This is a genomic window from Brevundimonas sp., from assembly GCF_024711105.1.
Classification (GTDB): domain Bacteria; phylum Pseudomonadota; class Alphaproteobacteria; order Caulobacterales; family Caulobacteraceae; genus Brevundimonas.
In genome coordinates this window covers 1-53838 of sequence record NZ_JANJTL010000139.1, presented here as the reverse complement: position 1 = coordinate 53838, position 53838 = coordinate 1, and the positions used below count along the sequence as shown (strand labels likewise).

Here is a 53838-nt window from a genome sequence, read left to right as displayed (position 1 = left end):
CGCGCGGATGACACCGTCCGCCCTCGGGCAGAAACGTGTCGCAGGCCGCCGCTTCCCACTCGGCCTCGGTCGGCAGCCGCTTGCCGGCCCAGCGGGCGAAGGCGTCGGCCTCGTAGAAGCTGACGTGACAGACCGGCTCGGACGGATCGACGGCCCGGCGGCCATGCAGGGTGAACAGGCTCCACCCGCCGTCTTCCTCCCGCCAGTATTCCGGCGCGCGCCAACCCTTGGTTTGAACGGCCGCCCGGCCGTCCGACAGCCATAGCCGGGGTTCGGTGTACCCGCCGTCCGCCATGAAGGCCTGCCACTCTCCGCAGGTCACCAGCCGGTCGGCGATGCGGAACGGCTCCAGCCAGACCCGGTGCCGCGGCCCCTCATTGTCGAAGGCGAAGCCCGGCCCCTCGTGTCCGATCTCAATCAGCCCGCCATCATGATCGGTCCAGGCGGCGCCTGCGGCGGATCCGCCTCCCGTGGCCTCGCTCGGGCCATAGGCGGGCTCCAGCGCGTTGCGCGAGAAGGCATGCTTGATATCCATCAGGATCAGCTCCTGATGCTGCTCCTCGTGGGCGAGACCGAGCTGAATCAGCCGGCCGAATTCCGGCTCGCCTTCGAGTTCATCGACCAGGATCTGCATCGCCGCATCGACGTGGGCGCGCCAGGCCAGCACCTCCTCGAGAGCCGGCCGGGTCAGCAGCCCCCGCTCGGGCCGCGGATGCCTGTCGCCGACACTGTCGTAATAGGAGTTGAACAGATAGCCGAACGCCGGGTCGAACTCGCCGTAGTCGGGGCTGAACGGCTTGAGGAGAAAGGTCTCGAAGAACCAGGTCGTATGCGCCAGGTGCCACTTCACCGGACTGGCGTCGGGCATCGACTGGACCTGCATGTCCTCCGGGGTCAGCCCTGCGACGAGCGCCACGGTTCGCGTCCGAACCGTAGCATAAGCGTCGGTCTCGACATCGTTCGCGGTTTCGAGTTGCAGGCCGGCCGCGCCCACGCATCCTCCTGCCAGTCGGTCGCCTATAAGCCATCCTTACGACAGCTACGCGCCCACGTCGAAAACGGATGAACCTTGGCCGTGTTCCGGACCGCCGTTCCTTCAGCTTTGCTTCAGACGTGCGGCCCAGGGTGGAGGCGGGCGTCCCTGGAAACTGGATTGAGAGATGTCACGGATATCGCACCTCACTCCCCGGATCGCGGGCTCTGTGCTGCTCGCATTTGCTGCGTTCATTCTGATCCTGGCGCTGAACTCGCGTCAGGGCCTGTGGTTCGGCGCCTCGGCCCTCCTCGTTTGCGGGGCGATCGCCCTGATCCTGGTTCGGCCCTGGTCCCGGCGCGTGTTGCTGTTGACCGCCCTGTCAGCGGCCGTCGTAGGCTTCGTGGGACAGGTTCAGCAGGCGGTCGTGACCGATACGCCGGTGCTGGAAGCCGGCGTGGTCTGGCTGCTCTGGTCCGCCGTGTGGCTTCTGACCGCCCTCCTCGGCGCCCGCCAGCTGCCGGCAGCGACGGAAGATGCGGTTCTCTAAGGGGAACTGGCGGAGACGGAGGGATTCGAACCCTCGATACCGGTTACCCGGTATGACGATTTAGCAAACCGTTGCCTTCAGCCACTCGGCCACGTCTCCGGCAGGGCGGTCAGCTAACCAATGGCGCGGGCTTCCGCAAGCGGAACCACCCACAGACCGGCGTTAACGCGAAGTCCACGGGGCCGTGCGCATATCCGGACACGATGCTCGCCCTCAAGGACGCCGAATTCGAGCCCGTGGCCGGCGATGCCGACGCCGGCCGCACCGGCGCGTCCGAATCCGACCCGCACACGCGCCGCGGGCCCTTCCGGCCAGAGCGGCTCGTCACCGCGCGCGAGCGGCAGACCGAGCGGCTGTCGTCCTTCTACTTCCGAGCCCTGGACCTGCTCGCGGTCACCGGCTGGACGCTGATGCTGGCCCTGGCCATCGACGGCGCGCCCCTGGCCGCGCCCACCGGCCAGATCCTGCCAGTGGCGATCGGGGCTTGGGCCGCCTTGAGCCTGATGCGCACCACGGAACTCTATCGCTTCGGCAGGGGCGAACGGGTCGTCGTTCATCTTGCCAAGCTCTGGGGCGCGTTCGGCCTGGCCGGGGGCCTGGCCGCCGCCGTTGCCACGATGACCGGCCATGCCTCGGCGCTCCCCGAGATCGCCATCTGGGCCGTTGCCGGCGCCCTCATCACCTCCTGCCTGCACCTGCTCTGGTGGCGCATGGTGCGCGAGTGGCGCGCCCAGGGCCGCCTGACGCCGTCGATCGCCATCGTGGGCGCGACCAAGCATGCCGAACGCCTCATCAAGGACGCGCTCAAGCGGCGAGACATCAATGTCCTCGGGGTCTTCGACGACCGCCTCGGCCGGGCGCCCGAGACCGTGGCCGGCGTGCCGGTGCTGGGCGACCTCGACAGCCTGCTGAGCCACAAGATCGCCCCCTACCTCGACCGCATCGTCGTCGCCGTCGATCCGGCCGCGCGCCAGCGCGTGGCCGAGATCACCAAGCGGCTCGCCATCCTTCCCAATGAGGTGTCGCTGATCGTCGACCAGGACGATCAGGCGGGCCGTGACGAAGCCCTGGCGCGCCTGGCCGAGGCGCCGCTGGCGCCCGTCGGCGGCCCCCCCGATCCCGACCGGCGCGCCTTCGCCAAGCGGATGCAGGACCTTCTCGCCGGCGGCCTGCTGTTGATCGGCCTGGCGCCAATGATGGCGATGGTCGCCCTGCTGGTGAAGCTGGACAGCCCTGGCCCCATCTTCTTCCGCCAGCGCCGCCACGGCTTCAACAACGAGGAAATCCTCGTCTGGAAATTCCGGACCATGCGCCACGAGGCCGCCGACGCGACCGCCTCGCGCCAGGTCACCGCCGACGATGACCGCATTACCCGGCTTGGCCGTTTCCTGCGCAAGACGAGCATCGACGAGCTGCCTCAGCTGCTGAACGTGGTCCGGGGTGAGATGTCCCTGGTCGGTCCCCGCCCCCACGCGGTCGGCATGAAGACCGGCGAGACCGAGTCCGCCCGCCTCGTCGCCGAATACGCCCACCGCCATCGCATGAAGCCCGGCATGACCGGCTGGGCCGCGATCAAGGGGTCGCGCGGGCCGCTGCATACCGCCGCCGACGTGCGCCGCCGCGTGCAGCTGGACGTCGACTACATCGAGCGTCAGTCCTTCTGGCTCGATATCTGGATCATCCTGGTCACCGCGCCGGTGCTGCTCGGCGACCGCTCGGCGGTGCGCTGAGCCATGTTCTGGCGCGGCCTGCTCGGCTACCTGCCGGCCAATATCGTGCAGGGCGTGGTCGGCGTCCTGACGCTGCTCGTCTTCACCCGCCTGCTGAGCGCGGAGGACTTCGGCCGCTATGCGCTAGCCTTCTCGGTGATGAGCATCGCCCATGTGGCCGTCTTCACCTGGCTGGAGGCGGCCATGGCCCGTTTCTGGGCGGCGCAGGAAGGGCCCGAGGCCATGGCCCGGCACTTCGCGACGCTCTACCGCGCCTTCGCCCTGCTCTGCCTGGTCTTCCTTCCCGTCGCCGGTCTCGGGCTGTGGCTCTGGCCGCTGGAGACGCCGCTCAAGGTCGCCATCGGGGTCGGCCTGCTGGGCGTGCCCGTCCGGTGCGCCTTCCGCATGCTCCAGGAGCGCCAGCGCGCCGAGGGCGCCGTGGCGGCCGCAGCCGGGCTCGACATGGCGGTGACGATCGGAGGCTTTGTCGTCGGCCTCATCGCCGCGCTGATGGGCCTCGGTGGCGCGGCCCCGCTGATCGGCCTGGCGATCGCGCCCTTCATCGCCGCCCTGATCTTCGGCCCGCTGGAGGCCCGCAAGGGCCTGGGCGGCGTCTACGAGCGACAGCGGGCGCGGGACTATGCGACCTACGGCTATCCGATCGCGGCGTCCCTGATCCTGGCCCTCGTTCTGAGTTCGACGGACCGCCTGCTTCTTGCCGCCTTCCTCGACGAGGCGGCGGTCGGCGCCTATCACGCCGGCTACAGTCTTGCGAACCGGACGCTCGACGTCATCTTCATCTGGCTCGGCGCCGCCGGAGGCCCGGCCCTGGTCATGGCGCTGGAGCGCGGCGGCAGGCCCGCTCTGCAGGACGCCGCTCGCGAACAAGGCGCAACCTTCCTGCTAATCGCCCTGCCGGCCGCCGCCGGCCTGGCGCTGGTGGCGAACCCCCTAGCGCATCTCGTTATCGGCGAGGCCCTGCGCGAAGACGCGGCGGCGATCACGCCGCTGATCGCCCTGTCTGCTCTGCTGGCGGGCATGACGACCTATTATTTCCATCAAGCCTTCACGCTCGGGCGGCGCACCGTGCTTCTGCTGGCGGCCATGGCCGTGCCGGCGCTGGCCAACGTTGTCCTCAACCTGATCCTCATTCCCATCCTGGGCGTCACAGGCGCGGCGCTGGCGACGGCGCTCAGTTTCGGGGTCGGTCTTCTAGCCTCCATGATCCTCGGCCGGCGCGCCATCGCCCTGCCGGTGCCCTGGAGCGCGCTTGGCCGTTGCGCGGCCGCCACCTTGGTCATGACCGGCGCCGTTCTCCTCGTGCCGCCGGTCGGCGGATTCGCCGAGCTGGCCGCGAAAGCGACCGTTGGGGCGGCCGTGTATGGCCTGTGCGCATGGCTCCTCGACGCCGCCGGCGTTCGCGGCCACGGCTCACGGGTTCTAAAGGGTCTTCAGGCAAGGATGGCCGCATGAGAGCCGCCGCCAGAAAGACGCGCGCCATGACCGACAACGCCGCCTGGAAGGGCGCGAAGCCGGCCCTGTCGGTGTTGATCCCATTCTTCCGCGACGACCCCACCGAGCTGATCGAGGCCCTCGATGAGGACGGTCGTGCGCTCGAGGGCTCGGTGGAGATCGTCGTCCTGGACGACGGGACAGGCGACAAGGCGCTCGCCGAACGCGTCCGTTCGGCTGTGCTGGCGGCGCGGACGCCGGCTCGCTTCATCCACCTGAAGACGAACGAAGGCCGCTCGAAGGGCCGCAACCGGCTGGCCGCCTCGGCGCGCGGTGGCAGTTTCCTGTTCCTTGATTCCGACATGCGGCCGGATGATCGCCGCTTCCTCAGCATCTGGGCGCAACTGGTCGCCCGCGAGGACCCCGCCGTTGCGTTCGGCGGCTTCTCGCTGCTTCAGGCGTCCAATGATCGCGCCTTCGCGGTGCACCGGGCCATGTCGCTCCGCTCGGAATGCGTGCCTTACTTCGAGCGCGCGAAATCCCCTGAAAAGTACGTCTACACCTCCAACCTTCTGGTCCGCCGCGACGTCTTCGAGAGCGAGGCGTTCGACGACAGCTTTTCCGGCTGGGGCTGGGAGGATGTGGAGTGGGCCATGCGCGTGGCGCGCCGCTTTCCCGTCGTCCACCTCGACAATCCGGCCACTCACCTCGGCCTGGAAAGCACCGAGCGGCTGGCCGGCAAGTACGAGCAGTCGGTCGCCAACTTCGCCCGCGTCGTCAGTCGGCATCCGGACTTCGTGAGCACCTATCCCAGCTACAAGGCCGCCCGGCTGCTCAAGGCCACGCCCGGCATCGCGCACTGGCGCCCCATGCTGAAGCAAGCGGCCCTGAACGAGGGTCTGCCGGTCAAGGCGCGGGCCTTCTCGCTGCGGCTCTATCGCGCCGCTCTCTATGCGGAGGCGGTATGAGCGCCGCCGTTGTCGAGGCCTACACGCCTGACCTGTCACTCAAGGGCAAGCTGCGGCGCCGTTGGGCGCGGTTAGTCTCGCGTCGCCCGTTGACCGCTGACATCGACCGGCCGATCGTCTCCTTCACCTTCGACGACGCGCCGCGGAGCGCCGTGATGCAGGGGGCGGCCGTCCTCGAATGCGAGAACGTGCGCGGCACCTTCTACGTCTGTGGCGGCCTGGACGGCCGAACCGGACCAATGGGCGAATACGCCGATCTGGGCGCGTATCGCGCCCTGGCGGAACGCGGCCACGAGGTCGCCTGCCACACCTGGAGTCACCTGGATTGCGGCAAGGCGGGCGGTGACGAGATCGCCTCCGACGTCGCGCTCAATCGCGAGGCTCTCGCCCGGGAGGGCCTTGTCACTCATAGCTTCGCCTATCCCTACGGCGACGTGTCGCCCCAGGCGAAGGCCGCCCTGCAGGGCCGGTTCGCGTCGCTAAGAGCGCTGCACCCGGATCTCGTCCGCCGCGGATCAGACCTCAACCAGCTGCCTGCCGTCGGTATCGAAGGCCCCGTCGGCGAAACCCGCGCCGAAGCCTGGATCGACCGCGCGCTCCGCCAGCGCGCCTGGCTGATCCTCTACACCCATGACGTCGAAGCCAGCCCGTCGGCCTGGGGCTGCACGCCCGACGCCCTGCTGCGGCTGGTGCGCCGCGCCAGGGCGGGAGGAGCCCAGGTTGCGCCCGTCGGCGACGTCCTCGAGCGGCTCGAGCAAGCGGCGTGAGCCAGGTCGCGGTCGTCATCCCCACCCTGCGCCGTCCCGTCGAACTCGAACGGGCGATCCGCTCGGTGTTCGCCCAAACGGTTCTGCCCGCGAGCATCGTTGTGGCGGACAACGATCCAGACGGTTCGGCCCGCCCCGTGCTCGACACGCTCAGGCCCGGCGCACCCGTCGCCCTGATTTATGCCCACGCCCCTCGCCCCGGCGTCGCGACAGCGCGCAACACCGCACTGGCCGCCACCGAAGCCGAACTGATCGCCTTCCTCGACGATGATGAGGTGGCCAGTCCCGAGTGGCTTCAGGCCCTCCTGTCCGCCCGCGCGGCGCTCGGCGCCGATGTCGTGTTCGGACCCATCCAAGGCCGCGCGCCGGACGCCAGCGCCTGGACCCGCGCCTATCTGGAACGCTTCTTCAGCCGCTCCGGCCCTGAAGCGGACCGCCTCATCGATGAGCCCTACGGCTGCGGCAACGCCCTGTTCGCTCGCGCGACCACGCTCAAGGGCGGCCGCCCCTTCGACACCTCGGCGGACGCTTCGGGCGGAGAGGACGACCTTCTCTTCCAGCAGCTTGCCCGTCAGGGCGTCCGCTGGGGCTGGGCCGCGAACGCCTGGGTCGAGGAAGCCGCGCCGGCCCACCGCGCGACCCTCGCCTATGCACTCCGGCGCGCTTTCGCCTACGGTCAGAGCCCGAGCCAGAAGGCGGCCGAGGAGCGGAACTGGGGATCGCTGCTGTTCTGGATGTGTGTCGGAGCCGGCCAGGCGGTGGTCTTTGGCGCGGTCGCCGCGGCGCATTGGATTCTGCGCCGGCCGTCGCGCGCCGATTGGACCGACCGCGCGGTTCGCGGCCTGGGAAAGCTGTTCTGGATGAAACCGTTCGTGCCGGAATTTTACGGCGCGGCTGAACTCCAGCGCGCCCGCCAGGCCGGCATGGTCAGCCCGTCAGCCGCCTGAGGAACTTCGGCGGCTCGGCCTCGGAGCGATTGAAGACCAGCCCAGCGCAGCGCGCCCCCGCGCTCGCCAGCTCGTCCTTCAGAGCGGCTGTGGCGCCGGCGTCCGCAGCTTCCGCCGCCACCACCAGAACCACGGCGTCTGCGAAGGGCCCGAGCGCCAGCCCAAGGTCCGACCTGTCCGCCGAAGGGCTGTCGATGATCACCGCTTCGGCGTGCCGGCGCATGGCGTCCCAGTAGGCGCCGCGCGGCATGGGCAATGCCCGCTGGCCGGCCCTCAGCACCTCCGCCCGGAAGCGGCTGACCCACAGCCGCCGTCCCAGGCAGGGCCGCGCGCTAAGCAGGCGCGCGTCCGCGACCGGAGCGCCGTCGCGGCTCCGCATGGGAGGCTGCACCGTGAAGAAGCAGGATCCGTTCGGCGAGGCGGCGGCCGGCCTGCCGAGCGCCCCGTAGCGGTTCGGATCGGCGGCGACGGCGTCCTGCTGGCTCTGCGAGGTCAAGTCCGCGTCGATCAGCCAGACAGGCTTTCGCGCCCGCACGGCCGACAGGCGCGCGAATTCTCGAGCGACCGTGGACGTCCCCTCTCCCGATGTGGCTGAGATGAACTGAATCACCCGCCCCCGGTCCGGCCGGGCGGGCCCCAGGGCCGCCCACAGGGCCGCCATCTCGCCGGTCAGATCCACCATGAACGAATCGCGGTCCGCGCCTGATACTCGCGCGAGGCTAACATGTTACGGCCTCACCTCCCCTTCGCCGGAGCGACGGCCAGCACGGGAAGATCGAGCGTCCGGGACGCTGAGCCCGCCGTAACGAACCGCCGACCCAGGAACACCCGGATCAGCCCCGCGCAAAGCGCAGTGAAGGCCGCGAACAGGAAAGCCAGTATCAGCACCGGCCGCTTCAGGCTGGAGCCGCGCTGCGGCGGCTCCGCCGGCGCAATGACCCGGATGCTGTCGGCGCCGCGGCGCGCCAGATCGGCCGAGGCGCTGGACTGGGCCTGGCGGGAGGTGAAATCACGGTAGGTGTTCGACAAAACCTCGCGCTCGACGGCCAAGGCGCCGTTGCGAGACTCAAGCTGGGTCAGCTGCGCCTGCCGATCATTAAGGGTGTCGAGTTGGCGCGTCAGGGCCGCGTGCCTCGCCGCCAGCGAATCCCGCTCGGCCTGGGCGCGCACGCGATCCATCTCAAGTTCCTGCCAGACGGGATTGGGGCCCATCCGCATTTCGCGCACGCCCGACGCCGAGCCGCCGCTCACGAAGGATTCCAGCTGCGCGATCTGCGCGTCGAGGTCGCGCACCGGCTGGGCGTCCGGCTGGTAGCGGCCGAGTAGCGCCTCCCGGTCGGACCGCAAGGTCAGCAGCCGTTCCTGCGCGGACAGGTTCAGGTCCTGGTAAAGCGGGACCTCCGCCGGGACGGCCTCCATCTGCTGGCGCAGCGTGGCCAGCCGGCCGTCGGCCGACCGCAGCTGGGCTTCGATCGACAGGCGCTCGTTGAAGACGCTGGTATAGGACGCCTGCACCGCGCCGCGTTCGGTGGCGAAGTCGCCAATGTCGTTATTGGCCAGAAAGTCTTCGTAAGCCGCGTCGGCGCTATCCAACTGCCGCTCGATCGCGTCGCGCTGCTGGGCCAGCAGCGGCGTGGTCGTGTCGCGGAACACCTCGCGCCGATAATCGAGATAGGTCGCGACGACCTGGTTCAGGACGGCGGCGGCCGTCTGCGGGTCCTCGTGCTCGTAGGACAGTTGCACCACGCCGGTGTCGGGCGCCGTGCCGATCTCCAGGTTGCGGCCGAGCGCCAGGGCGGCCGCGCGGTCCTGATCCTGCTGCGAGCCTCTGGCGTTGTCGCCGAGGATGGCCTCGGCGCCCATCTGGCTGACCACCCGCTGGTGCAGCGCCGCGCTGCCCAGGATAGCCGCCTCGGCCTGGACCACGTCGGTGGTGTCCGGGATCGCGCCCCGCGCCGCGTCACCGGCGCGCGGTTCATAGACATAGTCCTGGGACAGCTGGACCAGGACGCTGGAATAGGCCGTGTAGGTCTTGGGCATGCCGAGGGCGATCAGCGCGCCGACGGCGAAAATGACGGCGAAGACGATGATGATCATCAGCCGCTCGCGCCACAGCAGGGTCGCCATGTCGTCGAGGCCGTAACGCGGGCGCGCGCCCCATCCGAGCCGGGCCGATCCGGCCGATTCGTATACGCCTGGGTGGCCCCGATACGCCATGAATCCGGCCGACTCGCATTAGTTAACGACAGCCAACATCGGACCGCGGCGTTAACCGCTGGTTACGCATTGGCCGGGAACCTGAGCCCATGAGTCTGGATCGCCGCGCCCTCCTCCTCGCCCTCGCCGGATCGACCCTGTCGGCCTGCGGCATGGCCGGGGGCGGGTCGCGCTTTCCGCGCCCCGGGGACTGGCGCCGGGACGCGACGACACCTGAAGGCTACAGCCCGGGCTTCCGCGACATCGACTTCGCGGATTGGTCCGACGCAGAGCCCGAGTACCTGCTCTATCCGGGTGACCAGATCGACGTGCGCACCCCCACGGCGCCGGAGCTGAACCAGTCGCTGACGGTGGGGCCCGACGGCCGGGTGACGATGCCGCTGGTGGGTCAGTTCATGGCGGCGGATCGGACCCTGCACGAGCTGGAGGCCGAACTGGTTGCGGCCTACACCCCGATCCTGCGCCGGCCGGAGGTGGAGGTGGTGCTGCGTCAGGCCGGGCCGCTCAAGGTCTGGGTGGACGGAGAGGTTCGCAATCCCGGCGTCTACGACATGCCTGGGGACATCGACGTGCACCAGGCTGTCATCCTGGCCGGCGGTTTCCTGCCATCGGCGCGGCGCGACGAGGTCGGCCTGATCCGGCGCGGTCCGGGCGGTTCGCGCATGATGCGGCGGGTGGACCTCTCGGGCCGGGACCGCCAGCACGTGGCGGTGCGCCGCATGGACGTCGTCTATGTGCCCCGCACCACGCTCGCCGAGGTTGCGGTCTTCTTCAGCCAGATCCGCGAAGCCATGCCGATCGGCTTCAACTACACCATCGGCGGGCAGTACCAGCAGTTCTAGGCGGGCTCAGGCCCGCAGCGCGCTCACGCCCTGGTCCAGCCAGCGGCGGGCGGCGCGCTGGGCTTCGGCGACGTCCTCGCGGTCCATCTCCTGCGACAGCTCCTTGCGGTACAGTCGCGCCTCGACCGAGCCCTTCATGGCGGCGAGGTTGAAGATCATGTGGGCCGAAACCAGGTCCATGGGCGCGCCGCCCTGGCCGGTCGAGTACATCAGGCCGAGCTTGAACAGGTCGTCGCCCGACATTTCCGGGCTCGGCAGGGGCAGGCTTTCAGCCGCTTCCATCTGCAGTTCCATCACCAGGTCCTCCGTGGGCGCCGTTCTGGGCCCCTCCCTTGGTGACGCGATCAAAACGCCGTCGGACTGAAGTTAAAGTTAATGTCGAACGGACTCTGAAATCTTTTCTGTAAAGGGAAAATGAATACTCAAACGGCTCTTAACTCGACCGACATTTTACCTTAAGGACGCGTTTACCCGTCGCGTTGTCCGAACAGGACGCGCCGAGCCTTCTCCGCCTCGACGCCGGAGCCCGCGAGGTTTCCGCGGCGTTCGTTTCCCACCTTCATTCCGCGTTCGACGGCCGGCCGCTGGCCGATCCGCTCGAACCAGGCCTTCAGCCGGGGAGTGCGCGCCAGATCCTGTCCCTGCCGCGCATGGGGAACGATCCACGGCCAGATGGCCATGTCCGCGATCGAATAGTCGCCCGCGACGTAGTCACGATCGGCCAGGCGCTTCTCAAGCACGCCGTAGAGCCTGCGCGCCTCGTCGGTATAGCGCCGCACGCCATAGGCCAGATGCCGCTGGTCCGCGACGATCGCCCGCGCATACTGCCGGAAGTGGTGCGTCTGACCGGCCATGGGTCCCAGTCCCCCTACCTGCCAGAACAGCCACTGATCGACCTCCGCCCGCTCGCGCGCCGACTGCGGGTAGAACAGCCCGCTCCGTCGGCCCAGGTGCTGGAGGATCGCGCCGGATTCGAAGATGGACAGCGGCTCACCGTCAGGGCCGTCGGGATCGACGATGGCTGGCATCCGCCCGTTCGGGCTGATCGCCTTGAAGGCGGGATCGAACTGCTCGCCCGCGCCGATGTTCACGAACTTCACCTCATAGGGCAGCCCCATCTCCTCGAGCGCGATGGAGATTTTCCAGCCGTTCGGCGTGGGCCAGTAATGAAGTTCGATCGGTCGGGTCATGAGGAGCCTCCTGCGGTCCCCCCAGATGGGGACCCGATGAGCCGACGCAACGCCAACCTGACCGACGTGTTCAGGTCGAGTTCATGATGAAGGCCTGACCGTGGCGCCATCGGCGGACGGCTCTCCGATCCGCCAGACTGCTGATCGGAGCACACTCATGAAGACCCTGTTCAAGGCCGGCGTCATCGCCATCGCCCTGGCCAGCGCGACCGTGCCGACCCTCACCCAAGCCCAGAGCCGCGGCGACTGGGACCGTCGCGGTGATCGCCGCGACGACCGCCGGGATGATCGGTGGGACCGCCGCGACGACCGCCGGGATGATCGGTGGGACCGCCGCGATGATCGCCGGGATGATCGGTGGGATCGACGCGACGACCGCCGGGACGACCGCTGGGACCGTCGTGACGACCGCCGGGACCGCTGGGAGCGCCGCGACGGCTGGTGGCGCGGCCGCTCGGACTTCCGCGACTACCGCGGCCGCCGCAACGGGTACTACTACGCGCCCGGCTACGGCTACTACAACGTCGCCCCGAGCTACTACGGGCGGTCCTGGCGGCGGGGCCACACGGTGCCGCAGGCCTATCGCCGCTACGTCGTTCATGACCCCTACTTCTACCGGCTGCGCCCGGCGCCGCGCGGCCACCAGTGGATTTACTTGGACAACGACCTGGTCCTGATCGCCGTCGCCACCGGCGTCATCGCGGACATCGTGTTCGACGTCTTCTAGGCGTAACCAGCTTCCCAGCCTCCGGCCCCGCGGTTCGCCGCGGGGCTTTTTTCTTGTGCGCGCCCTGTCGTCGGCGACATGGTTCAGGCACGGTTCATCGACAGGGCTCCACCGTCACACCAGGGCCGGATCATCCGGCTGTCGGGAACAAGAAGATGAAACGCGTCCTTCTCATCACCACGGCGCTGCTGACGGCGGCTGCGCCGATGAGCCAGGCTTTCGCCTCGGCCAGCGCCGTCACCCAGGAGGTCGACGAGCGCGACCTCGCCCAGGGACCGCGTGACCGCGGTCGCCGGCCCCAGCCGGACAATCCGAGCCCTCCGCCCCAGCCCCCCACGCCGCCCCAGCCCGATCGTCCCAGCGGGGGCGGCGACCGTGGCGACCGTGGCGGCGGTGATCGTGGTGGCGGTGGAGACCGTGGCGGCGGCGGCTCCGGCGGTGGCTGGGATCGCGGCGGCGGCGGTGGCCGAGGTGGCGGTGATCGTGGCGGTGGCGGCTCCGGCGGTGGCTGGGATCGTGGCGGCGGCGGTGACCGTGGCGGTGGAGACCGCGGCGGCGGCGATCGTGGCGGTGGTGACCGTGGCGGTGGCGGATTTCTGGATCGCTGGACCGACGGCCAGCTCCCCGGTGGTAGCGGCCGTGACGGCCGCGACGGTCGCGGTGGCGGCGGTTGGGATCGCGATGGCCGAGATGGCCGCGACGGTCGCGGCGGCGGCTGGGATCGTGGCGGCCGAGATGGCCGAGGTGGCTGGGATCGCGACGGTCGCGGCGGTTGGGGGCGCGGCGATCAGGATCGTGAGGACTTCCGCCGGCGCTGGGACAGAAACAGCTGGCGTCGCGGCTGGGATAGCCGTCACCGCAGCGACTGGTGGCGGAACAACAGCTGGTTCCGAAACTATTCGGGCTTCCGCCTGAACTTCTATTTCGCTCCGGGCTACGGGTACTACAGCGTGCCTCGCCAGTACTGGAACCGCCAGTGGCGCGTCGGCGAGTACCTGCCGACCTACTTCTGGCGTTACGTGGTCCAGGACTACAGCTGGTACGGCCTGCCCTACCCGCCCTATGGCTGCCAGTGGGTCTATGTGAACAACGACATCCTGCTGGTCGACATGCGCGACGGCTACATCATCGATGTCGTCTACCGCGTCTGGACCTGGTAGCGCCTGACGGGGCCGGTCTCCGGACCGGCCCCTTCGTCTAACCCCGGCGCGCCGGCGCGTGGGCCAGCCTGAGCAGGTTGGCTGCGCCCGGCGCGCCGAAGGGCGTTCCGGCCAGGATGAGGATGCGCTGGCCCGGCTGGGCCAAGCCCGCCTCGACCGCGTGGCGCACGGCCTCCTCGGTCACGTCTTCCATGCTCGATGGCTGGCGGCCAAGTCGGGGTTCCAGCCCCCACACCAGGGCCAGCCGCCGCGCCGTGTCCGGCGAGGGCGTGAGCGCGATCACGGGCTGCAGCGGCCGCTCGCGCGCCATGCGGCGGGCCGTGCCGCCCAGGGTCGTGAACACGACGATGCAGGCCGTCGAGGCAGCGTCAGCGGCTTTGCGCGCCGCCGCCACGAGAGCGTCGGCGTCGACGTCGTCCATGCCGGCGTGCTCAGCGTCCATCAGCCTCGGCCAGCGCGGATCACGCTCTACCCGCTCGATGATGCGGTCCATCACCTGCACGGCCTCGAGCGGATACTGGCCAGCGGCCGTCTCGGCAGACAGCATGACAGCGTCCGCGCCCTCGTAGACGGCGTTCGCCACGTCCGAGGCCTCTGCGCGTGTGGGCGTCGGCTGGGTGGTCATGGACTCCAACATCTGGGTGGCCACGATGGCAGGCACGCCACGGTTCCGGGCGGCCCGCAGGATGGCCTTCTGCGCGACCGGCACCTCCTCGGGCGGGCATTCCACCCCAAGGTCGCCGCGCGCCACCATCAGGCCGTCGGAATAGTCGAGGATGGCCTCGAGATCATCGAGCGCCGCCGGCTTCTCGATCTTGGCCAGGCAGGCCGCGCGGCCGGCCACCAGCTTCTTCAGTTCCGCCATGTCTTCGGCGCGCTGCACGAACGACAGGGCCACCCAGTCCACGCCTTGGCGCAGGGCGAAGGCGAGATCCTCGAGATCCTTCGGCGTCAGGGCCGAGATCGGGATGGTGCCGCCCGGCACGGCCACGCCCTTTCGGTCCGACAGACGGCTGCCCGCCTCGACCACGGTGTCGGCGAAGTCGGCGCCGGCCGTTTCAACCCGCAGACGCACCTTGCCATCGTCGAGCAGCAAGAGAGCATCGGGCTTCAGCGCCGCGAAGATCTCAGGATGCGGCATGCCGACACGCGAAGCGTCGCCGGGCGTAGTGTCGAGATCCAGCCGGATGCGATGCCCCGCCTCCACCTCGATGGCCCCGTCGGCGAACTTGCCCAGCCTGAGCTTGGGGCCCTGCAGGTCCGCCAGCACGCCCAACGGCCGGCGGATGGTCAGCTCGGCCCCCCGGATCGCCTTCAGCGCCGCAGCGTGATCCTCGTGCGATCCGTGGCTGAAATTCAGGCGAAAGACATCGACGCCCGCGCGCGCCAGCGTCTTGATCATCCCTGGCTCCCGGCTGGCGGGGCCGATGGTGGCGACGATCCGGGCGCGCCTGGCGCGTGTCATGGGCGTTCCGTTCGCGAATCCGGGAGGGACCGTCCCGGTTTAGCCCCAACGCCCCACCCCTTCAAAGGGTGGCGAACGATCTGGTGCGAACGGTGGGACTCGAACCCACACTCCCGAGGGATGCGGATTTTAAGTCCGCTGCGTCTACCGGTTCCGCCACGTTCGCGCGGTCTGTCAGACTACTCCGCCGCAGGCGCCGCGCGGAAGTCCACGTCCGAGTTGGCGATCAGCCACAGCAGCGCCGCCCAGGCGGCGACGTTCTGGTCGAGGTTCTCCGGGTCGACCCGGTCCAGGACGTCATCGGCCGTGTGGTGGAAGTTGAAGTAGTCGGACCCGTCCTGCGCCAGCCGGAAGGACGGCACGCCCGCCTGGTTCAGCGGCACCGTGTCCGGCCCGCCGCCGCGCGCGGGGGTCGCGTCCCAGACCACGCCCAACGGGGTCAGCACGCGCATCGCCGCGCGCTGGAAGTCACTGTTGGCCGCCACCTCCGGGAGCGAGAGGGCATAGACCGGCCCGGCGCCGAAGTCGCTTTCGCTGGCGACCACATGGTTCTCGATCTCGCCGTCCTGCGACCGGGCGTAGGCGAAGGCGCCCGACAGCCCCTGCCCGCCCGGCTGGCTGACTTCCTCCGAGCCCCACCAGACCACGCGGATGGTCCGGCGCGGCCGCTCGGGCAGCTGGTTGATCATGTGCAGCGCCGCGGTGGTGATGGCGACGCCCGCCGCATCGTCGATGGTGCCGGTGCCCAGGTCCCAGCTGTCGAGGTGGCCGCCGATGACGATGACCTCCTCGCCGGCCTCGGTCCCGCGCACCTCGGCGATGACGTTCTGCGAGCGGCCCGACGGCTCGACCGACACCTGCGAGAACAGCCGCAGGCGCAACGGCTCCCCGCCGATCTCCTGGATACGGCGGATCTGGTCGGCGTCCGGCGGACTGATGGCGAAGGACGGGATCGGCGTGTCCGACCAGCGCGTCGCGCCGGCGTGGGCGAAGCGATGGTCGTGCGTGCCCAGCGAGCGCAGCACAAAGCCGACCGCGCCGCGATTGGCCGCCTCGACGGGACCCGAGCCCCGTATCGGCGAGGTCGCGCCATAGCCGCGCCCGTCCTGGGCGCGGATGGTGTCCTGGAGCACCACGGCGATCTTGCCGGTCAGCGAGCCCGGCGCAGCGTCCAGCAGGTCCTGGTAGGTCTCGAAGACCACCGCCTCGGCCTCGATGCCGTCCGCGGGCGTGGCGGGCGATCCGCCGAGCGCGGTGGCGACGAGAGGCTGGCGCCAGGCACCGACGATCTCGACGCGCTCGGCCTGACGCCGCCAGACCGCCAGCGGAAAGTCCTGGATGGCCACGTTCGAGAGCCCCAGCGACGCCAGGTAATCCGAGCCCCATTCCGCCGCGCGGCGTTCCGCCTCCGTGCCCGCCAGGCGCGGCCCGAAGCGGGTGGTGATCTGCTCGACCACCGAATAGGCGATCGTGCCTTCCTCCATCGCCCGGTCGCGCAGGGCCTCCGCAGTGCGGATCGTCTCCGCGTCCTGGGCCAGGGCCGAGCCCCCTCCCGAACTGAGGACGACGGCCGCGAGCGCGGCGCGGAACAGGCGGGCGGATGCGATCACAGGGGCGACTCCAGAAACAGCCGGAGCGGAACCTATGCCTTGCCGGCCCCGATGCAAGGCGTCCGTCAGCTTTCATGGTCTTGCGTCGCCGGCGCGGCTTTGCCCTAATCGCGTTCGGCTGATCGGGAGGTGAAGATGCTTCGGGGCGTCCTGGCCGTGGCTCTGGCGATCATCTTCGCCGGCTTGCCACCACTCCATGCCGCGCGCGCGCAGCAGGCGAGCTTCGCGGACTGGGCCGTGGTGGTCGTGGCCGCCGACTGGCGCTCCAGTCAGGGCGCGCCGATCGAGGCCTTCGAGAACGCCCGCCGCGACCTCTCCGCCGCCTTCGCCGAGGCCGGCTTCGCGCCTCACAACATCACCGACCTGTCGCTGCGGCCCGACGCCGAGGGCCGGGCCATGGCGGCGACGGCCGCCTTCGAGGCGATCGGCCGGCAAACCTCGACAGCCACAGGCGGCTGCCTGCTCTATTTCACTTCGCACGGATCTCCGGCCGGGATTGTCTTCGGCGCGGACGGGACGATGCCGCCACAGATGATGGACCAACTCGTGGATCGCTGGTGCGGCGCCCGGCCGACCGTAGTGGTGGTGTCCGCCTGCTACTCTGGCGTCTTCGTGCCGGCGCTGGCCGCGCCGAACCGGATGATCATGACGGCGGCCAAGCGGGACCGATCCTCCTTCGGCTGCTCGGAGGACGCGACCCATCCCTATTTCGACGGCTGCGTGCTCGAAGCCATGGATTCGGCGACCGACTTCATGGCCCTGTCGAGCCTCGCGCGCGCCTGTGTCTCCAGACGCGAACGCGAGGAAGGCCTTCGCCCCCCCTCCGAGCCCCAGACATGGATTGGCTCGGAGATGCAGCTGCTGCTGCCGTTCCTGAGCTTCGAACGCCCGGCCTGATCACTTCCCACTAGTCGGGGCCGAGCGGAACATATAAGGAACATCTGCCCCAGGAGAGGAGCGCGCCATGCCCACCGGACAGTGCCATTGCGGAGCGATCCGCTACGAAATGCCGGCCGAGCCGATCTATCACGCGCTGTGCCATTGCTCGGACTGTCGCCGCGCCACCGGTGCGCCCACGGTCGCCTGGGCTCTGGCCCCGAAGGACGCGGTCACCATCCAGGGCGACGCCAAGGTCTACGCCTCTTCGGAACACGCCCGTCGGCACTTCTGCGGCCAGTGCGGCTCCAGCCTCTTCTACACCAATGAGGTCGTCTTCCCCGGCATGATCGACGTCCAGACCGCCACCCTCGACGACCCCGACATCATCCCGCTCGGCCTCCAGGTCCAGGTCGCCGAACGCATCGGCTGGATGGCCCACGCGCACGAGCTGCCGGCGTTCGAGCGCTACCCAGCCGCGCCCTGATCCAGCTTCCGGATCGTCACCGTCAGCCGCTCGCGCTCCCCTTCCCGGCGCTCGACCAGGAGGCGCGCCACCTGGGCGTCGTCGTGGAAGACATGCTTCTTGACCCCGTCCAGCACCGCCTTGGCGATGTTGTCGAGGTCGATGTGCGGGGGCTCGCCGATGTGCTCCATGACGATCTCGACCGAGTGGTCGCCCCAGCCGGGCCGTGAGCCGCGCCAGTCCTTGCGGAAGAACTCGTAGAGCAGGACCTTGTAGTACTTCGGCTGGGTGGTGAGCCCGTCGACGGTCAGCTCGAAGACGCCGCCGCGCTCGCGCGCCCGCACCTTGCCCGATCCCGTCCAGCCCTGATCCACGCGCGCGCCTTGTCTGACTTGGCCCGCGTGCTACACCCCGCGCCGACCTCCCGCCAGCTTCCGGCCTGACATGACCCGCACCACCCGCACCGAGACCGACACCTTTGGCCCCATCGAGGTGGACGCCTCCCGCTACTGGGGCGCCCAGGCGCAGCGGTCGCTCGGCAACTTCAAGATCGGCTGGGAGAAGCAGCCCCTGCCGATCGTGCGCGCGCTGGGCGTCGTCAAGCGCGCCGCGGCGGAGACCAACATGGCGCTGGGCCGACTCGACCCGTCCATCGGCCAGGCCATCATCAAGGCCGCCGACGAGGTCATCGAGGGCAAGCTCAACGACCACTTCCCGCTGGTCGTCTGGCAGACGGGCTCAGGCACCCAGTCGAACATGAACGCCAATGAGGTGATCTCGAACCGCGCCATCGAGATCCTGGGCGGCGAGATGGGCTCCAAGTCGCCGGTCCACCCGAACGACCACGTCAACATGAGCCAGTCGTCGAACGACACCTATCCGACGGCCATGCACGTGGCCTGCGCGGAGGAGATCGTCCATCGCCTGCTGCCGGCGCTGAGCAAGCTCGGCAATGCTCTCAACGACAAGGCCGAGGCCTGGAAGCACATCATCAAGATCGGCCGGACCCACACCCAGGACGCCACGCCGCTGACGCTGGGCCAGGAGTTCTCGGGCTATGCCGCCCAGGTGCGCTACGGCATCGAACGCATCGAACAGACCCTGCCCCGCCTGATGGAGCTGGCCCAGGGCGGCACCGCCGTCGGCACCGGCCTGAACGCCCCCATCGGCTTCGCTGAGGGCGTCGCCGACAAGATCGCCCAGATCACCGGCCTGCCCTTCAAGACTGCCCCGAACAAGTTCGAGGCCCTGGCCGCCCACGACGCCATGGTCTTCAGCCACGGCGCGATCAACACGGTCGCCGCCAGCCTGTTCAAGATCGCCAACGACATCCGCTTCCTCGGCTCGGGGCCCCGCTCCGGCCTGGGCGAGCTGGCCCTGCCCGAGAACGAGCCGGGCTCGTCGATCATGCCGGGCAAGGTCAATCCGACCCAGTCCGAAGCCCTGACCCAGGTCTGCGTCCAGGTGTTCGGCAACCACGCCGCCGTCACCTTCGCGGGCAGCCAGGGGCACTTCGAGCTGAACGTCTTCAATCCGGTGATGGCCTACAACTTCCTGCAGTCGGTGCGCCTGCTGGCCGACGCGGCGGTCAGCTTCACCGACAACTGCGTCGTCGGCATCGAGCCGCGCGAGGACAACATCAGGCGCGGTCTCGAGAACTCGCTGATGCTGGTCACCGCGCTGAACGGCAAGCTCGGCTACGACGCTTGCGCCAAGATCGCCAAGACCGCCCACAAGAATGGCACCACCCTGCGCGAAGAGGCCGTCGGCGGCGGCTACCTCACCGACGCCGAGTTCGACGAGGCGGTGCGCCCGGAGAAGATGATCGGTCCGTCCTAGGCCCTCGCCAGCACCATGAGGTCGCTGTCGTTATAGCTGGGGACCGGCGTGGTCTCGGCGGCGACGGCGGCGCCGAGGCGCTCGAAGCCTTCCTCGATCTCGGCCTCGGTCAGGTGTTCGAAGGTGGAGATGGCGCGGTGGCTCAGGCGCTCGGCGGTCTCGGCCAGGCTGGCCGACATCGGCTCGCGCACGCGCACCATCTGGATCGGCTTCAACCCGACGGGCGCGAAGGCCGCCTCGACTTCCGAAGTCGTGGGGAACATCGTCAGTTCGATGTCGCGGGCGCGCGGGAAGTAACGGTGCCAGTCGATGTCAGGCATCCGGTCGCTGAAGACCCCGCGGATGAACAGCCGGCCTCCCGGCCTCAGCACTCGGTCAATCTCGCGCGCGGCGGCGGCCCGGTCACGGACGTGCTGGTAGGACAGCATCATCAGGACGAGGTCCACGCTGTCATCGGCCAGCGGGATCGCCTCGGCCTGCCCGGCCAGGTAACGGACACCCGGATGCGCCGCCTCCACCTCGGCGACGGCGCGCATCCGGTCGGAGGGCTCGACCCCCGTCGCGCTCCCGAAGGTCTGCGCCAGCGCGGGGGTCAGCCGCCCGACGCCCGAACCCAGGTCGAGCACATCAAGCGGCCGTTGCGGCGGCGCATGCTCGGCGAACGTCCGCATCCACAGTTCGCGTGCGGCGTCCGGCATCCGGCGGCCCCGCGCATAGCCGACATGCTGGCGATCGTCGTAGTCCACGGGCGATAAGGTCATGCCCGACTTATGCGCGAGGCGCCCGTGGCCGGAAAGGGGCTAAGCCGCTTACTGCTTGTCCTGCCAGCGTTCCTTGGCCTCGTCCTCGGTGAGGTTGAGGTGGACGTGTTCGTCGATGTGATCGACCCAGCTCACCGGAATCATCCGGTGCTTGAACCCCGTCTCCAGGTCCATCTTGGCCAATTCGATCTGGCCGTCCTTGACGTGGTCGACACGGCCGACGCGGTGACCGTCCGAGGCGATGACGTCCATGTGTTCGCGGATGAATTCGGTGACGACCAAGGCGGCCTCCAGACGTTGGGATTGCTCGTCACCGAAAACGGCGACGCCGCTCCATTCGTTCCGGACAGATGGCGTCCTCTGCGCTAGGCTGAGGCCATGGCCGAGATCATCAATCTGAACCGCGCCCGCAAGCAGCGCGATCGGGTCGCCGGCAAGGTCATGGCCGCCGAGAACCGCGCCGCGCACGGGCGTTCCAAGGCCGCGCGCGATCAAGCTCGCCTGGAAGCTGAGCGCCAGACGCGCCAATTGAATGGCGCGCGCCGGGACGGCCAGGGCCGGCTCGGCGACGATCCGCCGAGCCAGGACTAATCAGCGGCTCCTACTGGAAGTCGGTTTCGTCAGAGCCGCCGGAACGGTGGAGAGGCCGAGCCGTTCGGCCACGACCAGGGGCCTCTCTCGGACGCGCACCTGGACTGGCTGGCCGGCTCCGTTGCTCAGCCAGATCAGCGACCCGTCGATGTCGCGCTCGATATACAGGATGCGGTCGAGCGCCACCAACACTGGCTGATTGGTCCCGGCGATCGACTCGAGATGGGTGAGCTTGACAAAGTTGGCGGTCATGATTTGTCCCCGACGCCGCCTCGGCTGCCTGCCGGGCGGTCTCACCAAACATGATGCCCCAATCCTGGCGGAGTGGCTATGCGCTGATGATGACACCGTGTCCGGGGCGACTAGGGGGTGGGACGGCTCGAACGCCCGGGGGAGTCTAGGCCGTCTTCGGCGCCCGGATCAGCAGGATCTGCCCCGCCAGCACCAGCAGCAGGCCCAGCGCCGCTTCCCAGCCGAAGCGGGCTCCCTCGAACACGACCGAGACCAGCATCGCCACCGGCGGAGTGAGCGCCGAGATGTAGGACGCCAGCGCGTATCCCTTCGCCCGCGCCAGGGCGAAGTAGAGGGCGAAGGCGATCACCGAGCCGAACAGTGACAGATAGAGCAGGGAGCCGATGTAGCTGAGCGTCGGATCGAATGACCATTCGATCCCCGTCGCGAGGCCGTAGATCGCCACCAGCGCCGCGCCGTAGCCCATGGCCCAGGCCAGGGCGGGCAGCACCGGCGCGCCCTCCTTCTGCGCCTTCCACGCGGCCAGGTTGCCGGCCGCGGCGATGACCATGGCGATGAGTGCGATGACCAGGCCGAACACGGCCTCGGGGCTGGCGTCGGTCCGCCTCAGCTCGGCGATGAACAGCGCGGCCACCCCCAGAACGCCCAGCGCAGCGCCTAGCCAGGCGCGCCACGAAGCTCTCTGCCCCAGCAGTAGGCGGAACAGGACCAGATTGGCGAAGGCCAGGCCGGCGAAGATGACCGCGACCACCGCCGAGGCCACGTGCCGCTCGGCCTCGTAGACCATGGAATACTGGATCGAGAAGGTCAGCACCCCCTGGCCGAACACCGCCAGATGCTGGGTCCGGGTCAGGCCGATCTTGTGGCCCCGCATCAGGCAGAAGACGAACAGCGTCAGCGAGGCCAGCGCGAACCGGTAGGTCACCGACGCCACCGGGTCGGCCGCCGGAAGCTGCAACGTGATCGCGTACCAGGTCGTGCCCCAGATGACGCTGCAGATGAGGACGGACGACAGCGCCTTCACGTCCACCGGACGCTGCGGGGGGATCACGGGCGCGGTCACGTCAGGCGAATCCGGTGAAGCTCGGGAGGAAGCGCCGACTATCACGCAGGCCGGGCGCCCGCGCCTCACATCTTGCGCCGGAATGCTTCAGGCGGCGCGCAGCTTCAGCCCGGCCCGCACCTCGGCCGGCACCGACCGATAGACGGCCGGCCGGCGGATCTTGAGCCGCTTGCGCGCCTGGTCCAGCGGCTCGGCGAACAGGGCCTCGTAGTCCTGCGCCGGCAGCCATTCCGCCGACTTGCCATGGCGCCACGCCTCGAGCACCGCGCGCCGCGCCGGGACCGACCGCGCCTCGCGCCGGATTTCCTGGGCCGCGCCGAAGCCGATGAAGGCGAAGCCCAGGCTCCTGGTCTGGGCGTGCGAGAAGCTGACCACGCACGCCTCGCCCAGCGCATCGCGCCCGTAGCCGGTCAGGACGTGCCAGATGTCATGCACGTCGCGCATCCGGCGCGCGTACCAGGCGTAGAGGTTCTTGGCCTCGATCTCCTTGCGGACCTCGCGGCTCTGCATGGCCAGGCCCTCGGCCGACAGCCCCTCGCCGCGCATGAACTCGCGATAGGCCGCGCCCACCGTGCCCTCGGCGAACTGGTCCAGCCACGCCGCGTCGTTCAGCCGCTCGTTCAGCTCGATCCGCTCATAGGCCAGCCGAGCGCCGCCTGGTGTCTTCAGCAGCCGATTCAGCCCCCACGGCACCGAGGAGCCGGTCAGGGCCTCCATGATCTCGAAGACCTGGGTGGTGTCTTCCTTGTCCGCGATCAGCCGCCGAAAGGCGCGCAAGGCGCGCAGCGGCTCCAGCGGGCGGCCGCCGTTGACGTAGGTGTGGTCGGCGGCGGGATCGAGCGTCGTCATCAGGCGTGGCGTCCGGCGAAAGCCGCGCCATACTAGCCGACCATGGGTCAGTTTCAAGAATGAACGGACTACGCAAGCGCTCGCTCACCCTGGCCGGCCACGCCACCTCGGTGGCGCTGGAGCCTGAGTTCTGGGCCGTACTCGAACGCATGGCCGCCGCGCGCGGACTGTCCCTCGCCGCCCTCGTCGCCGGCCTCGACGCCGGCCGCGGCGAACGACCGCTCGCGTCGGCCTGCCGCGTGGCGGCGCTGGAGTGGAAGCCCGATTGACTCCCTACGGCCAAGGTTCATGGTGAACGTCCAGGCGGAGGCGTCGCCATGAATGACAAGCTCACTCTTTCGGCCATCGTCCTGGGCGTCCTGCTGGCGCTGGGACTGGGTATCGGCGGCTTCTTCATTGGACAGGGCGTGGTCAACGCCCGCGTCGGCGACCGGGCCGTCACGGTGCGCGGCCTGGCCGAGCGTGACGTGCTCGCCGACATCGCTGTTCTCCCTCTACGGATCACCGCATCGGGCGACGTGCTGTCCGAGGTCCAGGCCCAGATCGACCGCGACACGGCGACCGTCCGCGCCTTCCTGCAGGCCCAGGGCTACCGCGCCGAGGACATCGACCTCGGCCGGCTGGAGGTCACCGACGTCCTGGCCCGCGAATACCGGCCGGACAACGTCACCGCCCGCTTCATCCTCGCCCAGACCGTGGTCGTCCGGACCAGCGACGTCGCCCGCGTCCAGGCCACCAGCCGAGCGCTGGGCGAACTGGTCCGTCAGGGCGTGGTGCTCCAGGACTTCCGCGGACCGTCCTACTTCTTCACTGGCCTGAACGAGGTGCGCCCCTCGATGATCGCCGAGGCCACGGCCAGCGCCCGCTCCGGCGCCGAGCAGTTCGCCCGCGATTCCGGAACCAGCTTGGGGCCCATCAAGCAGGCCACTCAGGGCTCGTTCGAAATCCTGCCCCGCGACCCCAGCGTCGACGGCGATGAGACCGCCTCGGTCAACAAGCGCATCCGTGTGGTGACGACCATCACCTATCGGCTGCGTTAGGTCGGTCCGGGAACGGGCACGGTCGGCGGATCGGGGGTCGGCGTCGGCCCCGGCGGAATGGGTGGCTCCGGCAGTTCGACGGGCGGCACGGTCAGGTCCGCGTCCTCGGTCCGTTCGACAGTCCGGTTGGCCAGAACGCAGACGATGGCGGCCACCGCCAGCAGCAGGGCCGCGCCCAGAACCACCGTCCAGTTACTCACGCTTCCGCGTCGCGCCATCGTGTCCGCCTTCCACAGTCTCGCTTGACGGAACGGGACTTCGGCTTGGCGGTTCCGCCCAGGCCGCGCGCGCTAACGCCTTGGCCCGGGCGCGTGTGCTACTTATGTTCTCCTGATTCAGCCTCCGCTTGCACAAGGCCTACGTGTCCCAGCCGCCTGCCCTCAAGGTCTCCGATCTCGCCCGCGCCGACGGGCCGCGCGCGGCCGACTATCTGGACGGCCTGAATCCCGAGCAGTGCGCCGCCGTCGAGGCGGTCGAGGGCCCGGTGCTGGTCCTCGCCGGCGCCGGCACGGGCAAGACCCGCGTGCTCACCACCCGGCTCGCGCACATCCTGGCCATGGGCAAGGCGCGGCCCTGGGACCTCCTGGCCGTCACCTTCACCAACAAGGCCGCGCGCGAGATGCGCGAGCGGATCACCCACCTTATCGGCCCCTCGGCCGAGGGCCTGCGCTGGCTCGGCACCTTCCACTCCATCGCGGCCCAGATCCTGCGCCGCCACGCCGAACTGGTAGGGCTGAAGTCCAGCTTCACCATCCTCGACACCGACGACCAGGAGCGCCTGCTGAAACAGGTGCTGGAGGCAGAGAACGTCGACACCAAGCGCTGGTCGCCGCGCGCCCTGGCCGGCCTTGTCGACCACTGGAAGAACCGCGGCTGGACGCCCGAGCGCCTGCCGGCCACCGAGGACTTCGCCAACGGCAAGGCCCAGACGCTGTACCGCCTCTATCAGGACCGGCTGCGCACCCTGAACGCCTGCGACTTCGGCGACCTGTTGCTGCACAATCTCACGATCTTCTCCAAACACGCTGACGTGCTTGAGGAATATCACCGCCGCTTCCGCTACATCCTGGTCGACGAGTACCAGGACACCAACGTCGCCCAGTACCTCTGGCTGCGCCTGCTGGCGGCCCCGCGCGACGGTCACGCGGCCAACATCTGCGTGGTCGGCGACGACGATCAGTCGATCTACGGCTGGCGCGGCGCCGAGGTGGACAACATCCTGCGCTTCGAGCGCGACTTCCCGGGCGCCAAGGTCGTCCGGCTGGAGCGCAACTACCGCTCGACCTCGCATATCCTGGGCGCGGCCTCCGGCCTCATCAGCGCCAACCGCGGCCGCCTGGGCAAGACGCTGTGGACCGAGGCCCAGGGCGGCGAAAAGGTCCGCGTGACCGGCGTCTGGGACGGCGAGGCCGAAAGCCGGCTGATCGCCGACGAGATCGAGCGCCTGCGCCGCGACGGCCGCCGCTACAAGGACATGGCCATCCTGGTCCGCGCAGCCTTCCAGATGCGCTCCTTCGAAGAGCGCTTCGTGATGCTGGCCATCCCCTACAGCGTCGTGGGCGGCCCCCGCTTCTTCGAGCGCGCCGAGATCCGCGACGCCCACGCCTACATGCGACTGATCCAGTCGGACGCCGACGACCTGGCCTTCGAACGCATCGTCAACACTCCGAAACGTGGCCTGGGCGACACCTCGGTCCAGCGCATCCTGCAGATCGCCCGCCTCGGCGGCGTGCCGGCGATGACCGCCGCGCGCGAGCTGATCCTGACCGACGAGCTGACGGCGCGGGCCCGCACCTCGCTGGCCAACTTCATCCGCGACGTCGACCGCTGGCGCGACATGCTGCCCACCACGCCCCACGCTCAGCTCGCCGAGGTCGTGCTGGAGGAGAGCGGCTACACCGACATGCAGCGCGCCGACCGCGCCACCGGTCAGACCCGCCTCGACAACCTCAAGGAGCTGGTCCAGTCGATGGCCCAGTTCGACACCCTGACCGCCTATCTGGAGCACGTCTCCCTGGTCATGGACCTCGACCGGGGCTCGGGCGAGGACGCCGTCCAGGTCATGACGCTGCACGCCGCCAAGGGGCTGGAGTTCCCGGTCGTCTTCCTGCCCGGCTGGGAGGAAGGCGTCTTCCCGTCCCAGCGCTCTATCGACGAGAAGGGCGAAAAGGGCCTCGAGGAAGAACGCCGCCTCGCCTACGTCGGCGTCACCCGGGCGCGCGAGGAGGCCCGCGTCTTCTTCGCCGCCAACCGATTGGTCTATGGTCGTTGGACCACCCAGCTGCCGAGCCGCTTCGTCGACGAACTGCCGCTCGACCACGTCGAGACCTCGTCGGAGACCGGCTATTTCGGCGGCTCGCCGCACCTAGCCGAGGCGCGCTCCCGCTTCGACGACGCGCCCATCTTCTCCGGCGGCTACGCCTCGCCCGGCTGGCGCCGCGGCCAGGCCTTCACCGCCCGCCAACCCGCCTCCACCCCACGCGAACGTATGGCGCGAAACGCCGTCATCGAAGGCGAAGGCCGCCTCGTCGCCGCCTCCGTCGGCGCTTCGGCCTATTCCCGTGGCGACCGCGTCTTCCACCAGAAGTTCGGCTACGGCCAGGTCCGCTCCATCGAGGGCAACAAGCTGACCGTCAGCTTCGACAAGGCCGGCGAGAAGCGCGTGATCGACAGCTTCGTGGAACGGGCCTGATCGGCCTAACACCGTTATCGACTCCTCGCCGAAAACGCGCCAAGCTTGGCCGTTCAACCGAGCGGGGAGGCTCGATTCCATGCGTCCTATTCACCTGATTTCCATCGCCGCCGTCGCGGCCGCCTCGCTGGGCCTGTCGGCTTGTGAAGTGTCCTACAGCACCGGCGAAGACGCCGCGTCGGCTGAGGACACCGCTACCGACGCCGCCGAGGAAGGCGCCGCCGAGGAAGGCATGACCGAAGAAGACTACGCCGCCGGAGACGAATACGCCGCTGAGGAGTCCGAGGGCGGCGAGGAAGAAGCGCCTTAGGCTGCCTGAACTCCCCCATCGAAGCGGGTGTCTTCGACACCCCTCCGCCCTCCCCCGTCACCCCGGACGCGAGCGCAGCGAGCGATCCGGGGCCTAAGCTGGATTGGGCCGCGTGCGCTTGGGTCCCGGCTCTTCGGCCCTGCGGGCCTGCGGCCGGGATGACGCGAGATGCGGGTGTTTTGGAGAAAATCCCCACCCCAAACCCCCGCCCCTGAAAACAGGCGCACACTCCTTGTCGTCCCCGCCGCATGGGGAGGCGCCAGGATCCAGGCTCCGAAGCGGCGGCGGGGATCGGTCGAGCGGGTCTGAACCGCCTTAGCTATCGGCCGGCTGCAAGACCCCTGGGCTGGTGCGCCTTGCTTCAAGGACGTTCCTGGCCCTCGCGGTAGAGGCCGGCACGCGGGCGGTGACTGTCCGGGATAAGCCCGGAGCCCTGGAGGCGCCTGTGCCTCCAGCCCGTCGCGGGCCGAGTTGGCTGTAGGGGGGCGAACCGGGTCCGACCAAGCCCGGCGAGGTAGGGTCCTCGCCAGGGTCCCGGCGATGAGCCCAGATAACAGTCCGCTCGCGTGAACCGACCGAGGCGGAGCATGGCTCAAGGCCGAAAACACACCCGCGTCCTACGGCGAAAGCACGGACGCACACACGGTTCCGGGCCAAAGGCCCTGCTCCGCCCGCCTCCCCACACCCTCCGAGCGAAAGCCGGAGAGCGATCCGGCGTATCCGTCACCCCGGACACGGCGCAGCCGTGATCCGGGGCCTAAGCTCGATGTCGACGCGGCATTTAGGTCCCGGCTCTGCGCGCGGCGCGCGCCGGCCGGGATGACGATGGAGGGAGCAGCTGCCGCCCGGTTTGGTTGCCCCTCCTTAAGGTTTACGGCCCAAGCTGCCGTCTCGAATCGTGGAGCGCGTTCATGCCCATGCCCGTCGAGGCGCTGGAAGCCTGCCTGAGAGAGGCCTTTCCGGACGCCGAGATCGAGATCCAGGATCTCGCCGGCGACGGCGACCACTACCGCGCGCGCATCGCCTCGGACGCCTTCAAGGGCCTGCCGCGGGTTCGCCAGCACCAGCTCGTCTACGCCGCCCTCGGCGGCCGCATGGGGGGCGAACTGCACGCCCTCGCCCTCGAAACCCGTCCCCTGACCTGAGAGCCTGATCCCGATGCGCTATCGTCCGTTTGGCCGCTCCGGAAACGCCGTCTCGGCCGTCACCCTCAACCTCGGCGACGCGACCCTGGCCCGCGGTCGCGCCGGAGCCCGTGATCTGGTCGTTGCGGCCATGGAACATGGGGTGAACACCTTCCATCTGGAGTGCGCGGACCCTGTCCTGGCCGAGCTGGCCGGCTCAGCCATGGCGGCGGTCGACCGCCGGCTGGTCTTCCTCGCCGTGCGCATCGGGCAGCGAACCGAGCGCGGCCGCCGCGTTCGCGACTTTTCACCGGAGTCGCTAACCGCATCGATCGACCAGGTGCTGGCCGCCTCGCGCCTCGGCCACATCGACCTGGTGCTGCTGGACGAGCCGGCCGTCGATGAACTGCCCCAGGCCACCCTCTCCGCGCTCAAGGCCCTGCGTTCTGCCGGTTCCGTCCGCATGCTCGGCGTGGCCGGCGACGAGGACGTGATGGACGCCTACGTCTCGACGAATGCCTTCGACGTTCTGGTCACGCCCTTCAACGTCGAGGCGTCCTGGGCGACGCGCAACCGCATTCGCGCCGCCGTCGAACGCGACATGGCCGTCATCGGCTACGACTATTTCCCGAAGACCCTCTCCAGTCCGAAGAAGGCCGAGACGCATGGCCAGCCCAAGCGCGGTCTGTTCGGCCTGGGCGGGCCGAAGAAGGATCCCATCTTCAAGGGCGTCGGCACCTTCGCCTTCCTGCACCAGACGCCGAACTGGACGGCCGAGGAGATCTGCCTCGCCTACGCCCTGACCGAGCCGACCCTGTCGACGGTGCTCATCGACACCGCCGACGACAAGCGGCTGGAGGAACTCACCGCCATACCGGATCGCGACTTGCCGCCCGGCCTGCCGGCCCAGATCGAAATGGCGCGGGTGAACCAGGCTGCCCAAGCCAAGTCGGCTTGACCCTGAGGGTCGCGGCGCCTAGCTGAAGGCCTGATCCGAAAGGCCCCTCCCGTGACCGCCGAAGCCACCCCAGAGCCCGTCCGCGCCTTCATCGACAAGACCGTGGCGGACCATCCCGTCGTCCTCTTCATGAAGGGCTCGCCCGACATGCCGCGCTGCGGCTTCTCCTCGCTCGTGGTCCAGGTGCTGGATCACCTCGGCGTCGAGTTCGTCGGCGTCGACGTGCTCCAGGACGAGGGCCTGCGCGAGGGCATCAAGACCTACAGCGACTGGCCGACCATCCCGCAGCTATATGTGAAGCAGGAGTTCGTGGGCGGCAGCGACATCGTCAAGGAGATGTTCCAGTCCGGGGAGCTTCAGACGCTGCTCGGCGAAAAGGGCGTGCTGCCGGCGTGAGGCGCGAGCTCCAGCCGCGAGACGACCGCGAGGTCTTCGTCGTCCCCCTGCAGGTCACGGACGCCGACATCGACGAGAACGGTCACGTCAACAACGTGGTCTATGTCCGCTGGCTGCAGGACGTGGGCACGGCGCACTGGACCGCCCGCTTCGACGCCGACACCCGCGCCCTCTGGTCGTGGGTCGCTTCGCGCCACGAGGTCGATTACTTCCGCGCCCTGCCTCCGGGTTCAGCGCCCGTCGCCCGCACCTGGGTCGGCGATCCCCAGGGCGCCCGCTTCAATCGCTATGTCCGGATCGAGAACGAGGCCGGCCAGCTATGCGCCCAGGGCGTCTCGGAATGGGTGCTCGTGGACGCCCGCACCATGCGGCCGGCCCGGATCCCGCCAAACATGCTGACCCCGCTGGCGGGCTGAACTGCGAAGGCCCCCTCCGGGGCCCCCTGATCAGTCCTCGTGGTGCTCCGAGCCGTGCTGTCGGTCGTGAGGATGCGGATGGTCGTCCGCGGCGATGACGATACAGCCGGCCAGCAACGGCGCGGCGACAAGGATGGCGAGAGCGATACGCAGCATTTGGGTCCCCTTGGCTTGCAAGCGTGACCGCAGCTTACGGCCAAGCTGGTTGAACCGCACGTGAACGATCCGAAAGGCGCAAACGAAAAGGCCCCGGATCGCTCCGAGGCCTTCGTCTTTCAGCCGGGTCGCTACGCTTAGGAGGCGTAGTATTCGACGACCAGGTTCGGCTCCATCTTCACCGGGTACGGCACTTCGGCCAGTTCCGGCACGCGGACGAAGCGGACCGAGAAGCCGCGGTCGCCGATTTCCAGATAGTCGGGAACGTCACGCTCCGACGACTGCTGGGCTTCGAGCACCAGGGCCATGTTGCGGGACTTTTCCTTGACCTCAACGACATCGCCGATCTTCACGCGGTAGGAGGCGATGTTCACCTTCTTGCCGTTGACGGTCACGTGGCCGTGGTTGACGAACTGGCGGGCGGCCCAGGGGGTCGGGACGAACTTGGCGCGGTAGACGACGGCGTCCAGGCGCTGCTCGAGCAGGCCGATTAGCAACTCGGAGGTGTTGCCCTTGCGGCGGGCGGCCTCGTCGTAGGTCTTGCGGAACTGCTTCTCGGTCAGGTTGCCGTAGTAGCCCTTCAGCTTCTGCTTGGCCTTCAGCTGCAGGCCGAAGTCAGAGACCTTGGACTTGCGGCGCTGGCCGTGCTGGCCGGGGCCGTAGGACCGCTTGTTGACCGGGGACTTCGAGCGGCCCCACAGGTTTTCACCCATGGCCCGGTCGAGTTTGTACTTGGCGCTGTGGCGCTTGGACATGACGTCACTCTCTTCTTGATGCGGCCCGGCATCCCCACGATCGGGAATGCGATCTCAACGGCGGTCCACGCATCGTCCGTAATAGAACGCGCCCGGACTTGCGGGTCCGGGCGTGAAGGCGCGGCTTATGACGGCCGCAGGCCGCAAAGTCAATCCTGAGAGGCCTGCGCGCGTTTGGCCAGCACCCGACCCCGCCCCTTCGACAGCGCCACGATCATGCCGCGCATCATCCTGACCTCCTGGGCCGACAGGCGCGCACGCCCGAACAGGGCCCGGATGGCCCGGACCATGGTCGGCTTCTTCTCCGGCGGGTGGAAAAAGCCGCCGTCCTCCAGCTCTGCCTCCAGGTGGCCGAACATGCCCTCGAGCTCGCCCTGCGGCGCGGGCGCTTCGGCCTCTCCCAGGATGGCCGGCGCGGCCGCGTCGACGCCCAGCCGCCATTCGTAGGCGGCCAGCGCCACTGCCTGGGCCAGGTTCAGCGACTTGTGCCGCTCGTCGACCGGAATGGTGATGATCCCCTGGCAGAGCACCAGTTCGTCGGTCTCAAGCCCCGTGCGCTCTCCGCCGAACAGCAGGCCGACAACCTGGCCTGCGCGGACCTCCGCGTGCAGACCCTGCATGGCCTCGCGCGGGGTGCGGACCTCCATGCGCAGATCGCGCGGACGGCCGGTGGTGGCCCAAACGACCTGCAAATCGGCAATGGCCTCCGGCACGCTGGCGAAGACCTTCACTCCGTCGAGCACCCAGTCCGCGCCTGACGCCGCCGCCCAGGCCCGGTCCTGCGGCCAGCCGTCGCGCGGACTGACCAGCCTCAGTTCTTCCAGGCCGAAGTTGGCCATGACGCGCGCGACCGCGCCGATGTTCTCGGCCAACTGCGGCTTGTCGAGGATGACGACGGGCGGACGCATCAGGCGGCGAATCTCACGAGCGCCCGCACGCCGGGCTCGCCGGACTGGTACTCGATCTTGGTCTTCAGGTCCTTGGCCATGGCCGCCACGATGGCTCCGCCCAGCCCAGTGCCCTTGGGCGGCCCGCCGCTGAGGCCCACGCCATCGTCCTCGACTACCAGCCGCGCCTCATTCGCGATCTCGTCCAGCCGTACGCGAATCTCGCCGCCCTGACCCTTCGGATAGGCGTACTTCACCGCGTTGGTGACCAGTTCGGCCACCAGCACGCCGACCGCGACGGCCTTGTCCGTGTTCGTCACGACGGGCTGGGCCTCCACCTCGATCGTCGGCGCGCCCGGCTCGGCGCACAGGGACTGGCGCAGCTCTTCCGCAAGCGCGGTCAGATAATCGTCGAGCGCCACCTCCCCGACCTCAGCCGAGGTATAGAGACGGCGGTGCACCTGCGACACGGCCTCGATCCGCGCCTGTGTGGCGCGCAGGGCTTCCTTGGCCTCTGGATCGTCGAGGCGGCGGCTTTGCAGCGAGATAAAGCTGGAGACCAGCTGCAGGCTGTTTCCGACGCGGTGGTTCACTTCGCGCAGCATGGCCTCGGCCCGGTCGCGCGCCTGGCTGAGATCGGCGGTCCGCGCCTCCACACGGGCCTCCAGTTCCTCGTTGGCGCGCGCCAGGCGATCCTGCGCCTGATGGAGCGCGGCCAGATACCGCCATATCAGCCACACGCTGGCGCCCCCGATCAGAACCACCAGCCCTGTCCCGAACGTCGCGAAATAGAGGCTCGCTCTCGAAGCGTTCTCCACCGTACCGGCCTGATCGCGGAGCTGGTCGAGTTCGAAAGCGTCGACCTCCTGGAGGCGGTGGCCGATGCGCGCCGCCAGATCGGCGCCGCGGCCGGACCGCACCACCATGAGGGCGGCGTAGGCCTGACCCGAGCGTGCGTTGCGCACGATCTGCTCGCTCAGGGCCAGTTGCTCGGCCAGTAGGGGACTGATGGCATCCAGGCGGCGGACCTGGTCGGGATCCTCCGCGACCAGCTCTCTCAGCTGGATGAATGACTCACCAGCCCGGGCCCCCGCGTCCTCGGCCGCCCGGGCATGGCCGTCCTCGCCGGTTAGCAGGAAGGCGCGGTGCTCGGCCTCATTACGTGCAAGGCTGGTCTCCATCGCGCCGATCGTCGCGCGTACATTGCGGGTGTGCTCGACCCGTTGAAGCTGGCTGTCGAGCAGGCTCGACGACCAGATCGACACGCCATTGATCGCGATCAGCAGCAGAAAGCCGACAGCGAGCAGGGCCAGCACGCGAGGGCCGAAACCGCGCTGCTCGGCTCTGGTCAGAAGGACGCGAAGCGACATGCCGCGTCGCTAGCGCGTCCCTGCGCCCTAGACCACCCCGACCGTCTTGAGCCGCGCCCGCGGATGCACCTCGTTCTGGCTCATCACCACGGTCTGACCGCGGAAGCGCTCGATGATCGACCGGACATAGGGACGGATGCCCGGGCTGGTCAGCAGCACCGCCGCCTCCCCCATCTGCGCTGCCCGCTCGAAGGTGTCGCGCACGGCGCGGATGAAATCCTGCAGGCGTGACGGCGCCATGGCCAGCTGGCGTTCCTCGCCGTTGCCGACCATGGCGTCGGCGAAGGCGGCCTCCCATTCCGGGGACATGGTGATGATCGGGAGCTGACCGTCGGGGGATTGGTTCTGCCAGCACAGCTGTTTGGACAGCCGCGAGCGCACGTGCTCGACCAGATTGGTCACGCTTGCCGTATGCGGCGCGGCCTCGGCCAGGCCTTCGAGGATCGTCGGCAGGTCGCGGATCGACACACGCTCGCGCAGCAGGGCCTGCAGGACGCGCTGAATGGTGGTGGTGGTCACCACCGACGGCACAAGGTCCTCGACCAGCTTCTTCTGCTCGGTCGGAAGCTCCTTCAGCAGCTTCTGCACCTCCGCATAGGACAGCAGGTCCGGCATGTTGTCCTTGAGGATCTCGGTGAGGTGCGTCGTCAGCACCGTCGAGGGATCGACGAGGGTGTAGCCCCTGAACGTCGCCTCTTCGCGCAGCCCCTCGTCGACCCAGGTGGCGGGCAATCCGAAAGCGGGTTCACGAACATGCTCGCCCGGCAGGTCGACCTGACGGCCGTTCGGGTCCATGGCCATCAGCTGGCCGAGGCGCACCTCGCCCGACCCGGCCTCCATCTCCTTGATGCGGATGGCGTAGCCCTGGGTCGCCAGCCGCATGTTGTCGAGGATGCGCACGGGTGGCATCACAAAGCCGAACTCGGCCGCAAGCGTGCGCCTCAGCGCCTTGATCTGGTCGGTCAAGCGGCGGCCCTCGAGGTCGTTGATCAGACTGAGCAGAGCGTAGCCAAGCTCGATCTTCACGTCGTCGATAGCCAAGGCATTGGAGATTGGCTCCTCGGCCGGTTCCGAGGGCGCGCTGGTCTCGATCACGGGTTCGGGCTCGAGCCGCTTGCGTCCCTGACGCCAGGCCAGCACCCCCGCGCCCGCCGCAATGGCGGCGAAGGGCAGCAGCGGCATGCCCGGGATCAGGCCGATCACGCCGGCCGCAGCCGACACCATGCCCAGGCTGACGGGGTTGGTGGCCAGCTGGGTGACCATCGCCTTGTCGGCCGAGCCCTCGACCCCCGCCTTGGACACCAGGAATCCCGCGGCGATCGACACGATCAGGGCCGGCACCTGGGTGACGAGGCCGTCGCCGATGGTCAGGACGACGTAGGAGTTCGCGGCGTCGCCCGCCTCCATGCCGTGCTGGAGCATGCCGATCAGGATGCCGCCGATGGCGTTGATGGCGGTGATGATCAGGCCGGCGACCGCATCGCCGCGCACGAACTTCGAGGCGCCGTCCATGGCGCCGAAGAAGGTCGATTCCTGCTCCAGCTCCTTGCGGCGGCGCTTGGCTTCGTTCTCGTCGATCAGGCCGGCCGACAGGTCGGCGTCGATGGCCATCTGCTTGCCGGGCATGGAGTCGAGCGTGAAGCGCGCGCTGACCTCGGCGATCCGGGTCGAGCCCTTGGTGATCACGACGAAGTTCACCACCAAGAGGATCGCGAAGACGATCAGCCCGATGACGAAGCTGCCGCTCATCATCAGATTGCCGAAGGCCTCAATGATCTGACCCGCGCTGGCGGTGCCTTCGTGACCGTGGGACAGCACCAGGCGCGTCGAGGCCAGGTTCAGGCCCAGCCGGAACAGGGTCGCGACCAGCAGCACCGTCGGGAAGACCGCGAAGTCGAGCGGCTTCTTGATCAGCAGCGCCGTCATCAGGATCAGCACCGACGACATGATCGAAATGGCGAGGAGCAGGTCCAGCACCATCGTCGGGATCGGGACGATCAGCAGGACGACGATGAGCAGGACGCCCAGCGCCATCGCCACTTCGCCGCGATAGAGCCAACCCCAGACCTCGCGGCCAGTCGGCCGCTGAGCGTTGAAATTTGCCAGTGCGTCAGACAAGGCCGGACGACCTCGCGATTATAACCCCTATGCCACGAGCAGCGATCACGATCAGGCCGCGCTCAGGCCGCTTTGCGGCGCCGGCACGGAGACGCCGGCGGCGGTGTACTCGTTCAGCTTGTTGCGCAGCGTGCGGATGGAAATGCCGAGGATGTTGGCGGCATGCGTCCGGTTGCCGAGACAGTGGTTCAGCGTGTCGATGATCAGCGCCTGCTCCATCTGAGCCACGGTCTGGCCGACGAAGGCGCGCGACACGGCGTCCGCGGCCTGGGCGGCGCGGCCGGCCGGGCCTTGGTCCAAGGAGGCGAGCGGCTTGCCGTCCGGCAGGCTGATGGCGTGCTCGTCGATCTCGGGGCCGTTGGCCAGCAGCACCGCGCGGTGCATGGCGTTTTCCAGCTCGCGCACATTGCCGGGCCAGGCGTGGGCCCGCATCCGCGCCTGGGCGGTCTGGGACAGGGGGCGGTGCGGCATGCCGTTGGCGGCCGCGTACTTCTTGACGAAGTGCTCGGCCAGGGCCGCGATGTCGGCGGGCCGCTCGCGCAGCGCGGGCAGGCGCAGGTTCACGACGTTCAGGCGATAGAGCAGGTCTTCGCGGAAGGTCCCCTCGCGCACGGCGCGGCCGAGGTCGCGGTTGGAGGTTGCGATGATCCGGATGTCGACCTTGACCGGCTTGGAACCGCCGACGCGGTCGATGACGCGCTCCTGAATGGCGCGCAGCAGCTTGGCCTGCAGCCGGGCGTCCATCTCCGAGATTTCGTCCAGCAGCAGGGTGCCGCCGTCGGCCTCCTCGAACTTGCCGATCCGGCGGGCCACGGCGCCGGTGAAGGCGCCCTTCTCGTGCCCGAACAGCTCGCTTTCGAGAAGATTGTCCGGGATGGCCGCACAGTTGACGCTGATGAAGGGACGTTCGGCCCGTCGCGAGTTCTGGTGAAGGTAGCGCGCCATCACCTCCTTGCCGACGCCGCTTTCGCCGGTGATCAGCACGGAGGCGTCCGAGCGGGCGACTTGGTCGGCCAGGCGGATGACCGCCTCCATGGCCGGGTCGCGGGTGACCATGGGCCGCTCGTCCTCGGCCACCGCCGAAAGGATCGCCGCGATCAGGTCCGCCTCGGGCGGCAGTGGGATGAATTCCTTGGCCCCGGCCTTGATGGCGGCGGACGCCTTTTCCGGATCCGCACCGACCCCGCAGGCCACCACCGGCACGTGGATCCGCTCGGCCTCGTTGGCGGCAATCAGCCCCGCGATGTCGAGGTCGTAGTCGACCATCAGGAGGTCGGCCCCCTGCCCTCGGCGGAGCGTGTCCGTCGCCTGGTCCGTGCGCTCGACGTGGCTGACGCGGGCGCCCTGCGCCATCGCCATCTTCACGGCGGCGGCGAGCTGTCCGCTCAGTCTTCCGACCACCAGTAGCCGCATGTTCCAGTCTCCTAAGGCTTACGCTCGGGGCCGTTCAGGCCGCGGTGTCTTCGGTCTTGATGATTTCGGTCATGGTCACGCCCAGGCGTTCGTCGACGACGACGACCTCGCCCCGGGCGACCAGGCGGTTGTTCACATAGATGTCGATGGCCTCGCCGACCTTGCGGTCCAGCTCCAGCACGCTGCCCTGGCCGAGCTTCAGCAGCTGGGCGACGCTCAGCGACGCCTTGCCGAGCACCGCCGAGATGCCGACCGGCACGTCGAACACGGGCGCCAGGTCGGTGGCCAGCTTGGGCTCGCCGCCCTCGACGGTCGCGACCGCCGTGCTTTCCGGAAACTCCTCCAGCGGGAGATCGGTGTCGGCCATTAGAAGTCTCCTGAGGGATGGTCGGCCTCGGCCGCGAGCGCGGCCTGCAGGGCGTCGCGCACGCGCTGGGCGGCGGCGTCGGGATCGTATTCGGCGCGGCCGTCCGGCCACTCGATGACGAAGGCGGCAGGGCCCAGGCCCGGCTCCTCGCGCAGCAGCACGCGGCCCGGTAGCCCGGCGTCGTTGGCGGCCTTTTCCAGCATGGCGGCGAGGTCTCCGTCGGCGCCCGAGGCGCGCACCACCAGCCGGGCGGCGCCGTCGATCTCGGCCGACAGGGCCTCCAGAGCGGCGTTCAGCGGCGCGCGCGGCAGGCGGGCCAGGGCGACGGAGGCCACGGCCTCGCCCGTGGCCAGCGCCAGCTCGGCGGCCTGGGTCCGGTGGGCCTCGATCACGTGGTTCAGCAGCGGCAGCGCCTGGCGGCAGGCGTCGGCGATGTCGGCCAGCGCCTGGGCGCGGCGGCCCTCGTCGCTCATCCGCTGGGCGGCCTGGCCCTCGGCGAAGGCCTCGGCCTGCAAGGCCTCGACCTCGGCGGCGAGATAGGTCCGGCGCGGCCGCGGGGCCGCGGACGCGACCACCCGGCCCGCTTCGTCGAAGCAGGTGTCGAAGCCGAACTTCTGGGGTGCGGTGAGGGCCATCAGTAGATCAGCTCGTCATCGCCGCCCTGGCCGGCGAGCATGATCTCGCCCTTGGCGGCGAGGTCCTTGGCGACCTGCACCATGGCCATCTGGGCGTTGTCGACATCCTTGAGGCGGACGGGCCCCATCGACTCCATGTCCTCGCGCATGATCTTGGCGGCGCGTTCCGACATGTTCGAGAAGAACAGCTCGCGCAGGCTGTCGGACGCGCCCTTCATGGCGAGCGCCAGCTGGTCCTTCTCGACCGCGCGCAGCAGGGTCTGGATGCCGCCGGGGTCCAGCTTGGAAAGATCCTCGAAGACGAACATCAGGGCGCGGATGCGTTCGGCGGACTCGCGGTTGCGCTCTTCCAGGGCCGTGACGAAGCGGCTTTCGGTCTGGCGGTCGAAGTTGTTGAAGATCTCCGCCATCATCTCGTGGCTGTCGCGCTTGGAGGTGCGGGCCAGGTTCGACATGAACTCGGTCCGCAGCGTCTGCTCGATCTTGTCGAGGATCTCGCGCTGGACCGGCTCCATGCGGAGCATCCGCTGGACGCACTCGAGCGCGAAGTCTTCCGGCAGCGCCGTCAGGACGCGCGAGGCGTGCTCGGCCTTGATCTTGGACAGGACCACCGCGACCGTCTGCGGGTATTCGTTCTTGAGGTAGTTGGCGAGCACCACCTCGTTCACATTGCCCAGCTTGTCCCACATGGTCCGGCCGGCCGGACCGCGGATTTCCTCCATCAGGCCTTCGACCTTCTCGGCCGGCATGAAGGAGGCGAGCAGGCGCTGGGTCTGTTCGAAGCTGCCCATGATCGAGCCGGCGCCGCCGACGCCCGACACGAACTCGATCATCAGGTCCTCGACCACATTGGCCTGGACCGTGCCCAGCGTGGCCATGGCCTGGGAGATCTCCTTGATCTCCTCCTCGTCGAGGTTCTCCCAGAGCCGGGTGTGATCCTCACCGAGGGCGAGCAGGATGACGGCCGCCTTTTCCGGCCCGGTCAGTCGCCGGGCGTCGTCGACGCTCGCCTTGCGGGTGACCAGGCGCGCCATCAGGTTTCGTGCACCCAGTTGCGCAGGATGGCGACCGACTCATCCGGATGGCTCTCGACGAAGTCGGAGACCTTCTTGACCGAACTCGCCTTCACCTGTCCCTCGATACGGGCGATGTCGAGGCGCTGGTCCATCTCGCTGGGCGGCAGGAGCTGCGGCGCGCCTCCGCTCGCGGCTTGCAGGAGTTGCTGTCCGCCTGCGGCCGGAGCGCCGGGCAACGCCTGGGGCGCCACGCCCGCGATCGCCAGCTGCCCCCCGGCCCCGCCGCCGCTGGCCGCCTTCACCAGCGGCCGCAGGACGAAGAAGATCATCAGCGCGCCGACGACGAGGAGCACCAGCAACTCGACCGCCCGCATGATGTCGTTCCGATCGAAATCGAACATCGACCCGGCGGACTCGGCTCCGCCGTCCGCGATGGCGGGACGGGCGAAACGGACGTTGACCACCTCGAGTTGGTCGCCGCGCTCCTGATTGAAGCCCATGGCCGAGCGGACCAGGGACTGGATCCGCTCCATGTCCTCTTCAGAGCGTGGCGCATAGGCGGGTTCGCCCTCGCCGCCGGACGCCGGCGTCAGCACGCCATCCACCGCCACGGCCACCGAGAGCCGTTCGATGGCGCCCGGCTCGCGCACCGTGGTCGTCGTCGTCGAAGAGATTTCGTAGTTGGTGGTTTCGGTCGTGTCTCCGGAGCGCGAGGACGGTCCGCTGACGCCCGCCTCGGCCACGCCGCCATCAGGCAGTTGGTCTTCGATCGAGGCCGTGCCGCCCTGCCCGCCTTCATTATCCTCGGCAGTCGACTCCGAGGTCGAGGACGAGCGGACGACCTGGCCGTCGGGATCGTACTGCTGCTGCTGGATCGTCTGGCGGCTCTCGTCGATTTCGGCGGACACCTGCACACGCGCCGCGCCGGGTCCGACCACGCCCTCCACCAGTTCGGTCAGGGTCCGTTGCAGCCGCTGCTCGATCTCGGCGCGCCGCTCAGAGGCCAGGGCGCCGGAGAATCCCTCGCCCTCCCCGCCGGCGGCGAGCAGCCGATTGTTGGAGTCGACGATCGTCACGCGATCGGGGCGAAGGCCGGTGACGGCGGTCGCTACCAGCTGCTGGATGGCGCGGATTTCCTCGCCCGACAGTTCGCGGCCGCCGGTGTCGATGGTCACCGAGGCGGTGACCGGCGCCGCCTCCTGCTGAAACAGCTGGCGCTCCGGCAGGGCGATCAGGACGCGAGCGGAGTTCACCCCGCGCATCGACATGATGGTTCGCGCGATTTCGCCCTCGATGGCGCGCTTGCGATTGAGGTTCTGCTGGAACTCGGTCTGGCCGAGCGCCGACTGGGTGTCGAACAGCTCGTAGCCGACGCTGCCGGAGGTCACGAGGCCTCGGTCGGCCAAGAGCAGCCGCGCCGTGCCGACCTCGTCGCGGTTGACCATGATGGTCGAGCCGTCGCCGCGCGTCTCATAGGCGATGCCCGCCTGGTCGAGCGCCGCGGTGACCTCGGAGGCCTCGCGCAGGTCGAGATTGGAATAGAGCAGAGAGCTGGGCGGCTGGCCGACCCGCAGCATCACCGCCACGAGCACGGCCGCAACGCCCGCCGCCACGCCTGCGAGGGCCGCCAACCGGCCGACCCCGAACCTTTGCAACGCCGCCGAAAAGCCGCCCACGCGCCCCGCCCTCACACGGAATCGGCGGACCGACTCCAACTAGGCAGAAAGTGCCGCCCGGGTGGTAAACGCGCCCTTAATCGAACACTTAAGGAACGGCGTTAGGCGGCGCAGCGCGCCTCCCCGGCCGCCTTGATCCGCGCCTCGGCGACCGAGTCGGCCACTTCCGACGTCGGGCGGTTCTCGGCGGCGGACCGCTCGAAGACCTCCTCCAGCGTCTGCATCAGGCGCACCAGCTTGCCGTCGACCCAGTTCCAGTCATAGGTCCCGCCGGTCTGGCGCGCCTTCAGCTCGGAGGCGACGTTGATGATGCCGCCGCCGTTGACCACGTAATCCGGCGCATAGAGCACGCCGGTGTCATGCAGGCGCTGGCCGATCTCGGAGGTGGCCAGCTGGTTGTTGGCCGCCCCGACGATGGCCTTGGCCTTCAGCCGCGGCAAGGTGTCGGGGTTAAGCGTCGCGCCCAGGGCGCACGGCGCATAGATCTCGGCATCGACGTCGTAGATGGCGTCCGGCGCCACGATCTCGGCATTGGTCCGCTCCGCGACCTCGCGCAGCGTCTTCTCGTTGATGTCGGTGACGATCAGGCGGGCGCCGGCTTTGTGCAGCTTCTCGGCCAGATAGGCGCCGACGTGGCCAGCGGCGCCCTGCACCGCGACGGTCAGGCCGTTCAGGTCGTCCTGCTTCCACAGGCGCTTGGCGGTCACGAGCGTGGAGCGGAACACGCCCTCGGCGGTGACCGGGCTCGGATCGCCCGAACCCCAGGGACCATCCGACAGGCCGAGCACGTACTCCGTCGCCTTGCGGGCCTCGGCGATGTCGGCGACCGAAACGCCCACGTCCTCGGCGGAGTAGTAGCAGCCGCCAAGGGTGTTGATCGCGCGTCCGAACGCCTGGAACAGTTCCGGCGTCTTCTGGGCCTTGGCGTCGCCGATGATGACCGACTTGCCGCCGCCCATCTCCAGGTCCGCGACCGCGTTCTTGTAGGACATGCCGCGCGACAGGCGCAGCACGTCGGTCAGCGCCTCTTCTGAAGAGGCGTAGTTCCACATGCGGCACCCGCCGACGGCCGGGCCGCGGGCGGTGGAGTGGACCGCGATGATGGCCTTCAGGCCCGTCGCTTCATCGTAAAACGCGTGGACGCCTTCGTGTCCCCGGAAGGACGGCGAATCGAAGAGGGTCATACAGAACCCGCTGATCTGTTGAGGGGGAAGGTTCGTTGGGGCGCCCCATACGCCCGCGCTTCCGGAAGGGCAAGCGCGGCCGGGCAAGTTAACGTCGATCACTCCCGCGGGATCGGTCCGGCTCCCGAGGGCCAGGGCGCGGCCGGATCGCGGATGAAGGCCAGCACATCGGCCATAACAACCTCGGCCTCGTCGTCGCGGACCAGAAGGTGGTGACCCTCCGGATAGAAGGCCTCCCGCGCGTGCGCGGGCAGATTCTGCAGGGCGAGCTTGGTCGGCTCCATCGTGATGATCTGGTCCCGCCCCCCGTAGAGATAGGCCATCGGCGCACGGACCCGGGCCAGGTCACGGCTGCCCGCCTCCATCATGTTGACCAGGCCATAGAGGGCGTCGAACCGGGTGCGGGTCAGGAAGCCGGGATCACGACCCATCCGATAGAGCTCCAGAAAATTGTCCGAGGCGTAGATGTCGCGAACGGCGAACTCCGGCGGCTCGACGGCTGTCTCGCCGAGCAGGCGCGCCGCCACCCAGAGGGCCGCGCGATTCGGCAGCGGCTGGGCCGACCATCCCCAGACGGCGGGCGCCAGCAGCACGACCCGGTCCGCATCGGGCGGTCGATCAGAGGCGAAGGCGGCGATCGCCACCGCCGATCCCAGGCTCTCGCCGACCACGGCGACCGTCGCGCCGGGATGGCGCGCCCGCACCAGCGCCACCAACGTGCGCAGGTCCTCGGTCAGCAGCGCCTCGCCCGCCCAGACGCCGCGCCCGGGCGAACCGCCGAAGCCGCGCTGATCGTAGGCGTAGGTGACTACACCCTGCTCGGCCCACCATGGTCCCGCCATATGCCAGGTGCGGCGGTTGTCGTTCATGCCGTGGACCGCGACGATCACGGCCCAGGTCTGGCCGCTCGGCCGCCAGACGCTCATCGGCAGGCGCGCGCCGTCGTGGCTGACGAAATGATCGGCTTCCAGCCTCGGTCCCGTGAAATCGGGGGAAACCGGCAGGGGCGACTGCATCGCCGGCGCGCAGGCGCCGAGCGTGGCGAGCATCAGCAACAGTCCGGCGATCCGCCTCATGGCTTCAGGATAGCCCGCACCCGCGCGCGCAGGTAAGGCAGGACCTCGTCCTCGAACCACGGATTGCGCTTCAGCCAGGCGGTATTGCGCCACGACGGATGGGGCAGCGGGAGGATCTCCGGGCCATAGTCCCTCCACGCGGCGACCGTCTCGGTCATGTTCCCCTTCACGCGCTGACCCAACGCCCAGGCCTGGGCGTAGCCGCCGACCAGCAGGGTCAGGTCCATGCGCGGCAGGGTCGCCAGCAGGCGCGGCCGCCACAGCTCGGCGCAGCGCGCCGGCGGCGGGAAGTCGCCGCCCTTCGGATTGGTCCCGGGAAAGCAGAAGGCCTGTGCGGCCACGCCGATCCGGCGGTCGGCGTAGAAGGTCTCGTAGTCCAGGCCCATCCACTGGCGTAGCCGGTCGCCGGAGGGATCGGTGAACGGCAGGCCGCTCTCGTGCACGCGCCGGCCCGGCGCCTGACCGCAGATCAGCAGCCGCGTTTCGGGGAACACGCGTACGACCGGCCGGGGCGCGTGCGGCAGGTCGCCCGCGCAGGCGCGGCAGGCGCGAATGTCCGCAAGGACGGCCTCAAGCTCAGTCGAGATCGTCGTCCTCGGCGGGCTTGGGTGGCAGGGCGGCCCGGGCGGCGGCGGCTTCTTCGTCCGTCGGCAGGCGAAGGCGGATGACGCCCTTCATCTTCGAAGGATCGATCGGCTTGCCCTTCTTGGTGATGGTCAGCCGGCCCTGGCGCATCAGGCCCAGCGCCGTAGCCTTCACCTTGGGCAGCATGCGCTGCCACTGATCGGGCTGCAGGTCCTTGGCCACCTCGGCGGGCTCGATGCTCTTTCCGCCGACGCCCTTGGGGTCCGCCTTGGCCAATTTTTCGAAGATGGCCGCTTCGATGGGGTCGCTCATCGTCCCTATATGCTGCATTGCAGCAGCAAGAAGAAGGCGGAGCCCGCATGGTTGCCAAGCGCACGGTCACGGAAGGCGAGTTCGCCGGCTGGCAGATGTACGACCTGCACGACACCTTCGATCAGGTGGTCGGCCCCTTCTACTTCCGGCCCGATCCGGATGGGCGGATGCGCTGCGCCTTCCGCGCCGAGCAGAAGCACATGAACGCCGGCCAGCGGATGCACGGCGGGTGCCTGATGACCTTTGCGGACATCGCCCTGTTCCAGACCGCCTATCAGGAGATGGAAGGCTCTTCGGGTGTGACGGTCCAGCTGGACTCCACCTTCGTGGACGCCGCCCGCGTCGGTGATCTGGTCGAGGCGACGGGCGAAGTCGTCCGCGCCGGCAAGAGCCTGATCTTCGTGCGCGGCCAGATCACCTGCGGCGAGCGCACCCTGATGACCTTCTCAGGCGTCATCCGGAAGTTCGACCGGCGCGGCTAGGCGGCCTGCTTGCGGCTTTCGTCCTCAACCATCGCCAGGGTGAGCCCGCCTGCCCCCGCCGCAGCCAGGTAGAGCGCCGTTCCGCCCATCAGCTGGAACGCCAGGGCCCCGAGGATCGCGCCGAAGGTGAGGCCGGCCCAAAGCCACAAGTGGGGCAGGAAGGCCCAGCGCTCGCCGCCACGCGCCGCTGCCGCCAGGGCGTGACCAAGCTTGACCAGAGCGCCGGTCATGTAGGTCAGGCCGACTCCGACCTCTCCGTTGCGAAGGAAGACGGCGTTCTCCACTCCCATGGCGACGACCATCAACCCCGCCGTGAGGCCCACCGGCGCTCCGAGCGACGCCGAGACGGCCGCGGCCAGCAGCAGTGCGGTCTCCAGCATCAGGACTCGCACCGGCGCGCCCCGATTTCCGCCTGCGGCCATCGCGCCGAGGAAGGCCCCGCCAACAAAGCCCGCCAGCAGCCCGAGCGCGCCCAGCGCCAAGGCCCCGTCGCCGATGGACAGGCTGGCCGCGAGCCGGGTCGAGTTGCCGCTCATGAAGGAGACGAACAGGCCCCCAAGCAGCAAAAAGCCGATGCTGTCGACGAAGCCGGCGAGCGCGGCGAGCCGCACCGCCAGGCCGCGCTCATGCTGCTCCAGCGCCCTCAATCGGCGACCATTCCCGCCTTCGCCGCCGGCCGCGCCTTCAGCGCCTCGCGCCAGCGCGCCACGTTCTGGAAGGCCGGATCGGGCCGGTACTTCACAAGCCGCCCAAAATCGATGCCGACGTAGGCCACCACGTCCGCGACGGTGATCCGGTCGGCGGCGACGAACTCGCGGCCCTCCAGCTGTCGGTCGAGCACCTTGAGGAAGCGCTCGGCCGTCGCCTTGTTGTACTCGGCCACCGCCGGCTGCGGCGCCTCGAGCGCCGACAGCGCAGGATGGCTGAAGCGGGTGAACAGCATCAGCGGATTGGCGAGATACATCTCCGCCCGGCGGGTCCACATCTCGATGACCGCCATCTCGAGGGGATCGCGGCCGAACATGTTGGGCTCGGGGTAGAGACTCTCCAGGTACCGGCCGATGGCGATGGACTCGGTGATGCAGGCGCCGTCATCCAACTCCAGCGACGGCAGGTGCGACAGGCCGGCCCGGGCCCGGTATTCCGGCGTGCGGTGCTCGCCCGCCAGCAGGTTCACGGGCACGATCTCGATGTCGGTGATCCCCTTCTCCGCCATGATCCAGCGCACCCGGCGCGGATTGGGCGCCATCACCGTGTCGTAGAGCTTCATCAGGCCGATCTCCGTTTCTTTTCGAAACGTAGTCCTAGAAGACGGCGGCAGGCAAGGCCCCGACGACGGCGGCGCTCATCAGGGTGGCCAGGAAGCCCGCGAACAGGGCCCTCCAGACCAGACCCAGCACCTCCTCGCGCCGATCCGGCATCAGCACCGACAGGCCGGTCACGGTGATGCCCACCGAGCCGATGTTGGCGAAGCCGCAGAGCGCATAGGTCATCAGCATCCGCGTCCGCTCGCTCATTTCCCCGGCCGGCACATTGCCCAGCTCGATGAAGGCCACGAACTCGGTCAGGGTCAGCTTGACGCCGAGCAGCCAGCCGGCCTTGCCCGCCTCCTCCCAGGGCACACCCGTCAGCCAGGCGACCGGCATGAACAGCCAGCCCAGCATCCGCTCCAGCGTCAGCGGCGCATCGAACAGCCAGAGGCCCCCGATCATGATGTTGACCAGCGCCACGAGCGCCACGAAAACAATGAGAACCGCCGAGATGTTCAGCACGACCATCAGGCCGTCGGCCGTGCCCTTCACGATGGCGTCGATGGCGGAATCGTACTTCAGGGCCGAGCCGTAGTCGGCGTGGGCCCCGCCCTCACCCTCCTTTTCCGGCAGCATGATCCGCGCGAGCGCCACGCCCGCGGGCGCCGACACGATCGAGGCCACCAGCACGTGCCCGGCCGCATTGGGCAGCACGCCCGACAGGATGGCCGCATAGGCCACCATGGTGGACCCCGCCACGGTCGCCAGCCCGACCACCATCAGCAGGAACAGCTCGGACCGGGTCAGCCTGTCGAGATAGGCCCGGATGACGATCGGGCTTTCGATCATGCCCAGGAAGATGTTGGCTGCGACGGCCAGCGCCGAGGCGCCGCCCAAGCCCATAGTCCGCTGGAACAGCAGACCGAAGCCTTGGGTGACCCACTTCAGGATCCGCCAGTGCCACAGCAGCGCCGACAGCGCCGAGATCACCAGGATCAGGGGCAGCACCTCGAACGCGAAGACGAACAGGGCCCGGTCGTTGGCGACGACGTAGGGCTGATCCCCGCCCCCGAGATAGCCGAAGATGAATTGCGTCCCGCGTCGCGTTGCCGTGGCCAGGGCGTCGACCGATCCTGTGATCGCCCCAAGCACCACCTCCGAGCCCGGCACACCGAAGACCAGCAACACCAGAAACGCCTGGACCGCCATCGCCCCGAGCGTCAGCCGCCAGGGAAAACGCGTGCGGTCCTCGGACATCAGCCAGCAGACGCCGATGATGACCGCCAACCCCAGCAGGCTCTGCAGATTGTGGAGGCTGAACAAGCGTCAGGACTCCCGCAGACCCATCGAGGCCATGGCGTCCGCGATCGCCTGCCGCCGTTCCTCGGGCGAACATTCGAACCGGTCACACAGCCCATTGATGGTTCGCCGCATGGTCTCCGGGATGAGGGCCCGGGTCATCTCGATGATCTGCGGCGTGGCCTCCAGCGACTTGCGCATGACCGATTGGCCGACTGGGCTCTCGTAGAAGTCGACGAGCGCCTGAAGCTCCTCGGTCGTGTAAATATCGGCGTAGAGCGACGACATGCGCTCCAGCATCGCCGACATCATCCAGTCCATGGTGTCTGCCATGACCTCGTCGAAGATGATGCGCTCCTCCCCGGACATGCCCGCCGTTTCCGGTCCCGGGAAGGCCTGCATGATCTGGGTCATCTGATCGGCGAGTTGTTCCCCCTGCATGGCCTCGATCGCACGCTCCGCGAGCGCCAGGCGGTGGGCCCGGTCGTCGGCCTCCTGCGCCGCGGCCGCGACGGGCGCGGCAAGAATGAGCAGCCCCGCAAGGGCGCTAAGCATGAACCGCATGGAATCCCTCTCCCTCGTGGACGAGAGGATGCATGCCCCGGCGCTGGCCGCAACGAAAATGGCCCCGGAGATCGCTCTCCGGGGCCACGTTCTGGTCCAACGTCTCCGCCGATCAGGCGCCGATGGAGGCCGGATCGATCTTGAAGCCCGGGCCCATCGTTGAGGACAGGCTGATGCGCTTCACATAGGCGCCCTTGGCGCCCGACGGCTTGGCCTTGTTCAGGGCGTCGATCATGGCCGTGATGTTGGCGGTCAGGGCGTCTTCGGTGAAGCTCGCCTTGCCGACGCCGGCGTGGACGATGCCCGCCTTCTCGACGCGAAACTCGACGGCGCCGCCCTTGGCGTCCTTGACCGCCTGGCCGACGTTCGGGGTCACGGTGCCGACCTTCGGGTTCGGCATCAGGCCGCGCGGGCCCAGCACCTTACCGAGACGACCCACCAGGCCCATCATGTCGGGCGTGGCGATGACACGGTCGAAGTCCATGAAGCCGCCGTTGATCTGCTCGAACAGGTCCTCGGCGCCCACATGCTCGGCCCCGGCCGCGCGGGCCTCCTCAGCCTTGGCGTCCTTGGCGAAGACAGCGACGCGAACGTCACGGCCCGTGCCCGAGGGCAGGTTCACCACGCCGCGGACCTGCTGGTCGGCGTGACGCGGGTCGACGCCCAGGTTCACGGCGATCTCGACGGTCTCGTCGAACTTGGCCTTGGCGTTGGCCTTGACCAGCTTGACGGCCTCGGCGAGCGGAAGCGGGTTCTCGCGGTCACCGGTCCAGGCCTGGATACGCTTGGGTTGCTTGGCCATCTCGATCAGCCCTCCACCTTCAGGCCCATCGCGCGGGCGGAGCCTTCGATGATCTTCGCCGCGGCGTCGATGTCGTTGGCGTTGAGATCCTTCATCTTCTTCTCGGCGATCTCGCGCAGCTGGGCGCGGGTGATCTTGCCAGCGGTCTCGCGGCCCGTCTTGGAGGCGCCCGACTTAATCTTGGCGGCCTCCTTCAGGTAGTGGGTCGCGGGCGGGGTCTTGGTGACGAAGGTGAAGCTCTTGTCCTGATAGACGGTGATGACCGTCGGCAGGGGCGTGCCCTTCGCTTCCTTTTCCGTGCGCGCGTTGAATTCCTTGCAGAAACCCATGATGTTGACGCCGCGCTGGCCCAGCGCCGGCCCGATGGGCGGCGAAGGCGTGGCGGAGCCGGCAGGCACCTGCAGCTTGATATAGCCCAAGATCTTCTTGGCCATTGGCTGTCTCCAGTATGCGACGGCTAGTCAAAGCCGCCTATGTGGCCGTGGTTCGGGCAGCCCCTCCCACGGATTTGATCGCGGGCCGAAGCTCGCGAAGGCGCGGCGTTTATCAGACGCGGGGGTCCAAGGCTAGCCCGCCCATTCCAGGGCGAACCCGTGCGGGTGTCCCCGCGCGAGCACGCGCCGCTCTCCACCCGGCCAGACCGTCAGGCTCAGTTCCGCCCAGCGGCGGCCGTCGGCGTCGGGGGCCTCGGCGGCTTCGTAGGACAGCCAGGCCAAGGGAGCTTCGGGCGTGGCCCTTTCCCCGGCCCGCGCCAGATGGGCGACGACACGTGAGCGGCCCGCTGACGGGAAATACTGAAGCGCGATGGTGTGCATGACGACGCGGCAGACGCCCGGCGCCGGATCGGGCGAAAGCCGCCGCTCCAGCCAGTCGGCGCCGTCGGCGGCCTCGACCGGCGGCGGGTGCGCCCGCGCGATCTCCAGCGCCGCCTCCAGCCGGGCCAGCCGGTCGCGCTGATCGGCCCAGACATAGGCGAGCAGCCGTTCGGCGGTCTCCGGCCGAGTGGCGTCCAGGGGATTGAGGTCGACTCCCCGGCGCGAGGCCACCACGATCTCAGCGCGGGGCGGCGGCGGGCCGCGCCAGTCAGGCGTCAGCCGTACGGCGGAGGTCGCGTCGCCGGCGGTCACGCCGCCCAGGTCGAGGGCGTAGCGGTCCAGATTGAGGTTCAGCCCCGCGCTGCAGCCGAGCTCGTACAGGTCGAAGGGCAGGCCGAACCGATCGGCCAAGACCAGCAGGCCCGCCGCCAGCGGACCGGACCGGCCGACTTCGTTGGTCTGCGGCGGGCTGTCGAGCCAGGCCAGGATGAAGTCCCCGGTCTCGTTGAGCGCCGTCTCGATCGCGCGCCAAAGGACCTCATCCGCCGGCGTGCGCGCGGGCGGCCAGGCCTCGGCCACGGACGCCGGACGGCTCCGGCGCGCGCGGGCGTGCAGGGCGCCGGCGAACCTAAGCGGCAGGGCGTCTGCGTTGGGCCTCGGGTCACCGGGCCAGTCGAGCACGCGCCGGCCCACGGCCGTCGACCGGCCCAGCCGCTCCGCCACGAGCTCGCAGACCGTGGCGGTGAAGGGCGAGCCCAGGCCGGCGCAGATGCGGGCCTGCTCATGGAAGGCGGAGCGGACCGCCGCCTCGGTCACAGCTTGCCGAGCGCCACGACATAGACCTCCGACGAGTCCTTGCGGCTCGCCTTCGGCTTGATGAAGCGGACGTCGGTGAACTCGGCGCGCAGCCGCTCCAGCACGCCGCCGGCGTCTCCGCCCTGGAAGTTCTTGGTCACGAAGGCGCCGCCGGGTTTCAGCGTCCGGATAGCGAAGTCGGCGGCGATCTCGATCAGGGCGATGATCTTCAGGTGGTCGGTTTGGCGGTGGCCGACGGTGTTGTGGGCCATGTCCGACAGCACCAGATCGGGAGCCCCGCCCAGCGCCTCGATCAGCCGGTCGTCCACGCCCGGGTCGGTGAAGTCGGCCTGGATGAGCACCGCGCCGGGGATCGGGTTGATCGCCAGCAGGTCCACGCCGACGACGGCCGAGGCCCCCTGCTTCAGCGCCACCTGCACCCAGCCGCCGGGCGCCGCGCCCAGGTCGACCACGCGCGCGCCCTTCTTGATGAGGCCGAGCCGCTCGTCCATCTCGATCAGCTTGAAGGCGGCGCGCGAGCGCCAGCCCTCGGCGCGGGCGCGTTCGGACCAGGGGTCGGCCAGCTGGCGCTTGATCCACTGCTGGCTGGACAGGCTCTTCTTGTCGGCCGTCTTGATCTTCTGGCCCATGCCGCGGCCGGCCTCGGTCCCGCCCGAGGGCGGGCGCACCATGCGGCGGCGTTCCGGTTCATCGCTCATGGCCGGGCTCTAGCACGACCGGCTTGTCCTTGCTCGCCTGCGACGAAGGCGCGATAGGGACCGCCCGCCCGAATCCGCTAGACTCCCCGAATGGCCAAGCCAGAGCCCATCGACGACCTGTTCAGTTCGCTCTCCTCGCCGGAGCCCGCGCCCGAGCCGACGACGCCCCAGGCGCTGTCGCGTCCCGAGCGCGCGCCCGCGCCGGAGCCGGTCGTGCCTACCCCGACGGGCGGCGGCTATTCGGCCGCCTCGATCGAGGTGCTGGAAGGGCTCGAGCCGGTCCGCAAGCGGCCGGGCATGTACATCGGCGGCACCGACGAGCGTGCGCTGCACCACCTGTTCGCCGAGGTGCTCGACAACTCGATGGACGAGGCGGTCGCCCGCCACGCCAAGCTGATCACCGTCGAACTGGACGCCGAGGGCTTCCTGGCCGTCACCGACGACGGCCGGGGCATTCCGGTCGATCCGCACCCGCGCCACCCGGACAAGTCTGCGCTCGAGGTGGTGATGACCGTGCTCCACTCGGGCGGGAAATTCTCGGGAAAGGCCTATGAGACGTCCGGCGGCCTGCACGGCGTGGGCGTCAGCGTCGTCAACGCCCTGGCCGAGCGGCTGGAGGCGACGGTCTGGCGCGATGGCTTTGAACACCGGCAGCTCTTCTCGCGCGGCAAGCCGCTGACCGGCACGGAACGGGTCGGCCCCTCGCGCAAGAAGGGCACGCGCATCCGCTTCAAGCCGGACGACGAGATCTTCGGCGCGGGAGCGGCCTTCAAGCCGGCGCGGCTGTATCGCATGGCCCGCTCCAAGGCCTATCTGTTCCGCGGCGTGACCATCGAGTGGAAGCTCGCCGCCGAACTGGCCAGCGAGCAGATCCCCGAGCGCGCCACCTTCCACTTCCCGAACGGCCTGGCCGACTATCTCGCCGAGCGTATCGGCGAGCAGGAGACGGTCACGCCGGCCTTCTTCGGGCGCGTCGAGCGCAAGGGCGACGCCGGGGCGGTCGAGTGGGCCGTGACCTGGAGCCCGGCCGGCTTCGGCGACCACGACAGCTTCGTTCAGTCCTACTGCAACACCGTGCCGACACCCGACGGCGGCACGCATGAGGCCGGCTTCCGCGCCGCCCTGGTCAAGGGTCTCAAGGCCTATGCGGAGCTCACCGGCGAGAAGCGCGCCGGCATCCTGACGGCAGAGGACGTGATCGCCCAGGCCGGGGCCCTAGTGTCGGTCTTCATCAAGAACCCCGAATTCCAGGGCCAGACCAAGGATCGGCTGTCCTCGTCCGACGCCCAGAAGCTGGTCGAGGCGGCGCTGCGCGACCCCTTCGACCACTGGCTGACCGAAAGCCCTCAGCGGGCCAACGCCTTGCTGGGCTTCGTGCTGGAGCGCGCCGAGGAACGCCTCAAGCGCCGCAAGGACAAGGAGGTCGCCCGCGCCTCAGCGACCCGCAAGCTGCGCCTGCCCGGCAAGCTGGCCGACTGCTCCCAGACGGCGGCGCAGGGCGCCGAGCTCTTCATCGTCGAGGGGGACTCGGCGGGCGGCTCGGCCAAGCAGGCGCGCGACCGCGCCTCCCAGGCCATCCTGCCCCTGCGCGGCAAGATCCTGAACGTCGCCTCGGCGTCCGGCGACAAGGCGCGCCAGAACCAGGAGCTTTCGGACCTGCTTCTCGCGCTCGGCGTGCAGACCGGCTCGCGCTTCCGGCTCGAGGACCTGCGCTACGAGCGTATCGTCATCATGACCGACGCCGACGTGGACGGGGCCCACATCGCGAGCCTGCTCATCACCTTCTTCTATCGGTCGATGCCGGAGCTGATCCGCTCGGGCCGGCTGTTCCTGGCCATGCCGCCGCTCTATCGCCTCAGCCACGGCGGCAAGACCGTCTACGCCCGCGACGACGCCCACAAGGACGAGCTGATGGCCACGGTCTTCAAGGGCAAGAAGCCCGAGATCGGCCGCTTCAAGGGCCTGGGCGAGATGAACCCGTCCCAGCTCAAGGAAACCACCATGGACCCGAAGCGGCGCACGCTGGCCCGGGTCGTGGTCGAGCCCGGCCACGAGGCCCAGATTGACGACCGCGTCGAGACCCTGATGGGCCGCAAGCCGGAACTCCGCTTCCGTTTCATTCAGGAACACGCGGCCTTCGCCGCCGAGGATCTGGACGTCTAAGGCAGGCCCGCGACTGCTCCGCTTGCGGATTTTCGACGCATCCACAGGCCGCCTGAAACTGTCCCCGTTCATCGGCACGACCGCCCCTGCCGCAGGGGCGTGCGATGGGTAAACCGTTAACGCCATGAACGCCGCGCTTGCGACCCTGACCTATCCCGCGCCCGAGCCTGTCGGCGCAGCCCTGCCCCACAACCTGGAGGCGGAACAGGCCGTGCTGGGCGCGATGATGTTCGACAACGCCGTGTCCGAGCGGCTGAACGACAAGCTGCGCGGGCACCACTTCTACGAACCGTTCCACCAGCGGCTGTTCGACGCCATCGAGGACCACATCCGCCAGGGCCTGTTGGCCGAGCCGACCATCCTGATGGAGCGGTTCAAGCGTGATCCGGCCTTCGAGGAACTCGGTGGCGTCCGCTATCTCGCCGATCTCGTCGACCGCGCTCCGCCCGCGGCGCATGCGCCCGACTACGGCCGGCTCGTCTATGACCTGGCGCTGCGCCGCGACCTGATCCGCATCGGCGGCGAGATCATGAAGGAGGCGCCCAACCCCGAGCGGGACGCCAAGGACCAGATCGAGCTCGCCGAACAGTCACTCTACACCCTGGCCGAGACCGGGGCGTCCTCGACCGGCTTCGTCGCCTTCTCTCACGCGCTTGCGGGCGCGGTCGACATGACCGCCGAGGCCTTCCAGCGCGACGGCGGCCTGGCGGGCCTGGCCACGGGCCTTGTGGACCTCGACCAGAAGCTGGGCGGTCTCTATCCATCGGACCTACTGGTGCTCGCCGGGCGCCCCTCGATGGGCAAGACCGCCCTGGCCACCAACATCGCCTTCAACGTCGCACGCAACTATCGCTGGGAGCCGACGCCGGAGGGGCGCAAGACCGTCTCCGGCGGGGTTGTCGCCTTCTTCTCGCTCGAAATGAGCGCCGAGCAGCTGGCCCTGCGTATCCTCGCCGACGCGTCGGGCGTCTCGTCCGACCGGCTCCGCAAGGGTGAGATCGACGCGTCGGAGTTCGGCCGCGTCCGGGACGCCGCCATCGAGATCGGCGAAGCCCCACTGTTCATCGACGCCACCGGCGGCCTGCCGATCGGCAAGCTGGCGGCCCGCGCGCGCCGCCTGAAGCGCGCCCAGCAGGGCCTCGACCTCATCGTGGTCGACTACCTCCAGCTCGCCACGGCGGTCGGGGAC

General features: G+C 69.1%; 61 protein-coding genes and 2 tRNA genes (1 of these 63 only partly in view). 24 read left to right on the top strand and 39 right to left on the bottom strand.

The window, feature by feature from the left end; translation table 11 throughout:
• Positions 1-994, bottom strand: partial view of an ergothioneine biosynthesis protein EgtB gene (gene egtB / locus Q0M60_RS10850; RefSeq protein ID WP_296819192.1) — the 5' portion only. It extends 260 nt beyond the left edge of the window; the window shows 994 of its 1254 coding nt (coding positions 1-994); the start codon lies at positions 992-994; its stop codon lies off the left edge, out of view.
• Positions 995-1160: 166 nt separating this feature from the next.
• Here egtB and Q0M60_RS10845 point away from each other — a divergent pair, with 166 nt between their 5' ends.
• Complete coding sequence (locus tag Q0M60_RS10845) at positions 1161-1523, top strand: hypothetical protein (protein ID WP_296819190.1); 363 nt, start codon at positions 1161-1163, stop codon at positions 1521-1523.
• Between the two features lie 7 nt (positions 1524-1530).
• Here the strand turns inward: Q0M60_RS10845 and Q0M60_RS10840 are convergent.
• Positions 1531-1622 (bottom strand) — tRNA-Ser (locus Q0M60_RS10840).
• A 104-nt stretch (positions 1623-1726) separates the two neighbouring features.
• Here Q0M60_RS10840 and Q0M60_RS10835 point away from each other — a divergent pair.
• The 5 genes from Q0M60_RS10835 to Q0M60_RS10815 are packed head-to-tail and all read left to right on the top strand — an operon-like array spanning position 1727 to position 7366.
• Positions 1727-3253, top strand: a complete 1527-nt coding sequence (locus Q0M60_RS10835) for an exopolysaccharide biosynthesis polyprenyl glycosylphosphotransferase (protein ID WP_296819187.1) — start codon at positions 1727-1729, stop codon at positions 3251-3253.
• Between the two features lie 3 nt (positions 3254-3256).
• A complete protein-coding gene (locus Q0M60_RS10830; protein ID WP_296819185.1) occupies positions 3257-4705 on the top strand; it encodes a lipopolysaccharide biosynthesis protein in 1449 nt (482 codons plus the stop codon).
• Positions 4702-5652 carry a glycosyltransferase family A protein gene (locus Q0M60_RS10825; RefSeq protein ID WP_296819182.1) on the top strand — a complete coding sequence of 317 codons (951 nt, stop codon included), beginning with the start codon at positions 4702-4704 and terminating at the stop codon, positions 5650-5652. The genes Q0M60_RS10830 and Q0M60_RS10825 overlap by 4 nt, the downstream gene beginning before the upstream one ends.
• Complete coding sequence (locus Q0M60_RS10820; protein WP_296819180.1) at positions 5649-6419, top strand: polysaccharide deacetylase family protein; 771 nt, start codon at positions 5649-5651, stop codon at positions 6417-6419. Before Q0M60_RS10825 ends, Q0M60_RS10820 begins: the two co-directional genes overlap by 4 nt.
• On the top strand, positions 6416-7366 hold the full coding sequence (locus tag Q0M60_RS10815) for a glycosyltransferase family 2 protein (protein WP_296819178.1): 951 nt from the start codon (positions 6416-6418) through the stop codon (positions 7364-7366). The genes Q0M60_RS10820 and Q0M60_RS10815 overlap by 4 nt, the downstream gene beginning before the upstream one ends.
• Here Q0M60_RS10815 and Q0M60_RS10810 read toward each other — a convergent pair.
• Together Q0M60_RS10810 and Q0M60_RS10805 are read right to left on the bottom strand one after the other, a co-directional pair.
• On the bottom strand, positions 7347-8048 hold the full coding sequence (locus Q0M60_RS10810; RefSeq protein WP_296819176.1) for a hfsB: 702 nt from the start codon (positions 8046-8048) through the stop codon (positions 7347-7349). The genes Q0M60_RS10815 and Q0M60_RS10810 overlap by 20 nt on opposite strands.
• 53 nt (positions 8049-8101) lie before the next feature.
• A complete protein-coding gene (locus Q0M60_RS10805) occupies positions 8102-9583 on the bottom strand; it encodes a Wzz/FepE/Etk N-terminal domain-containing protein (protein ID WP_296819174.1) in 1482 nt (493 codons plus the stop codon).
• Between the two features lie 89 nt (positions 9584-9672).
• On the opposite strand from Q0M60_RS10805, the gene Q0M60_RS10800 reads away from it, so the two are divergent.
• The gene (locus tag Q0M60_RS10800) at positions 9673-10425 is read left to right on the top strand and encodes a polysaccharide biosynthesis/export family protein (protein ID WP_296819171.1); all 753 of its coding nucleotides are present in this window, start codon (positions 9673-9675) and stop codon (positions 10423-10425) included.
• A gap of 6 nt (positions 10426-10431) precedes the next feature.
• On the opposite strand, the gene Q0M60_RS10795 is transcribed toward Q0M60_RS10800, so the two are convergent.
• Positions 10432-10719 carry a sel1 repeat family protein gene (locus Q0M60_RS10795; RefSeq protein WP_296819223.1) on the bottom strand — a complete coding sequence of 96 codons (288 nt, stop codon included), beginning with the start codon at positions 10717-10719 and terminating at the stop codon, positions 10432-10434.
• 173 nt (positions 10720-10892) lie between these two features.
• Positions 10893-11615 (bottom strand): glutathione S-transferase N-terminal domain-containing protein, encoded by a 723-nt coding sequence (locus Q0M60_RS10790; protein WP_296819169.1) that lies wholly within the window; start codon positions 11613-11615, stop codon positions 10893-10895.
• Between the two features lie 157 nt (positions 11616-11772).
• Between Q0M60_RS10790 and Q0M60_RS10785 the strand changes: the two genes are divergently transcribed.
• Positions 11773-12342 (top strand): RcnB family protein, encoded by a 570-nt coding sequence (locus tag Q0M60_RS10785; RefSeq protein ID WP_296819167.1) that lies wholly within the window; start codon positions 11773-11775, stop codon positions 12340-12342.
• Between the two features lie 83 nt (positions 12343-12425).
• Here the strand turns inward: Q0M60_RS10785 and Q0M60_RS10780 are convergent, their stop codons facing one another.
• Positions 12426-13199 carry a hypothetical protein gene (locus Q0M60_RS10780; protein ID WP_296819165.1) on the bottom strand — a complete coding sequence of 258 codons (774 nt, stop codon included), beginning with the start codon at positions 13197-13199 and terminating at the stop codon, positions 12426-12428.
• Positions 13200-13292: 93 nt separating this feature from the next.
• On the opposite strand from Q0M60_RS10780, the gene Q0M60_RS10775 reads away from it, so the two are divergent.
• Complete coding sequence (locus Q0M60_RS10775; protein ID WP_296819163.1) at positions 13293-13502, top strand: RcnB family protein; 210 nt, start codon at positions 13293-13295, stop codon at positions 13500-13502.
• 37 nt (positions 13503-13539) lie between these two features.
• Here the strand turns inward: Q0M60_RS10775 and pyk are convergent, their stop codons facing one another.
• From pyk to Q0M60_RS10760, 3 genes are all read right to left on the bottom strand, one after another.
• Entirely contained in the window at positions 13540-14967 is a 1428-nt protein-coding gene (gene pyk, locus Q0M60_RS10770) for a pyruvate kinase (protein ID WP_296819160.1), read from the bottom strand.
• Positions 14968-15048: 81 nt separating this feature from the next.
• Positions 15049-15133, bottom strand: a tRNA-Leu gene (locus Q0M60_RS10765).
• A gap of 13 nt (positions 15134-15146) precedes the next feature.
• Positions 15147-16577, bottom strand: a complete 1431-nt coding sequence (locus tag Q0M60_RS10760) for a M20/M25/M40 family metallo-hydrolase (protein WP_296819158.1) — start codon at positions 16575-16577, stop codon at positions 15147-15149.
• A 135-nt stretch (positions 16578-16712) separates the two neighbouring features.
• Between Q0M60_RS10760 and Q0M60_RS10755 the strand changes: the two genes are divergently transcribed.
• Positions 16713-17474: a C13 family peptidase gene (locus tag Q0M60_RS10755; protein WP_296819155.1), complete on the top strand. Its 762-nt coding sequence runs from the start codon at positions 16713-16715 to the stop codon at positions 17472-17474.
• Between the two features lie 67 nt (positions 17475-17541).
• Positions 17542-17940: a GFA family protein gene (locus tag Q0M60_RS10750; protein ID WP_296819153.1), complete on the top strand. Its 399-nt coding sequence runs from the start codon at positions 17542-17544 to the stop codon at positions 17938-17940.
• On the opposite strand, the gene Q0M60_RS10745 is transcribed toward Q0M60_RS10750, so the two are convergent.
• Positions 17922-18293 (bottom strand): RusA family crossover junction endodeoxyribonuclease, encoded by a 372-nt coding sequence (locus Q0M60_RS10745; protein WP_296819151.1) that lies wholly within the window; start codon positions 18291-18293, stop codon positions 17922-17924. The genes Q0M60_RS10750 and Q0M60_RS10745 overlap by 19 nt on opposite strands.
• 70 nt (positions 18294-18363) lie before the next feature.
• Between Q0M60_RS10745 and fumC the strand changes: the two genes are divergently transcribed.
• Entirely contained in the window at positions 18364-19758 is a 1395-nt protein-coding gene (fumC, locus tag Q0M60_RS10740) for a class II fumarate hydratase (protein WP_296819148.1), read from the top strand.
• On the opposite strand, the gene Q0M60_RS10735 is transcribed toward fumC, so the two are convergent.
• Together Q0M60_RS10735 and Q0M60_RS10730 are read right to left on the bottom strand one after the other, a co-directional pair.
• A complete protein-coding gene (locus Q0M60_RS10735; protein ID WP_296819146.1) occupies positions 19755-20519 on the bottom strand; it encodes a class I SAM-dependent methyltransferase in 765 nt (254 codons plus the stop codon). The genes fumC and Q0M60_RS10735 overlap by 4 nt on opposite strands.
• Positions 20520-20567: 48 nt before the next feature.
• The gene (locus tag Q0M60_RS10730; protein ID WP_296819220.1) at positions 20568-20771 is read right to left on the bottom strand and encodes a DUF2171 domain-containing protein; all 204 of its coding nucleotides are present in this window, start codon (positions 20769-20771) and stop codon (positions 20568-20570) included.
• A 126-nt stretch (positions 20772-20897) separates the two neighbouring features.
• On the opposite strand from Q0M60_RS10730, the gene Q0M60_RS10725 reads away from it, so the two are divergent.
• A complete protein-coding gene (locus Q0M60_RS10725; RefSeq protein WP_296819144.1) occupies positions 20898-21110 on the top strand; it encodes a DUF4169 family protein in 213 nt (70 codons plus the stop codon).
• Here the strand turns inward: Q0M60_RS10725 and Q0M60_RS10720 are convergent, their stop codons facing one another.
• The 3 genes from Q0M60_RS10720 to Q0M60_RS10710 form a co-directional block, all read right to left on the bottom strand.
• Positions 21111-21362, bottom strand: a complete 252-nt coding sequence (locus tag Q0M60_RS10720; protein WP_296819142.1) for a hypothetical protein — start codon at positions 21360-21362, stop codon at positions 21111-21113.
• 145 nt (positions 21363-21507) lie between these two features.
• Positions 21508-22425 (bottom strand): EamA family transporter, encoded by a 918-nt coding sequence (locus tag Q0M60_RS10715; RefSeq protein ID WP_296819140.1) that lies wholly within the window; start codon positions 22423-22425, stop codon positions 21508-21510.
• A gap of 87 nt (positions 22426-22512) precedes the next feature.
• Entirely contained in the window at positions 22513-23274 is a 762-nt protein-coding gene (locus Q0M60_RS10710) for a Coq4 family protein (protein WP_296819138.1), read from the bottom strand.
• A 59-nt stretch (positions 23275-23333) separates the two neighbouring features.
• On the opposite strand from Q0M60_RS10710, the gene Q0M60_RS10705 reads away from it, so the two are divergent.
• Together Q0M60_RS10705 and Q0M60_RS10700 are read left to right on the top strand one after the other, a co-directional pair.
• Entirely contained in the window at positions 23334-23543 is a 210-nt protein-coding gene (locus Q0M60_RS10705; protein WP_296819136.1) for a ribbon-helix-helix domain-containing protein, read from the top strand.
• A gap of 48 nt (positions 23544-23591) precedes the next feature.
• Positions 23592-24314, top strand: a complete 723-nt coding sequence (locus tag Q0M60_RS10700; protein ID WP_296819134.1) for an SIMPL domain-containing protein — start codon at positions 23592-23594, stop codon at positions 24312-24314.
• Here the strand turns inward: Q0M60_RS10700 and Q0M60_RS10695 are convergent.
• The gene (locus Q0M60_RS10695; protein ID WP_296819131.1) at positions 24311-24514 is read right to left on the bottom strand and encodes a hypothetical protein; all 204 of its coding nucleotides are present in this window, start codon (positions 24512-24514) and stop codon (positions 24311-24313) included. The genes Q0M60_RS10700 and Q0M60_RS10695 overlap by 4 nt on opposite strands.
• A gap of 161 nt (positions 24515-24675) precedes the next feature.
• Here Q0M60_RS10695 and Q0M60_RS10690 point away from each other — a divergent pair, with 161 nt between their 5' ends.
• From Q0M60_RS10690 to Q0M60_RS10665, 6 genes are all read left to right on the top strand, one after another.
• Complete coding sequence (locus Q0M60_RS10690) at positions 24676-27006, top strand: DUF3553 domain-containing protein (RefSeq protein WP_296819128.1); 2331 nt, start codon at positions 24676-24678, stop codon at positions 27004-27006.
• A 79-nt stretch (positions 27007-27085) separates the two neighbouring features.
• Positions 27086-27316, top strand: a complete 231-nt coding sequence (locus Q0M60_RS10685) for a hypothetical protein (RefSeq protein ID WP_296819126.1) — start codon at positions 27086-27088, stop codon at positions 27314-27316.
• A 911-nt stretch (positions 27317-28227) separates the two neighbouring features.
• Positions 28228-28461: a BolA family transcriptional regulator gene (locus tag Q0M60_RS10680; RefSeq protein WP_296819124.1), complete on the top strand. Its 234-nt coding sequence runs from the start codon at positions 28228-28230 to the stop codon at positions 28459-28461.
• A 13-nt stretch (positions 28462-28474) separates the two neighbouring features.
• Positions 28475-29398 (top strand): aldo/keto reductase, encoded by a 924-nt coding sequence (locus tag Q0M60_RS10675; RefSeq protein WP_296819122.1) that lies wholly within the window; start codon positions 28475-28477, stop codon positions 29396-29398.
• 51 nt (positions 29399-29449) lie between these two features.
• The gene (gene grxD / locus Q0M60_RS10670) at positions 29450-29794 is read left to right on the top strand and encodes a Grx4 family monothiol glutaredoxin (RefSeq protein ID WP_296819120.1); all 345 of its coding nucleotides are present in this window, start codon (positions 29450-29452) and stop codon (positions 29792-29794) included.
• Positions 29791-30210, top strand: a complete 420-nt coding sequence (locus tag Q0M60_RS10665; RefSeq protein WP_296819118.1) for a thioesterase family protein — start codon at positions 29791-29793, stop codon at positions 30208-30210. The genes grxD and Q0M60_RS10665 overlap by 4 nt, the downstream gene beginning before the upstream one ends.
• 30 nt (positions 30211-30240) lie before the next feature.
• Here Q0M60_RS10665 and Q0M60_RS10660 read toward each other — a convergent pair whose 3' ends face one another.
• The 14 genes from Q0M60_RS10660 to Q0M60_RS10595 form a co-directional block, all read right to left on the bottom strand.
• On the bottom strand, positions 30241-30366 hold the full coding sequence (locus tag Q0M60_RS10660) for a hypothetical protein (protein ID WP_296819116.1): 126 nt from the start codon (positions 30364-30366) through the stop codon (positions 30241-30243).
• A gap of 137 nt (positions 30367-30503) precedes the next feature.
• Positions 30504-31121: a 30S ribosomal protein S4 gene (gene rpsD, locus Q0M60_RS10655; RefSeq protein ID WP_296819113.1), complete on the bottom strand. Its 618-nt coding sequence runs from the start codon at positions 31119-31121 to the stop codon at positions 30504-30506.
• Between the two features lie 149 nt (positions 31122-31270).
• Entirely contained in the window at positions 31271-32029 is a 759-nt protein-coding gene (locus Q0M60_RS10650) for an RNA methyltransferase (RefSeq protein ID WP_296819110.1), read from the bottom strand.
• Positions 32029-33378, bottom strand: coding sequence for a histidine kinase dimerization/phosphoacceptor domain -containing protein (locus Q0M60_RS10645; protein WP_296819108.1), 1350 nt, complete (start codon positions 33376-33378; stop codon positions 32029-32031). The genes Q0M60_RS10650 and Q0M60_RS10645 overlap by 1 nt, the downstream gene beginning before the upstream one ends.
• Positions 33379-33405: 27 nt before the next feature.
• Positions 33406-35412 (bottom strand): flagellar biosynthesis protein FlhA, encoded by a 2007-nt coding sequence (gene flhA, locus Q0M60_RS10640; RefSeq protein WP_296819218.1) that lies wholly within the window; start codon positions 35410-35412, stop codon positions 33406-33408.
• Between the two features lie 135 nt (positions 35413-35547).
• The gene (locus tag Q0M60_RS10635) at positions 35548-36909 is read right to left on the bottom strand and encodes a sigma-54 dependent transcriptional regulator (protein ID WP_296819106.1); all 1362 of its coding nucleotides are present in this window, start codon (positions 36907-36909) and stop codon (positions 35548-35550) included.
• A gap of 34 nt (positions 36910-36943) precedes the next feature.
• On the bottom strand, positions 36944-37276 hold the full coding sequence (gene fliN, locus Q0M60_RS10630; protein WP_296819104.1) for a flagellar motor switch protein FliN: 333 nt from the start codon (positions 37274-37276) through the stop codon (positions 36944-36946).
• A complete protein-coding gene (locus tag Q0M60_RS10625; RefSeq protein ID WP_296819102.1) occupies positions 37276-37911 on the bottom strand; it encodes a flagellar assembly protein FlbE in 636 nt (211 codons plus the stop codon). The genes fliN and Q0M60_RS10625 overlap by 1 nt, the downstream gene beginning before the upstream one ends.
• The gene (fliG, locus tag Q0M60_RS10620; RefSeq protein ID WP_296819100.1) at positions 37911-38945 is read right to left on the bottom strand and encodes a flagellar motor switch protein FliG; all 1035 of its coding nucleotides are present in this window, start codon (positions 38943-38945) and stop codon (positions 37911-37913) included. The genes Q0M60_RS10625 and fliG overlap by 1 nt, the downstream gene beginning before the upstream one ends.
• Positions 38945-40603: a flagellar basal-body MS-ring/collar protein FliF gene (gene fliF / locus Q0M60_RS10615; protein WP_296819098.1), complete on the bottom strand. Its 1659-nt coding sequence runs from the start codon at positions 40601-40603 to the stop codon at positions 38945-38947. The genes fliG and fliF overlap by 1 nt, the downstream gene beginning before the upstream one ends.
• A 101-nt stretch (positions 40604-40704) precedes the next feature.
• Positions 40705-41787: a Glu/Leu/Phe/Val dehydrogenase gene (locus tag Q0M60_RS10610; RefSeq protein WP_296819097.1), complete on the bottom strand. Its 1083-nt coding sequence runs from the start codon at positions 41785-41787 to the stop codon at positions 40705-40707.
• Positions 41788-41885: 98 nt separating this feature from the next.
• A complete protein-coding gene (locus Q0M60_RS10605) occupies positions 41886-42863 on the bottom strand; it encodes an alpha/beta fold hydrolase (RefSeq protein WP_296819096.1) in 978 nt (325 codons plus the stop codon).
• A complete protein-coding gene (locus tag Q0M60_RS10600) occupies positions 42860-43450 on the bottom strand; it encodes a uracil-DNA glycosylase family protein (protein ID WP_296819216.1) in 591 nt (196 codons plus the stop codon). Before Q0M60_RS10600 ends, Q0M60_RS10605 begins: the two co-directional genes overlap by 4 nt.
• Positions 43440-43760 (bottom strand): DUF3253 domain-containing protein, encoded by a 321-nt coding sequence (locus tag Q0M60_RS10595; RefSeq protein WP_296819094.1) that lies wholly within the window; start codon positions 43758-43760, stop codon positions 43440-43442. Before Q0M60_RS10595 ends, Q0M60_RS10600 begins: the two co-directional genes overlap by 11 nt.
• Positions 43761-43807: 47 nt before the next feature.
• Between Q0M60_RS10595 and Q0M60_RS10590 the strand changes: the two genes are divergently transcribed.
• The gene (locus Q0M60_RS10590) at positions 43808-44242 is read left to right on the top strand and encodes a PaaI family thioesterase (protein WP_296819092.1); all 435 of its coding nucleotides are present in this window, start codon (positions 43808-43810) and stop codon (positions 44240-44242) included.
• Here the strand turns inward: Q0M60_RS10590 and Q0M60_RS10585 are convergent.
• The 8 genes from Q0M60_RS10585 to Q0M60_RS10550 form a co-directional block, all read right to left on the bottom strand.
• Positions 44239-44889 (bottom strand): YoaK family protein, encoded by a 651-nt coding sequence (locus Q0M60_RS10585; protein ID WP_366855833.1) that lies wholly within the window; start codon positions 44887-44889, stop codon positions 44239-44241. The genes Q0M60_RS10590 and Q0M60_RS10585 overlap by 4 nt on opposite strands.
• Entirely contained in the window at positions 44886-45512 is a 627-nt protein-coding gene (locus Q0M60_RS10580) for a glutathione S-transferase (RefSeq protein ID WP_296819089.1), read from the bottom strand. The genes Q0M60_RS10585 and Q0M60_RS10580 overlap by 4 nt, the downstream gene beginning before the upstream one ends.
• A gap of 34 nt (positions 45513-45546) precedes the next feature.
• Positions 45547-46815 carry a nucleoside transporter C-terminal domain-containing protein gene (locus Q0M60_RS10575; RefSeq protein WP_296819087.1) on the bottom strand — a complete coding sequence of 423 codons (1269 nt, stop codon included), beginning with the start codon at positions 46813-46815 and terminating at the stop codon, positions 45547-45549.
• 3 nt (positions 46816-46818) lie between these two features.
• A complete protein-coding gene (locus tag Q0M60_RS10570) occupies positions 46819-47355 on the bottom strand; it encodes a DUF2059 domain-containing protein (RefSeq protein WP_296819084.1) in 537 nt (178 codons plus the stop codon).
• Between the two features lie 112 nt (positions 47356-47467).
• Positions 47468-48157 (bottom strand): 50S ribosomal protein L1, encoded by a 690-nt coding sequence (gene rplA, locus Q0M60_RS10565; protein WP_296819081.1) that lies wholly within the window; start codon positions 48155-48157, stop codon positions 47468-47470.
• 5 nt (positions 48158-48162) lie between these two features.
• Positions 48163-48591, bottom strand: coding sequence for a 50S ribosomal protein L11 (rplK, locus tag Q0M60_RS10560; protein WP_296819079.1), 429 nt, complete (start codon positions 48589-48591; stop codon positions 48163-48165).
• 132 nt (positions 48592-48723) lie between these two features.
• On the bottom strand, positions 48724-49788 hold the full coding sequence (locus Q0M60_RS10555; RefSeq protein ID WP_296819077.1) for a DUF2332 family protein: 1065 nt from the start codon (positions 49786-49788) through the stop codon (positions 48724-48726).
• Positions 49785-50486: an RlmE family RNA methyltransferase gene (locus Q0M60_RS10550; RefSeq protein ID WP_296819074.1), complete on the bottom strand. Its 702-nt coding sequence runs from the start codon at positions 50484-50486 to the stop codon at positions 49785-49787. The genes Q0M60_RS10555 and Q0M60_RS10550 overlap by 4 nt, the downstream gene beginning before the upstream one ends.
• 90 nt (positions 50487-50576) lie before the next feature.
• Between Q0M60_RS10550 and parE the strand changes: the two genes are divergently transcribed.
• Both parE and Q0M60_RS10540 read left to right on the top strand, forming a co-directional pair.
• Complete coding sequence (gene parE, locus Q0M60_RS10545) at positions 50577-52649, top strand: DNA topoisomerase IV subunit B (protein WP_296819072.1); 2073 nt, start codon at positions 50577-50579, stop codon at positions 52647-52649.
• A 124-nt stretch (positions 52650-52773) separates the two neighbouring features.
• Positions 52774-53838 (top strand): DnaB-like helicase C-terminal domain-containing protein (locus Q0M60_RS10540; RefSeq protein WP_296819069.1); only part of this gene is annotated, 1065 nt, incomplete at its 3' end.

What these genes read in the sequence shown, in the direction of transcription:
- Q0M60_RS10845 (WP_296819190.1), top strand. Translation starts at nt 1,161, where the DNA reads ATGTCACGGATATCGCACCTCACTCCCCGGATCGCGGGCTCTGTGCTG.
- Q0M60_RS10835 (WP_296819187.1), top strand. Translation starts at nt 1,727, where the DNA reads ATGCTCGCCCTCAAGGACGCCGAATTCGAGCCCGTGGCCGGCGATGCC.
- Q0M60_RS10830 (WP_296819185.1), top strand. Translation starts at nt 3,257, where the DNA reads ATGTTCTGGCGCGGCCTGCTCGGCTACCTGCCGGCCAATATCGTGCAG.
- Q0M60_RS10825 (WP_296819182.1), top strand. Translation starts at nt 4,702, where the DNA reads ATGAGAGCCGCCGCCAGAAAGACGCGCGCCATGACCGACAACGCCGCC.
- Q0M60_RS10820 (WP_296819180.1), top strand. Translation starts at nt 5,649, where the DNA reads ATGAGCGCCGCCGTTGTCGAGGCCTACACGCCTGACCTGTCACTCAAG.
- Q0M60_RS10810 (WP_296819176.1), bottom strand. Translation starts at nt 8,048, where the DNA reads ATGGTGGATCTGACCGGCGAGATGGCGGCCCTGTGGGCGGCCCTGGGG.
- Q0M60_RS10805 (WP_296819174.1), bottom strand. Translation starts at nt 9,583, where the DNA reads ATGGCGTATCGGGGCCACCCAGGCGTATACGAATCGGCCGGATCGGCC.
- Q0M60_RS10800 (WP_296819171.1), top strand. Translation starts at nt 9,673, where the DNA reads ATGAGTCTGGATCGCCGCGCCCTCCTCCTCGCCCTCGCCGGATCGACC.
- Q0M60_RS10795 (WP_296819223.1), bottom strand. Translation starts at nt 10,719, where the DNA reads ATGGAACTGCAGATGGAAGCGGCTGAAAGCCTGCCCCTGCCGAGCCCG.
- Q0M60_RS10790 (WP_296819169.1), bottom strand. Translation starts at nt 11,615, where the DNA reads ATGACCCGACCGATCGAACTTCATTACTGGCCCACGCCGAACGGCTGG.
- Q0M60_RS10785 (WP_296819167.1), top strand. Translation starts at nt 11,773, where the DNA reads ATGAAGACCCTGTTCAAGGCCGGCGTCATCGCCATCGCCCTGGCCAGC.
- pyk (WP_296819160.1), bottom strand. Translation starts at nt 14,967, where the DNA reads ATGACACGCGCCAGGCGCGCCCGGATCGTCGCCACCATCGGCCCCGCC.
- Q0M60_RS10755 (WP_296819155.1), top strand. Translation starts at nt 16,713, where the DNA reads ATGCTTCGGGGCGTCCTGGCCGTGGCTCTGGCGATCATCTTCGCCGGC.
- Q0M60_RS10750 (WP_296819153.1), top strand. Translation starts at nt 17,542, where the DNA reads ATGCCCACCGGACAGTGCCATTGCGGAGCGATCCGCTACGAAATGCCG.
- fumC (WP_296819148.1), top strand. Translation starts at nt 18,364, where the DNA reads ATGACCCGCACCACCCGCACCGAGACCGACACCTTTGGCCCCATCGAG.
- Q0M60_RS10735 (WP_296819146.1), bottom strand. Translation starts at nt 20,519, where the DNA reads ATGACCTTATCGCCCGTGGACTACGACGATCGCCAGCATGTCGGCTAT.
- Q0M60_RS10730 (WP_296819220.1), bottom strand. Translation starts at nt 20,771, where the DNA reads ATGGACGTCATCGCCTCGGACGGTCACCGCGTCGGCCGTGTCGACCAC.
- Q0M60_RS10725 (WP_296819144.1), top strand. Translation starts at nt 20,898, where the DNA reads ATGGCCGAGATCATCAATCTGAACCGCGCCCGCAAGCAGCGCGATCGG.
- Q0M60_RS10720 (WP_296819142.1), bottom strand. Translation starts at nt 21,362, where the DNA reads ATGACCGCCAACTTTGTCAAGCTCACCCATCTCGAGTCGATCGCCGGG.
- Q0M60_RS10710 (WP_296819138.1), bottom strand. Translation starts at nt 23,274, where the DNA reads ATGACGACGCTCGATCCCGCCGCCGACCACACCTACGTCAACGGCGGC.
- Q0M60_RS10705 (WP_296819136.1), top strand. Translation starts at nt 23,334, where the DNA reads ATGAACGGACTACGCAAGCGCTCGCTCACCCTGGCCGGCCACGCCACC.
- Q0M60_RS10700 (WP_296819134.1), top strand. Translation starts at nt 23,592, where the DNA reads ATGAATGACAAGCTCACTCTTTCGGCCATCGTCCTGGGCGTCCTGCTG.
- Q0M60_RS10685 (WP_296819126.1), top strand. Translation starts at nt 27,086, where the DNA reads ATGCGTCCTATTCACCTGATTTCCATCGCCGCCGTCGCGGCCGCCTCG.
- Q0M60_RS10680 (WP_296819124.1), top strand. Translation starts at nt 28,228, where the DNA reads ATGCCCATGCCCGTCGAGGCGCTGGAAGCCTGCCTGAGAGAGGCCTTT.
- Q0M60_RS10675 (WP_296819122.1), top strand. Translation starts at nt 28,475, where the DNA reads ATGCGCTATCGTCCGTTTGGCCGCTCCGGAAACGCCGTCTCGGCCGTC.
- Q0M60_RS10660 (WP_296819116.1), bottom strand. Translation starts at nt 30,366, where the DNA reads ATGCTGCGTATCGCTCTCGCCATCCTTGTCGCCGCGCCGTTGCTGGCC.
- rpsD (WP_296819113.1), bottom strand. Translation starts at nt 31,121, where the DNA reads ATGTCCAAGCGCCACAGCGCCAAGTACAAACTCGACCGGGCCATGGGT.
- Q0M60_RS10650 (WP_296819110.1), bottom strand. Translation starts at nt 32,029, where the DNA reads ATGCGTCCGCCCGTCGTCATCCTCGACAAGCCGCAGTTGGCCGAGAAC.
- Q0M60_RS10645 (WP_296819108.1), bottom strand. Translation starts at nt 33,378, where the DNA reads ATGTCGCTTCGCGTCCTTCTGACCAGAGCCGAGCAGCGCGGTTTCGGC.
- flhA (WP_296819218.1), bottom strand. Translation starts at nt 35,412, where the DNA reads ATGGCGCTGGGCGTCCTGCTCATCGTCGTCCTGCTGATCGTCCCGATC.
- Q0M60_RS10635 (WP_296819106.1), bottom strand. Translation starts at nt 36,909, where the DNA reads ATGCGGCTACTGGTGGTCGGAAGACTGAGCGGACAGCTCGCCGCCGCC.
- fliN (WP_296819104.1), bottom strand. Translation starts at nt 37,276, where the DNA reads ATGGCCGACACCGATCTCCCGCTGGAGGAGTTTCCGGAAAGCACGGCG.
- Q0M60_RS10625 (WP_296819102.1), bottom strand. Translation starts at nt 37,911, where the DNA reads ATGGCCCTCACCGCACCCCAGAAGTTCGGCTTCGACACCTGCTTCGAC.
- fliG (WP_296819100.1), bottom strand. Translation starts at nt 38,945, where the DNA reads ATGGCGCGCCTGGTCACCCGCAAGGCGAGCGTCGACGACGCCCGGCGA.
- Q0M60_RS10610 (WP_296819097.1), bottom strand. Translation starts at nt 41,787, where the DNA reads ATGACCCTCTTCGATTCGCCGTCCTTCCGGGGACACGAAGGCGTCCAC.
- Q0M60_RS10605 (WP_296819096.1), bottom strand. Translation starts at nt 42,863, where the DNA reads ATGAGGCGGATCGCCGGACTGTTGCTGATGCTCGCCACGCTCGGCGCC.
- Q0M60_RS10595 (WP_296819094.1), bottom strand. Translation starts at nt 43,760, where the DNA reads ATGAGCGACCCCATCGAAGCGGCCATCTTCGAAAAATTGGCCAAGGCG.
- Q0M60_RS10590 (WP_296819092.1), top strand. Translation starts at nt 43,808, where the DNA reads ATGGTTGCCAAGCGCACGGTCACGGAAGGCGAGTTCGCCGGCTGGCAG.
- Q0M60_RS10580 (WP_296819089.1), bottom strand. Translation starts at nt 45,512, where the DNA reads ATGAAGCTCTACGACACGGTGATGGCGCCCAATCCGCGCCGGGTGCGC.
- Q0M60_RS10570 (WP_296819084.1), bottom strand. Translation starts at nt 47,355, where the DNA reads ATGCGGTTCATGCTTAGCGCCCTTGCGGGGCTGCTCATTCTTGCCGCG.
- rplA (WP_296819081.1), bottom strand. Translation starts at nt 48,157, where the DNA reads ATGGCCAAGCAACCCAAGCGTATCCAGGCCTGGACCGGTGACCGCGAG.
- rplK (WP_296819079.1), bottom strand. Translation starts at nt 48,591, where the DNA reads ATGGCCAAGAAGATCTTGGGCTATATCAAGCTGCAGGTGCCTGCCGGC.
- Q0M60_RS10550 (WP_296819074.1), bottom strand. Translation starts at nt 50,486, where the DNA reads ATGAGCGATGAACCGGAACGCCGCCGCATGGTGCGCCCGCCCTCGGGC.
- parE (WP_296819072.1), top strand. Translation starts at nt 50,577, where the DNA reads ATGGCCAAGCCAGAGCCCATCGACGACCTGTTCAGTTCGCTCTCCTCG.